This window comes from Pseudomonas sp. E6002 (assembly GCF_013385565.1).
In the GTDB taxonomy this organism is placed as follows: Bacteria; Pseudomonadota; Gammaproteobacteria; order Pseudomonadales; family Pseudomonadaceae; genus Aquipseudomonas.
In genome coordinates, this window is sequence record NZ_JACAPT010000028.1 from 1 (window position 1) to 55033 (window position 55033).

Here is a 55033-nt window from a genome sequence, read left to right on the forward strand (position 1 = left end):
TGTAAGAGCGGAACCAATAGCGGCCGTTACCTAAATAACGGATATACACACCCACCCGGCTCCGCATCTTTGATAGGTGTATGTCAGGCGTGTACCCGGACCCACACGCTGACCAAAATCGTAGCCGCCATCAACCACGCTACCGCCGCCACCGCCAGCGAAGCCTCCAGACGCATCCGGTCAACCATCACATACAACGTCGCCAGGTACACAAAGTACGGAATGATCGACCACATCCCGAACACGATCGTGGTCTTCAGATCCTCCACCGACCGACCCTTGCCGACAATGTAATGCGCAATCAACGCGAACGTCGGAAACAGCGGCACCAACCCTGCAATGTAGTAGTTCTTGGTCTTGGCCAGCGCCGCCAGAATCAGCACCACCCCCGCACCCAATGCCGCCTTCAACAATAAATCCACAATGCGCTCCTAGTGGCTCAGCCCGTACTTCTTGACCTTATCGAACAACGTGGTCTTGGCCATCCCCAGTTCCTGGCTGGCCTGGGTCAGGTTGCCGCCGCTGCGTTGCAAGGCATCGTTGAGCAGGTTGCGCTCGAACGCCTCCACCGCTTCGGTAAAGGCCAGCCCATGGTTGCCGCTGCTGGCGCCGCTCTTCTTGAACGCCGGCAAACCGAGGGCAAACCGCTCGGCCACGTTGCGCAGTTCACGCACGTTGCCCGGCCAGTCATGGCTCATCAGGCTGGACAGGGTCTGGTTGTCGAGGTCCGGCGCGGTGCGGTCGAAACGCAGCGACGACTGCTGCAGGAAGTGTTCGAACAACTGCAGGATGTCTTCGCGGCGTTCACGCAGCGGCGGCAGTTCCAGGGTCACCACGTTGAGGCGGTAGTACAGGTCGCTGCGAAACTGGTTGGCGCGGCTCAGGTCGTCGAGGTCGGACTTGGTCGCGGCGATCACCCGGCAATCCACCGCCACGCTCTGGTTCGAGCCCAGGCGTTCCAGGGTGCGTTCCTGCAACACCCGCAGCAGCTTGATCTGCAGGTTCATCGGCATGCTTTCCACTTCGTCGAGGAACAGCGTGCCTTCGTGGGCGTGTTCGATCTTGCCGATGCGGCGCTTGCCGGCACCGGTGAACGCGTTGGCTTCGTGGCCGAAGATTTCGCTTTCGAACAGGTTCTCCGGCAGGCCGCCGCAGTTCAAGGCGACGAACTGGTGGGAGTGGCGCCGGCTGAAATCGTGCAGGCAGCGCGCGACCAATTCCTTGCCGGTGCCGGTCTCGCCCTCGATCAACACGTTGGCCGAGGTGTCGGCGACGTTGGCGATCAATTCCCGCAGGTTCTGCATGGCCGGAGAGCGACCGATGATCCGGCCTTCCAGCGAATCGCGCTCGGCCAGTTGCCGGCGCAGCGACCAGACTTCCCGGGCCAAACCGCGTTGTTCCAGGGCGCGGCGGGCTACGTCCACCAGGCGCTCGGGAGAGAAGGGTTTCTCCATGAAGTCATAGGCGCCGTTGCGCATCGCGCCCACGGCCATGGAGATATCGCCGTGGCCGGTGATCAGCACCACCGGCAGGCTTTTATCCAGGGCCTTGAGCCGGGTCAGCAACTCCAGGCCGTCGATGCCCGGCAGGCGAATATCGCTGATGACGATGCCGGCGAAGTTTTCACCGACGAGGGTCAAGGCTTCTTCGGCACTGCCCACGCCCACGCTGGGAATGTCTTCCAGGGCCAGGGCTTGCTGGCAGCCGAGCAATACATGGGGGTCGTCTTCGACGATCAGGACGGTCAGGTCGGTGGTTTTTTCTGCGTTCATTTCGACTCGACTTGTTGAGGGCTCGCCAGCGGCAAACTCAGGACAAAGGCAGTACCACCGCTGGCCGGATGCTCGACGGCGAGGTTGCCGCCGGTCGCCGCCGCGAGGCTGGCCGACAGCGTCAGGCCGAGGCCCAGGCCTTGTTCGCCGGGTTTGGTGGTAAAGAACGGTTCGAACAAATGCTTGCGGGTCTCGGGATCAATCCCGTGGCCGTTATCGCGCACCCGCAGGCGATATTTGCCGTCGGCGATGTCGCCTTCCAGCCACAGTTCGGGGGCCGGTTGCGCCTGCATCGCGTCCAGGGCGTTGCCCATCAGGTTGACCAGGATCTGCTCCAGGCGTGTCTGGTCGATCTGCAACTGCGCGCTGCTGAAGTGGCGGTGCACCGTCAGCGGCAGGGTCTCCAGGCGACTGCCGAGGATCTGGAACGTAGCGTCCACCGCCTTGCCCAGATTGGCTTCGCCCTGGTCATCGCCACGCCGGGCAAAGGAGCGCAGGCTGGCGGTGATGCGACCCATGCGGTCGATCAGTTCGTTGATGGTCTTGAGGTTGGCACTGGCGGTGTCCAGCGCCCCACGCTCAAGGAAGCGCACGGTGTTGCCCGACAGGGTACGCAGGGCGGCCAGTGGCTGGTTCAATTCATGGGCGATGCTGGTGGACATCTGGCCGATGGCCGCGAGTTTGCCGGCCTGCACCAGTTCGTCCTGGGCCCGGCGCAAGGTTTCCTCGGCCTGGCGCCGCTCGCGAATCTGGCTCTTGAGCCGCTCGTTGCTGGCCCGCAGGTCGGTGGTGCGTTCGGCAATCCGTCGCTCCAGCTGGTTATTGGCTTCCTGCAGGGCTTCCCGGGCGGCGAGGCGGGTGGCAATCACCTTGCGGCGCTCGTTCCAGGCAATCAGCAGGAATGCCACCAGCGCAAAGGCTACGGCCACCAGTATGCCCTGGTTGATGGCGGCCCGGCGCAGGTCGTTCAGCGGGGTGAGCAGGGTGAAATTCCAGGGGGTGTCGTTCAGCGGGCGGGTCTGGGCCAGGTAGCTGACCTCATGCTCGTCGGCCACCACTTCGCTGTTGGCCGGGAAGGTCAATTTCTCGGTGCCTTCGTTGAGGCGTTCGCGGGCCAGTGGTTCCAGCTCGTTGAGCGTCGCCCAGTAGTATTGCAGGCTGTGGGCGAGGCGGTCCTTGGTGTCATCGCTCAATGGCCGCACGGACTTGAGGCGACGGGCCGGGTCGCTGGAGAGAATGATGATGCCATTCTCGTCACTGACGAAGGCCTCCAGGCGCGCCCGCTGCCAGCGCTCTTCCAGCGCTTCCAGGCGTACCTTGACCACGGCGACGCCGATGATCTTGCCGTGTTCTTCCAGGCCATGGGCCAGGTAATAGCCGGGTTCGCCGTTGGTGCTGCCGATGCCGTAGAACCGGCCGGGCTGGCCGCGCACGGCATTCTGGAAATAGGCACGGAAGGACAGGTCTTCACCCTGGTAACTGTCGGCATCGCGCCAGTTACTGGTCGCCAGCACACGGCCGGTGGTGTCCATCACGTAGATCGCCCGGCTGCGACTGCGCCGGTTCAGGCCTTCGAGGTAGTCGTTGACGGTTTTGCGGGTTTCTTGATTCGGGTCTGCCAACAGCCTGGAGACGCTGGATTCCAGCTCCAGGAGACTGGGCAGGTAGGTGTATTTGCTGAGTTCGCTCTCGACGGTGCGGGCGTGCAATTCCAGTTGGCGTTCGCCGGTATCGCTGAGGGTGCGGATCCCATAGAACTCGCTGATCCAGAAGCCGACGTAACCCAGTCCGATCATCAGGGCGATGATCAGCGGCGGCAGGAACAATTGGCGAATCAGACGAGGCTTCACGGCAAGTGATGGCGGCGCGGCGCGAAAGAGGTTGGGGTCGCATTTCATCACAGATGCCTTGGGTCAACCAGTTGTGGTGAGTGGGGTTGCCCGACCCACCACAACAGGGCAGTGCTTAGTGCTGCAGGATTTTCTCGAGGAAGTGCTGCGCACGCTCGGAGCGGGCGCTGATGTCGCCGAAGAATTCCTCTTTCGGGCAGTCTTCGATGATCTTGCCGGCGTCCATGAAGATCACCCGGTCGGCTACCTTGCGGGCGAAACCCATTTCGTGGGTCACGCACATCATGGTCATGCCTTCCTGGGCCAACTGCACCATCACGTCGAGCACTTCGTTGACCATTTCCGGGTCGAGGGCCGAGGTCGGTTCGTCGAACAGCATGACGATCGGGTCCATCGCCAGCGCACGGGCAATCGCCACACGCTGTTGCTGGCCGCCGGAAAGCTGGCCCGGGTGCTTGTGGGCGTGAGCCGACAGGCCGACGCGCTCCAGCAGTTGCAGGCCCTTCTTGGTGGCTTCTTCCTTGCTGCGGCCCAATACCTTGATCTGCGCGATGGTCAGGTTTTCGGTGATGGTCAGGTGCGGAAACAGCTCGAAGTGCTGGAACACCATGCCGACGCGCGAGCGCAGTTTCGGCAGGTTGGTCTTCGGGTCGGCAATGGAGGTGCCATCGACCACCACGTCGCCTTTCTGGAACGGTTCCAGGGCGTTGACGCACTTGATCAGGGTCGATTTGCCCGAGCCGGACGGCCCGCACACCACGATCACTTCGCCTTTTTTAACCTCGGTGCTGCAATCGGTCAGCACCTGGAAGTCGCCATACCACTTGTTGATATTCTTGATAGAGATCATACGGCAAACCTTTTTTGCAGACGCTTGACCAGCAGCGAGGCGGAAAAGCTGATGATGAAGTAGACGACACCGGCGAAGATCAGGAACTCATTGGAGCGGCCGATGATGTCGCCGTTGGAACGGGCGGAGTTGAGGAAGTCCACCAGGCCCACGGTGTAGACCAGCGAGGTGTCCTGGAACAGGATGATCGACTGTTGCAGCAGCAACGGGGTCATCTTGCGGAACGCCTGGGGCAGGATGATCAGGCGCATGGTCTGGCCGTAGGTCATGCCCATCGCTTGCGCCGCGGCCATCTGGCCCTTGGGGATCGACTGCACGCCGGCCCGCACGATTTCGCAGAAGTACGCCGCCTCGAACATCATGAAGGCCACGACGCAGGAGGTGAACGCACCGATCGGGGTGTCTTCGCCGGTGATCCAGCGCAGCACGAACGGCACCGCCAGGTAGAACCAGGTGATCACCAGCAGCAGCGGGATCGAGCGGAAGTAGTTCACGTAGGCGCCGGCCAGGCGCGACAGCAGTTTGCTGGACGACAGGCGCATCAGCGCGAGGATCGTACCCAGGATGATGCCGCCGACCACGCCCATGACCATCAACTGCAAGGTCATGACCATGCCGTTCCACAGGCCCGGGATGGCGGGGATGATGCCGCTGAAATCGAAGTCCATTATTTACCCCCCACGGAGATCAGGCCGGGCACGGCGACTTTCTTCTCGACCACGCGCATCAGCAGCATCAGGCTCATGTTCAGGGTGAAATAGATCAGCGTGGCCAGGGTGAAGGCCTCGAACAGGTTGGCCGAGAACTCGGCGGTCTGTTTGGTTTGCGCCAGCAGTTCCATCAAGCCGATCAGGGACGCCACGGAGGAGTTCTTGAAGACGTTGAGGAATTCCGAGGTAAGCGGCGGAATGATGATGCGGTAGGCCTGGGGCAGCAGCACGTTCCAGTAGATCTGCGGCAGCTTGAAGCCCATGGCGCGCGCGGCGGATTCCTGGCCCCGTGGCAGCGCCTGGATGCCGGTACGCACTTGTTCGCACACACGGGCAGCGGTGAACAGGCCCAGGCACACCACAACGCTCAGGTAGGCCGAGGTGGTCGGGTTGAGGTCTTGTTTGTACCAGTCCTGCAGGTTCTGCGGCAGCAGGTCGGGTATCAGGAAATACCAGATGAACAGCTGAACCAGCAGCGGTACGTTGCGAAACAGTTCCACGTAGCAGGTCGCGATGCCCGATACGATGCGGTTTGGCACGGTGCGCATGACGCCCAGAATGGACCCCAGCAGCAAGGCGATAATCCATGCCACGACGGCGATGGCAATGGTCCAGCCCAAGCCGGCGATGTACCAGTCGAGATAAGTCTCGCTGCCCACGCCGGTGGACTTGAAGAACACGCCCCAGTCCCAGTTGTAATTCATTAGGGTCTCCCCTCGAGATCGATCGATGTACAAGCACCCGCTTGGGGAAGATCCTTTCCCGCCCGACGGTGAACGCCAGGCACACGCGATCGGCTCGAAAACCGCCAGGTCGAGTGTTCCAAAATTAAAGCCAGCAGGTAGCAACAGACGCCTGAGGGAGGGTTGGCTCCCTCAGGACATAAGCTTAGTCAGGTATCAGATTTTTACGTCAGGCGCTGGCTTGTCGCTTGGGTTGGCGATCAGATCCTTGACCTTGTCGCTCATCGGGAAGTTGAGGTTCAGGCCTTTTGGTGGAATCGGGCTCTCGAACCACTTGCTGTAGATCTTGTTGATCTCGCCAGACTTGTACAGGCCGACGATCGCATCATCCACGGCCTTCTTGAAGGCTGGGTCGTCTTTGCGAACCATGCAGGCGTAGGCTTCGAAGGACTGTGGAGTACCGGTGATGACCCAGTCGTCCGGCTTCTTGGCCTTGGCTTCTTCACCGGCCAGCAGCGCGTCGTCCATCATGAAGGCAACGGCGCGGCCGCTTTCCAGCATCTGGAAGGATTCGCCGTGGTCCTTGGCGGAGATGACGTTCATGCCCATCTGCTTGTCGGCGTTCATCGCCTTGATGATGCGCTCGGACGTGGTGCCGGCGGTGGTCACGACGTTCTTGCCTTTCAGGTCGGCGAAATCGCTGTAGGACGGCTTGCCTTCCTTGTCTTTCTTGACCAGCAGGCGGGTGCCGATTTCGAAGATATTGACGGTGAAGTCAACCTGCTGGGCGCGTTCGGCGTTGTTGGTGGTGGAGCCGCACTCGATATCCGCGGTGCCGTTCTGGATCAGCGGGATACGGGTTTGCGAGGTGACCAGGTTGTACTTGGTCTTCAGGTCGGGTTTGTTCAGGTCTTTTTTCAGGGCTTCAACGATAGCCAGCTGAATGTCGTGGGAGTAGCCCACGGGTTTGCCCGAACCATCCGCGATATAGGAAAACGGAATGGAGCTGTCGCGGTGAGCGAGAGTGATCGTGCCGGAGTCGTTGATTTTCTTCAGTGTGCCGGTGAGTTCGGCGGCGAAAACTGGAGTGCTGATCAGAGCAGCAGCGATAGCTGCGCCCAGGATATGGGGAACGATGCGCATCAATACTTCCTCGACATTTGTTTTTTTTATGAGACCGGTTGGGACGGCCACGTTTTTATATAAACAGTACTGCGAAAGCCTGTGACGGCTCCTGAGGCGCCTCAGGCAATCGCCTACGAGTGTAGAGCATGAGTCGTGCCAGACCAGAAATAAAAGGTTAACCATATGATTTATATAGAGATTAACTTTGTGTTACGGGTTTTTTCTCCTGTTTTGGTCCGGCAAACCGAATAGGTTGAGCTATGGCGTTCGGAAAACCGAATGGCGGCGTGGGCCTGTATCGCCCATGAAAAAGCCCCGAGAGTGTGGCTCCCGGGGCTTTTGGGTGTGGCTCTGTCAGAACGTGTAGTCGGCCGACACCACTGCCGCGCGGCCATCGCCGGGCACTGCCCAACCGTTGTTGCGGATACGGGTGAGGTACTCCTTGTCGAACAGGTTGTTGATGTTTAGCTGCAGGTTCAACTGTTTGTTGACCTTGTAACCGAGCATCGCACGCTGCACCGCATAGCCGGGGGAAGTCGGCGAGTTGGCGGCGCTGACCAGGTACTGCTTGGTTTGCGCCGTGATGCCGTAGCCCACCTGGAAGTCGTAGGGCAGGTCGTACACCGTCCAGATGCTGGCTGCATGTTTGGGGGTGAAGGTCAGCGGCTCGCCTTTCTGCACGTCGATGCCGGTGGTCGCCAGGGTGTAATCGCTGGCGCTGCGCAGCACACGAGTGTTCAGGTAGGTGTAGTTGGCGAAGACTTTCCAGTGGTCAGTAAGTTGGCCGCTCAGGCCCAGCGCCACACCGTCTGCACGTGCCTTGCCGTCGAGGGTCTGGGTGCCGCTCAGGTTGCTCGGGTCATTGTCGGCGACTTTATAGTTGGTGCGGTCATTGCGGAAGATCGCGCCCGTCAGCGAGAGGGCATTGTCGAGCAGGTCCCATTTGGTGCCGATCTCATAGCTGACGGCGGTTTCCGGGGAAACATCGCAGTTGTTGGTGGCGATGCTTGAGCTTTTGGCCGGGGTGTAGCAACCCCCATTGACGCTGGCCTGGGACGGCGTCTTGCTGTTGCCGTAGGCGATATAGAAGCTGCCGTTTTCCACCGGTTTGTAGACCAGCGCCAGGCGGTAAGAGGTCAGGTCATCCGCCTGGCCGTAGCGAGTGCCGGGCGTTTCCACGCCAGTGCTGGAATAGGCATTGGTCACCGAGCTGCCGGCGTTGTGCTCGTAACGCAGGCCGCCGTTGATTTCCCACTGTGGGTTGAGCTTGAGCGTGTCGAAGGCATAGGCGGCGCGGTTGTTCAGCGCGCCGTCAATGTGGGCGGCCCGGGTGAAGTTGACGGGGCCGGACCATTCGGAGTTCGGATCGCTGTAGCTGACCGGTGGTGGGACGATGGTGCTGCCGTTGGCGTTGGTCAGCCATTTACCGGTATCCGCCTCGTATTCCTCGCGGCTGATGGCGATGCCGGTCACCAGCGTGTGGTCGATGAACCCGGTGCTGAAGTGGCTGGTGACGTCGGTCTGGTTGGTGAACATCTTGTTCTGGGTGTTGCGCTCGTTACCCAGTGAGCCGCCGCTTGGCTGGAAGTAGCCCGGCTGCAGGCCTGCGGCGCAAGGGGCGCCGGTGATCTGGGTGCCGCTGGCCAGACAGCCGGTCAATGCACCTTCGGGGCCGGAAGCGCGCAGGTCCTGGCGCACCCGCTCGACGCGGGTGAAGTTGCGCACCGAGACGGCGTCGTTGAAGTCGTGTTCGAGCTTCAGGCTGAACGAGTCCGAGGTGATTTGCTGGTCATTGATGTTGTGGTAGCCGTAGTAGTCGCTCCAACCCACGCCCGGCATGGGCTTGCCGTTGTAGATCGGGATCCCGTACTGCGGCGTGTTGTTGTCTTTCTGGTGCTCATAACTGACGGTGACGCGTGTCGGCGTGCCCAGGCCAAACGCGATGGAGGGCGCGATGCCCCAGCGTTCGTAATCTTCATAATCGCGGCCAGGCACGTCGTTACCATGGGCCATCAGGTTCAGGCGGAACGCGGTGGTGTCGTTCAGCGTCTGGTTGGTGTCCAGGGTGGTGCGCTTGTAGTTATCGGTGCCGATGCCCGCACTGATGGTGGTTTTGTCGCGTAATTCCGGCTGTTTGCTCACCAGGTTGATGGTGCCACCGACCGCGCCGGAGCCGGAATACACCGAACTTGCGCCGCTGACAACTTCGACCTGCTCCAGGTTGAACGGGTCGGTGCGGCTGTACTGCGCGCTGTCGCGCACGCCGTCCACGTAGATGTCGCCGCTGGCGGAGAAGCCGCGCAGGTTGATGCTGTCGCCATACCCGCTGCCGCCTTCGCCGGCACCGAAGGTGATCCCCGGCACGGTGCTGAGCACGTCGCGCAGGGTCAGCAGGTTCTGGTCATGAATGACTTCCTTGGGCACCACCGTGATGGTCTGCGGCGTGTCGCGCAATGGCTCGGTGTACTTGGGGGAAGAAGGGGCCACAGGGTTGTAGACGCTCTGGCTCGGGGCCTGGCCTTCGATGCTGGTCGCGCCGAGTTGGATGACCCCTGTGTTGTCTTCTGGTGCGGGCTCCGCCGCGTAACTGAATCCTCCTTGCGCAGCCACTGCCAGGCCCACTGCCGACGCGAGCAAATGCCGCGATGAGAGGGGGGCAGAACTGATGCCGGTAGCCATTGAGTAATCTCTTGTTGGTGTTAGTGAGATGCGATCGTAATTGATAAGCGATCTCAAATGTAATACTTTGTAACCAAATAAATCATGAAACTTTTTGCGGTCCTTGATCGCTACTCGGGGCAGGAATGCAGAGCGCACAGCCAGGCAGCGAGCCCTCGGATATCGGTGATAACCCGCGTGCCTATGTGCGCTGGGTGATGCATGCGGCACAGCTGGGAGATGCCGACGCACAGGCGACCCTGGCCCAGCTGCTGCTCGACGGTCGTGGCGTGCAGAAGGATGAGGCGCTGGGGTTGAGCTGGTTTCGCATCGCTGCGCGGCAGCGTCACCCCATGGCGATCAACATGATCGGGCGCTGCCTGGAGAATGGCTGGGGCTGCGAGGTCGACTTGGAAGACAGTGCGCGGCATTACCGCAAGGCCGCCGATCTGGGGCTGGATTGGGGTTTGTATAACTACGGCCAGTTGCTGACGCGTGGCCGTGGTGTGGAGCGTGACCTTGTCGCGGCATATGAACTGTTCCGCCAGGCTGCGGCCAAGGGGCACGCCAAGTCGATGAACCTGTTGGGTCGGTTCCACCATGAAGGCGTGGTGGTGCCCAAGGATGTTCAACTGGCGCGCCAGTGGTATCAGCGCTCAGCCGAGGCCGGGGATTTCCGCGGGCAATACAACCATGCTGCGGAGCTGGCTCACGACGGCGACGAAGTGCAGGCCTGCCTATGGTTGGAGCGGGCTCTCGCGACGGCCACGCCAGGCTTTTTGCAGGCGGCTTATCCCGTGTTGCTGGGCTCTGCCTTCAGCGGGATTCGTGAAATGGGCCTGCGCTATCAGCGTCATCTGCAGGCATGAAAAAGCCCCTGGACCTTTCGGTGCAGGGGCTTTTTTACGTCGGGCTGATCAGGCCGCTTCGATCTTGCCGCGGTTGTGCTCAACCTTGGACAGGTAACGCTGCACGTTCTCCTGCTCCTGCGGCGTGGTGAACAGGCCCAGCTTGCTGCGGCGCCACAGGATGTCCTGGGGCTGAGTGGCCCATTCTTCAGCGCACAGGTAATCGACTTCGCGGGTGTACAGGCCGCCACCGAGGTGGTCACCCATGTCCGCCAGCGATTGCACGCCTTCCAGCAGGCGCCAGGTGCGGCTGCCGTAAGTGGTGGACCAGCGACGGGCAATCTCGCTCGGCACCCAGTCGTATTTGCTACGGATTGCATCGGCCAGGGCTTCTGGCGTGCTCATGTTTTCGCCGCCGGGCAGGGTGGCTGTAGCCGTCCAGCTTGGGCGCATCTGCGTGAAGTAAGGCGCCAGTTGTGCCATCGCCGATTCGGCCAGCTTGCGGTAGGTGGTCAGCTTGCCGCCGAACACCGACAGCAACGGCGCCTCGCCCGAGGTGCCGGACAGCGCCAGGGTGTAGTCGCGGGTCACGGCCGACGGGTTGTCGGACTCGTCGTTGCACAGCGGGCGCACGCCGGAATAGGTGTGCACGATGTCATCGCGGCTCAGTTGTTTCTTGAAGTGCGCGTTGACCACCTTGAGCATGTAGTCGGTTTCACCTTCGGTAATCGCCACTTTCGCCGGGTCGCCGGTGTATTCGCGGTCGGTGGTGCCGATGATGGTCAGGTGGTTCAGGTACGGAATGGTGAAGACGATACGCTGGTCTTCGTTCTGCAGGATGTGCGCGTGGGCGCCTTCATACAGCTTCGGTACGATCAGGTGGCTGCCCTGGATCAGACGGATGCCGTAGGGCGAATCCAGCTTCAAGTCATCCTTGATGAACTTGGCCACCCACGGGCCGGCGGCGTTCACCAGCGCTCGGGCGCGGATCGAGAACAGGCTGCCGTCGGCACGTTCCATGTTCATTTCCCACAGGCCTTTGCTGCGGTGTGCGCTGACGCAACGGGTCTGGGTGTGGATGTGCGCACCCTTTTCCCGCGCAGCCATGGCGTTGAGTACTACAAGGCGGGCGTCGTCGACCCAGCAATCGGAGTATTCGAAGCCTTTGGTGATTTCGCTTTTCAGCGGGCTGTCGGGGCCGAACTTGAGGCTCTTGGAGCCTTCGAGTTTTTCCCGCTTGCCCAGATGGTCATACAGGAACAGGCCGGCGCGAATCATCCATGCCGGACGCAGGTGCGGGCGGTGAGGCAATACAAAGCGCATCTGCTTGACGATGTGCGGGGCCTTGGCCAACAGCACCTCACGTTCAGCCAGGGCCTCGCGCACCAGGCGGAATTCGTAATGCTCCAGGTAACGCAGGCCACCGTGGATCAGCTTGCTGCTCGCGGAGGAAGTGTGGCTGGCCAGGTCGTCCTTTTCGCAAAGGAATACCGACAAACCGCGACCGGCTGCGTCTGCTGCAATCCCGACGCCATTGATCCCGCCACCGATAACGGCGACGTCATAGACTTCGGCAAGCGGTGGGGCAGGCAAGGTAGAAGGGTTCATCGGCTGGCCTCGCAATCTTTTTCGTATTGGAATTCGAACATAAATGTTCATTTGCGAAAATGGTAGCTTATAAACGCAGGTACAGCCAGCCCGCTTCGATTGAAAATACTGATCGAAGGGCGAAGAAAGGAAAATTTGTGAACATCAGGGGGCAGGACACCCCCTGTATAGGCTTACACCACTTCCAGCCGAATCTTGTGCTGATTCAGCAACTGCACCAGTGCCGGGACCGGCTGCTGATCGGTGACTAAACAATCGATCAAGCTGATCGGTCCCAGGCGAATCATGGCGTTGCGCCCGAATTTGCTGGAGTCCGCCGCCAGGATCACCTTGCGCGCATTGGCAATGATCGCCTGGGAAACCCGTACTTCCTGGTAATCGAAGTCCAACAGGCTGCCGTCTTCATCGATGCCGCTGATGCCCACCAGGGCAAAATCGACCTTGAACTGGTTGATAAAGTCGACGCTGGCCTGGCCTACCACGCCGCCATCCCGGCGCACGTTGCCGCCGGTCAGGAGTACGTCGAAGTCGTCTTTGGCACTCAGCATCATGGCGACGTTGAGGTTATTGGTGATGATTTTCAGGTGGCTGTGGTTAAGCAGCGCACGCGCGATCGATTCGGTGGTGGTACCGATGTTGATAAACAGCGAGGCGTGATCGGGGATTTGCGCGGCGATGGCTTCGCCGATGCGCTGTTTTTCGTCGCGCATCTGGTCGGCACGCATGGCGTACGCGGTGTTTTCAACGCTGGAGTCATAGGCTGCGCCGCCATGGTAGCGGCGCAACAGATTGGCTTCCGCCAGTTGATTGATATCGCGGCGGATGGTTTGCGGGGTGACAACGAAGAGCTGCGCCATTTCCTCGATACTCACATAGCCGCGTTCGCGAACCAGTTCGAGGATTTGTTGCTGGCGGGGAGGCAGATTCATGGTGCGTCCTTTGGGCTGCCGTAAAAAGTGGCCCATGATGACGCAGGAATCTGCTCCCTGCCAGTTACAACCCTATGCGCGTCCGGCGCTTGGCTTATTCAGCGCCTTCGTGGGGTTCCCAGTCGCGGGTGCGGCTGACTGCTTTCTGCCAGCCGGCGTAGAGTTTTTCCTTCGCCGCTTCTTCCAGCTGCGGTTCGAATTGACGCTCGATTACCGCCTTGCCACGCAGTTCGTCCAGACTGCCCCAGAAACCGCACGCCAGGCCGGCCAGGTAGGCGGCGCCCAACGCGGTGGTTTCGCGCATTTGTGGGCGTTCAACCTGGGTACCGAGGATGTCGGCCTGGAACTGCATCAGGAAGTTGTTGGCGACCGCGCCACCGTCTACCCGCAGGGATTTGAGGCGTTCGCCGGAATCCTGCTGCATGGCATCGAGTACGTCGCGGGTCTGGTAGGCAATCGACTCCAGGGCTGCACGAATGATGTGATCCACGCGTACACCACGGGTCAGGCCGAACAGCGCACCACGGGCATACGGGTCCCAGTACGGAGCGCCCAGGCCGGTGAAGGCTGGCACCAGGTACACGCCGTTGCTGTCCTTGACCTTGCCGGCGAAGTATTCGGTGTCGGTGGCATCGGCGATGATCTTCAACTCATCACGCAGCCATTGCACGGTGGAACCGCCGTTGAACACGGCGCCTTCCAGGGCGTAGGCCACTTCGCCACGCGGGCCGCAGGCGATGGTGGTGAGCATGCCGTGCTTGGATTTCACCGCCTTGTCGCCGGTGTTCATCAGCAGGAAGCAGCCGGTGCCGTAGGTGTTTTTCGCCTGGCCCGGTTCTACGCACATTTGGCCAAACAGCGCCGCCTGTTGGTCACCGGCGATACCGCCGATGGCGATACCGCTTTTGGTGCGACCGTAGATTTCCGAGGAAGACTTCACTTCCGGCAGCATTTCGCGCGGCACGTCGAGAATCTCCAGCATCTTCGCATCCCACTCCAGGGTGTGGATGTTGAAGAGCATGGTGCGCGAGGCGTTGGTGTAGTCGGTGACGTGGGTCTTGCCACCGGTAAATTTCCAGATCAGCCAGCTGTCGATGGTGCCGAACAGCAGCTCGCCGTTACGCGCACGTTCGCGGCTGCCTTCGACGTTGTCGAGGATCCACTTGAGCTTGGTGCCGGAGAAGTACGGGTCGGTGACCAGGCCGGTGGTGTCGTTGATGTATTGTTCGTGGCCGTCGCGCTTGAGCTGCTGGCAGATCTCGGTGCTGCGGCGGCATTGCCAGACGATCGCGTTGTAGATCGGGCGGCCGGTGATTTTGTCCCATACCACGGTGGTTTCACGCTGGTTGGTGATACCGATGGCCGCGACCTGGTCATGGTGCAGGCCGGCTTGTGCCAGGGCCTCGACCATCACCGCGCTCTGGGTGGCGAAAATCTCCATCGGGTCATGTTCGACCCAGCCGGCTTGCGGGTAATGCTGGGTGAATTCACGCTGGGCGGTGCAGACCACGTTGGCGTCACGATCGAAGATGATCGCCCGGGAACTGGTGGTGCCCTGATCGAGGGCAATGATGTAGTTCTTATTCTGAATGTCGGTCATGTCGATTGCCTTGGACGGAGAATAGGGAAGTCAGTAAACAGCCTGGGCCGCAAAAGGGCAGTACGGTCCAGGCTATCGCATCAGGAAGTACGGGTTTTGGCGGTGGCAGCCGCTTCGGTTGCATCAGTTGTAGCAGGTGCGGCGCTGGGCAGGTGACGGGCAATCAGCCCGCGATAGGCGGCAGCACCGAGGCAGGCGCCGACAATCGGCGCAAAGATCGGAATCAGGAAGTAAGGAATGTCGCGCCCGCCAGTGAAAGCCATTTCACCCCAACCGGCGAAAAAGGTCATCAGCTTGGGGCCGAAGTCACGGGCCGGGTTCATCGCAAAGCCGGTCAGCGGGCCCATGGCACTGCCGATCACGGCAATCAGCAAACCAATCAGCAGCGGCGCCAACGGGCCGCGGGGCAGGCCGTTGTTGTCATCGGTCAGGGCCATGATCACGCCCATCAGGATCGCGGTGATGACCATTTCCACCAGGAACGCCTGGGCCGTGCCCAGCAGCGGATGCGGGTAGGTGGAGAACACCGACGCCAATTCCAGGCTAGCCTGGGTGCCGCGAATCATGTGGTGGGTTTGTTCGTAATCGAAAAACAGGTTGCTGTAGAGCGTGTAAACCAACGCGGCCGAACAGAAGGCCCCGGCGACTTGGGCGATGATGTAGAACGGCAGTTTGCGCTTGTCGAAATCGGCAAAGATGCAAAGGGCGATACTGACCGCCGGATTCAGGTGAGCCCCGGAAATGCCGGCGCTCAGGTAGATCGCCATGCTGACGCCGATCCCCCAGATGATACTGATTTCCCACAACCCAAAGCTGGCACCCGCGACCTTGAGCGCAGCAACACATCCGGTACCGAAGAAGATCAGCAACGCAGTGCCCAGGAATTCGGCCATGCATTGACTTGAAAGTGAAGGCTGTTGAAGAGCAGTTGTCATGGAAAACCTCTGTTTTTGTTGTTGTCTGGCGTTTTGCCGCAACGGGCAATCGGCGATTTTCACCGTGGCGAGGATCCCCATCCTGTTCGCGGCTTACTGCTGTGAATCCGTAGGTGCATTCCTACAGTATTCGTAAACGAAAAAATATAGACAAGAATGACGGCTGTCAAAGGTCGAAAGTGAACGATCGGTCATTTTGTAATTATTGGTGTGATGAATGATCGTGCCGTGGGCGCGGGAAGCGGCAGGGAAGGTGCGCGTGAGGGCGTGGCAGAGGGCTTCGGACTAGAGCCTTTTGCTTGTTGTTGGCCTAGAATTGGCTGTCTGTTTTTTCACCTTTTTGCCAAGCCTGGAGCCCACATGACGCCCGCATTGGACCTGTTGAAAAAAGTTCGCGCCGAACATCGAATTCACAGTTACGAACATGACCCCAAGGCAGCGTCCTATGGTCTGGAGGCCGCGGAAAAATTGGGCCTGGACCCGGCGCAGGTGTTCAAGACCCTGCTGGCCAGCAGTGAAAAAGCCGAGCTGCTGGTGGCGGTTGTGCCGGTCGTCGGAAGTTTGGATTTAAAGGCGTTGGCGCAGGCGGCAGGGGTAAAAAAGGTCGAGATGGCAGACCCGGCAGCGGCGCAACGGGCCACCGGTTACTTGTTGGGCGGCATCAGCCCGCTGGGGCAGAAGAAACGCCTGCGCACCTTCATCGATGTGACGGCGCAGTCGTTTCCGACAATTTTTATCAGTGCGGGGAGAAGGGGGCTTGAGGTGGAGTTGGCAGCGACAGTGCTGGCCGAACACACCCAGGCCAAGTTCGCGGAAATTGGCCGGGCGTGATGCGTTGACGTCAGGAGGCGGTGCTGTAGCGTCGAACGCCTGACTCAACCTGAGGGATTTGTGCTGCGGTGCTGCCTGAGGCCTGGAACAACACCAGGTGCTCGGCTGCCACGCGAATGCCCACGTCGGCACCGACCAAGTGATCGGCGTGGCTGGGAAAGATCGACTCCAGCTGAGCGCCTGTCGGCAGCTGCAAGCGATACAGGGTCGACGCGCCGAGGAACGTCTTGCCGACAATCCGCGCCTTCAAGGCGCTGTCCGGTGCATAAACGATGTCGTCCGGGCGCAGCAACACATCCACCGCGCCGCCGGTTGGCCAAGTGTAGGCACGATTGCCGCGCAACTCCCCCAGTTCGGTGGCAACCGATTCCGGCGTGTTCAACTGCCCGCGAATGAAGTAACCCTGGCCAATGAAGCTGGCGACAAAGGGTGTCAGCGGTTCGTGATAGAGGTTGTAGGGCGTATCCCACTGCTCCAGGCGACCCTCCTTGAACACGCCGACATGGTCACTCACTGCGAAGGCTTCTTCCTGGTCGTGGGTCACCAGAATCGCACTGGTGCCCCGCGCCTTGAGGATATCGCGTACTTCGTGGCTGAGTTTGCGCCGCAGTTCGCCGTCGAGGTTGGAGAAGGGTTCGTCCAGCAGCAACAATTGCGGTTCCGGCGCCAGGGCGCGAGCCAGGGCGACGCGTTGCTGCTGGCCGCCCGAGAGTTCGTGGGGGAAGCGCTTGCCGAGGTTCTTCAGGTTCACCAGTTCCAGCAATTCAGCGACCACACGCTCTTTTTGCGGGTGCTTGCGAATGCCGAAGGCGATGTTGTCGGCCACGCTGAGGTGTGGAAACAGGGCGTAGTCCTGGAACACCATGCCGATCCGACGTTTCTCCGGAGCCAGTGTGAAACCGGCGCTGGAAATGACTTCGCCTGCCAGGCTGATCTCGCCTTCATGCACCGGCTCAAACCCGGCAATCGCTCGCAGGGTGGTGGTCTTGCCGCAGCCCGAGGAGCCCAGCAGGCAACCGATGTCGCCGGCGTTGAGGTGCAGATTGAGGTTCTGCACCACCCGTTGGTCTTGATAGCCGCATGCCAGATTGCGCAGGTTCAGCAGTAGTGGCTGGCTCATGCAGGACGGTACGCCGGCGCAACCAGAAACTCGAGCAGGGCTTTTTGTGCGTGCAGGCGGTTTTCCGCCTGGGCCCAGGCTACTGAACGTTGATCGTCCAGCAGGTCGAGACTGATTTCTTCGCCACGGTGGGCGGGCAGGCAGTGCATGAACAGCACGTCCGGCGCGGCCAGGTCGAGCAGGGCGCGGGTGACCTGGAACGGGGCGAAGAGCTTGAGGCGCTTGGCGGTTTCCTCTTCCTGGCCCATGGAGGTCCACACGTCGGTGCTCACCAGGTGTGCGCCGATGACCGCCTCACGCGGGTCGCGGACGATGGTCACGCGGTCGCCGGCCTGGGCCAGGAAACGTGCATCCGGCTCGTAGCCTTCAGGGCAGGCAACGCGCAATTTGAAGTCGAACTGGATCGCCGCTTCTATATAGCTGTTGCACATGTTGTTGCCGTCGCCGATCCAGGCCACGGTCTTGCCCTGGATCGAGCCGCGCTGTTCGAGGAAGGTTTGCATGTCGGCCAGCAACTGGCAGGGGTGCAGGTCATCGGACAGGCCGTTGATCACGGGCACTCGGGAGTTGGCGGCAAATTCGGTCAGGGTGCTGTGGGCGAAGGTACGGATCATCACCGCATCCAGCATGCTCGACATCACGATCGCGCAATCGCTGATCGGCTCGCCACGGCCCAGTTGGGTATCGCGAGGTGACAGGAAGATAGCCTGGCCGCCGAGCTGAATCATGCCGGCTTCGAAAGACACGCGGGTGCGGGTGGACGACTTCTCGAAAATCATCCCGAGCACGCGGTTTTTCAAAGGCTCGAACAATACGCCGCGGTTACGCAGGTCTTTAAGCTCAATGCCTCGACGGAGCACGCTGACCAGCTCTTCGGGCGTGCAATCCATCAGGGAGAGAAAGTGCCTTGCGCTCATCATTAACTACCTTTTTGCAACAGACCGCAGATACTCAAAGCCTGGTTTATTTTGAAAACGGGCGAGACCTGCGGCGAAAGCCGCACGGGGCGACGAAATAGGGGAAGGCGCGATCTTATAATTAAATGTCGCGTCTTACCAATAGGGCTACAGTTTTTAGGGGAGTTCAAGGACGCGGGGAGGGCGCTTTTGAAGCCTGTTTCCTGACAGCAGCGGGTCATTTGTACACTGGCGCTGCGCCACATTGCAATGCGTGAGGGCGGGCTGAGGCCGGGCTGCGTCGGTTTCAGCGGGCTGCCGAAGGCTTCTGAAACATTTCCTGATGTTTCCTCATGGCCTGGCCTGATGCCCCTGGATTCACACGACGAACGTTGCTGGCGCTGCTGCCCCGGGCGGGCCATAGTTTTCGTCCGAAGCGCCTAGCCCACAATAAAAGAGACTGGCCATGACCAAGACTCTCCACCACCGTGCCTGCCATCTGTGCGAAGCCATCTGCGGCCTCACACTGGAAACTACCCAGGGCGAAGACGGAAGCCTGGCGATCACCTCGATCAAGGGCGACCCCCTGGATACGTTCAGCCGTGGCCATATCTGCCCCAAGGCCGTGGCCCTGCAAGACATCCAGAATGACCCGGACCGCCTGCACCAGCCCATGTTGCGGGTGGGCAGCGAATGGCAGCCGATCCCGTGGGAAGACGCCTTTGTACTTGTAGCCGAGCGCCTGGCCGCGATTCAGACGCGTCACGGGCAGAATGCTGTGGCGGTGTACCAGGGCAATCCGAGCGTGCACAACTATGGCCTGATGACCCACAGCAACTACTTCCTTGGCCAGCTGAAGACCCGCAATCGTTTTTCCGCCACCTCGGTGGACCAGTTACCCCACCACCTCACCAGCCACCTGATGTACGGCCACGGCCTGTTGCTGCCGATCCCGGACATCGACCATACCGATTTCATGCTGATCCTCGGCGGCAACCCGCTGGCGTCCAACGGCAGCATCATGACCGTGCCGGATGTAGAGAAGCGCCTGAAGGCCATCCAGGCTCGCGGCGGCAAAGTCGTGGTGGTTGATCCGCGCCGCAGCGAGACGGCGGCGATGGCCGACCAGCATCTGTTCGTGCGCCCGGGCGGTGATGCGGCGTTGTTGTTCGGATTGCTCAATGCACTGTTTGCCGAGAACCTGACCCGTGACAGTCACCTGCCGGTGGACGGCCTGGATGACGTGCGCCACGCCGTGGCCGGATTCACCGCCGAGGCCATGAGCCGTCAATGTGCGGTACCCGCCGAGCAGATCCGCCAGTTGGCCCGGGACTTTGCGGCGGCTGAAAGGGCTGTGTGTTATGGCCGCATGGGCGTTTCGACCCAGGCGTTCGGCACGCTGTGCCATTGGCTGGTGCAGTTGATCAACCTGGTGACCGGCAATCTGGATCGAGTCGGCGGGGCCTTGTGCACCACGCCGGCAGTCGATCTGGTGGCTTCCACCTCCGGCGGGCACTTCAATCGCTGGCAAAGCCGGGTTTCCGGGCGACCCGAGTACGGGGGCGAGCTGCCGGTATCGGCACTGGCTGAAGAAATGCTCACTGAGGGTGAAGGGCAAATCCGTGCGCTGGTGACGGTGGCGGGCAATCCGGTGCTCTCCACGCCCAACGGCCGGCAACTGGAGCAGGCGCTGGATGGCCTGGAGTTCATGGTCAGCATCGACCTGTATATCAACGAGACCACGCGTTATGCCGACCTGATCCTGCCGTCCACCTCGGCCCTGGAAAACGATCACTACGACACCACCTTCAATATGTTCGCGGTGCGTAACGTCACCCGTTTCAATCGCGCCATCCTGCCGAAACCCGAGGGTGCGTTGCATGACTGGGAAATCTTCGTCGGCCTGGCCCGGGCGTTTGCCGAGAAGACGGGTAATACACTCAAACCGACGATGCCGCCTGCGCAGATGATCGACTTCGGGCTGCGGGCCGGGCCTTATGGTGACAGGTTGTCCATTGCCGCTCTGGCCGATCACCCTCATGGCCTGGACCTCGGGCCGCTGAAACCCAACCTCGCAGGCCGCCTGAAAACCGCCAATGGCCATCTGCAGGCCGCACCATCGGTAATCCTTGCCGACCTGGCGCGCTTTGCCGCGCAGCCGGTGCCCGAGGTGAATGAGTTGCTGCTGATCGGCCGCCGGCATGTGCGCAGCAACAACTCCTGGATGCATAACTACCACCGGCTGGTGAAGGGCAAGCCTCGCCATCAACTGCTGATGCACCCGGATGACCTTGCCCATCGCCAGTTGACTGACGGGCAGCGTGTACGGGTCAGCTCGCGGATCGGCATGATCGAGGTGGAAGTGTTGGCCAGTCTCGACATGATGCCCGGTGTGGTCAGCCTGCCTCACGGTTGGGGCCACGGCCGCCCTGGCGTGCAGATGACCATCGCCAGCGGGCAGCCGGGGGCGAGCGCGAATGACCTGACGGATGAGCGGCAACTGGATGAGCTGTCGGGCAACGCAGCGTTGAACGGCGTGCCGGTGCAGGTGGCGGCGGCGTAAGGATTGTCTGTCGGGGAGTCCGAGCGTCACGCTGGGGTTTGCGTTACAATGCGCCACCGTGCCGACCCATGAGTCGGAAAGTTCCAGCCGAGGTGTTCCATGGATATCATCGAAACGATCAAAGAGCAGATTGCCAACAACACTATTCTGCTTTACATGAAGGGCGCCCCTAACGCTCCCCAGTGTGGCTTCTCCGCAAAGGCTTCCCAGGCAATCATGCAATGTGGCGAGAAGTTCGCCTACGTGGATATCCTGCAGAACCCGGAAATCCGCGCCAACCTGCCGAAGTACGCCAACTGGCCAACCTTCCCGCAGCTGTGGGTTGCCGGTGAGCTGGTCGGCGGTAGCGACATCATCACCGAAATGGCGGCTGATGGTTCGTTGCAGGCACTGATCAAAGACGCAGCGGCCAAAGCAGCTGCGAAGACCGAAGCCTGATTTGTTTTAGGCCGCGGCAATAAAAAGCCCCGCTTCTCGAAAGAGAGCGGGGCTTTTTAGTGGCCGGGAATTGTTGGGTTATTCACCCATCTGCGATTGCAGGTAATTCTCGATAGTCACTTTGTCGATCAGGCCGATTTGGGTTTCCAGCCAGTCGATGTGTTCTTCCTGGTCTTCAAGGATATCTTCCAGCAGTTCACGGCTGCCGAAGTCGCCCTTGGATTCGCAATGGGCAATGGCGGCCTTCAGGTCGGTGTGGCTCTTGCGCTCGAAGTTCAGGTCGCAGTTGATCATTTCCTGGGTGTGCTCGCCGATGTTCAGCTTGCCCAGGTCCTGCACGTTAGGCAGGCCTTCCAGGAACAGGATGCGTTTGATCAGCGCGTCAGCGTCCTTCATGGCCTTGATGGATTCTTTGTATTCACGCTTGCCCAGCTTTTCCAGGCCCCAATCGTCATACATGCGCGCATGCAGGAAGTACTGATTGATCGCGACCAGTTCATTGGCAAGGATTTTGTTGAGTTGCTGGATGACTGTGATGTCGCCTTTCATGATTGGGGTCCTGCCCTGTATTAGCTGTATATAAGGCGGAGTTTGAGCTGCGCATTTACTACTGTCAAACCTAAGTTATTGAATAATAAATGAAAATTAATCGGAATAAGAATGTTTGTGTTCCGCGTCTTGGCGCTAACTGTTTGAATTTCGGGCATAAAAAAACCGGACACTAAGTCCGGTTCTTTAAAACACGCTGATTAAGCGTGTGTAAATTCTGCTGAGTAGGGGATCGCAGCCTGGACAGTTTGCAGCTGCGTCAGGGTTTCCCGTACCACTTGCTTGGCGAGGCAGGCGCATTTGCCGCATTGGCTGGCAACGCCGGTGGTTTCACGTACTTCCTTGTAGCTGCAGCAACCTTCGTAGATTGCTTCGCGGATTTGTCCGTCGGTGACGCCAGTGCAAAGGCAGACATACATAAGGGAGAACCATCGCGGTTTAAGGCTTAAGTGCGACGGATCTTAATGTTAACGAGAATGATTGTCAAAGTAGTTTCTCAAGCCTTGGTGTTTGCACGCGGCTTCACTGACGAACGGCTTTTTTCCGGTATGATGGTCGGTCTTCACGAAGCGTGATCACGTCACAGGCCTGTCGTTTAGCTGCGGCACACTGGGACGGATCCTTTTACTTCAGTCACCACCATCAGGAGATACCCAATGAGCGTACTCGTCGGCAAACAAGCCCCGGATTTCGACGTACCCGCCGTCCTCGGCAATGGCGAAATCGTAGACAGCTTCAAACTGTCTGAAGCCATCAAAGGCAAATACGGCCTGGTGTTCTTCTACCCGCTGGACTTCACCTTCGTCTGCCCATCGGAGCTGATCGCCCTGGATCACCGCATGGACGATTTCAAGGCGCGTAATGTTGAAGTGGTTGCCGTTTCCATCGACTCCCATTTCACCCACAACGCCTGGCGCAACACCGCCATCAATGATGGCGGCATCGGCAAAGTCAAATACACCATGGCTGCCGACATGAAGCACGACATCGCCAAGGCCTACGACGTTGAGTCCGAAGGCGGCGTGGCATTCCGTGGCGCGTTCCTGATCGACGACAAGGGCGTTGTACGCTCGCAGATCATCAACGACCTGCCGCTGGGCCGTAACATGGAAGAGCTGATCCGTCTGGTCGACGCCCTGCAATTCCACGAAGAGCACGGCGAAGTCTGCCCTGCCAACTGGAAAAAAGGCGACAAGGGCATGAACGCTTCGCCAGAAGGCGTTGCGGCTTACCTGACCGAGAACGCTGGCAAGCTGTAAGCCACGTTCGAAGCAAAAAAAACCGGCCTGAGAAGGCCGGTTTTTTTATGTGCGGGATTTGGCTTCAGTCGCCGAAGTCTTCCCAGCCGCCCATCTGTTTCCAACGGTTGACGATGCCGCAGAACAGCTCGGCGGTCTTCTCGGTGTCGTAGCGGGCCGAGTGGGCCTCACGACCGTCGAAGTCGATACCGGCAGCCTGGCAGGCCTTCGCCAGCACGGTCTGGCCATAGGCCAAACCGGCCAGGGTCGCAGTGTCGAAGCTGGAGAACGGGTGAAACGGGTTGCGTTTCATGTCCAGGCGCGCCACGGCGGCGTTGAGGAAGCCCAGGTCGAAGCTGCTGTTGTGGCCCACCAGGATCGCGCGTTTGCAGCCATTGGCCTTCAGGGCCTTGCGTACGCCACGGAAGATGTCGGTCAGCGCCGCTTCTTCACTGACGGCCATGCGCAGTGGGTGATCAAGCTTGATCCCGGTGAACTCCAGGGCCGCCGCTTCGATGTTGGCGCCTTCGAACGGCTCGACGCGGAAGAAGTGGGTGTGTTCCGGGAACACGAAACCCTGTTCATCCATGCCGATGGTCGTGGCGGCGATTTCCAGCAGCGCGTCAGTGGCGCAATTGAAGCCGCCGGTTTCTACGTCGATGACAACCGGCAGGTAGCCACGGAAACGCTCGGCCATCGGGTGACGGGAACCGCCACCACCGCCGCCGTGTTCCTGGTCGTCGTCGTAATGGTCTTCACTCACGGGTGTTCCTCCAGCAGGCGCCAGCGCAGTGTTTCACCGGCGCGCAGCGGGATAACGGTCAGCTCGCCAAACGGCAGGCTGGTGGGGGCGGTCCAGTCTTCACGGACCAGGGTAATGCGGTCGGTATTCGCCGGCAGGCCATAGAAACGCGGGCCGTTGAGGCTGGCGAACCCTTCAAGCTTGTCCAGGGCGTTGCGTTGTTCGAACGCTTCGGCATACAACTCGATCGCCGCATAGGCGGTATAACACCCGGCACAACCACACGCGGCTTCCTTGGCGTGTTGGGCGTGAGGTGCAGAGTCGGTACCGAGGAAAAATTTCTCGCTGCCACTGGTGGCGGCATCGAGCAGCGCTACCTGGTGCGTGTTGCGCTTGAGAATCGGCAGGCAATAGAAGTGCGGCCGAATCCCGCCCACCAGCATGTGGTTGCGGTTGTACAGCAGGTGATGCGCGGTGATGGTCGCGCCGACGTTGGCCGAAGCCTCGGTGACGAACTGCACGGCATCGGCGGTGGTGATGTGCTCGAACACCACCTTGAGGGTCGGGAACAGCTCGACAACTCGGCGCATGTGCTCGTCGATGAAGATCTTTTCACGATCGAACACATCGACATCGCCACGGGTGACTTCACCGTGGATCAGCAACGGCATGCCCACTTCGGCCATGGCTTCGATGGCCGGCAGGATCTTGTCGATACTGGTGACGCCGGAATCGGAGTTGGTGGTCGCGCCGGCCGGGTACAGCTTGGCGGCGTGCACGAAACCACTGGCCTTGGCCTGGCGGATTTCTTCGGGCTGGGTGCGGTCGGTCAGGTACAGCACCATCAACGGTTCGAAGCGGCTGCCGGCCGGTCGTGCAGCGAGAATGCGCTGGCGATAGGCGTCGGCTTCCGCGGCGTTACGCACCGGAGGTACCAGGTTAGGCATGATGATGGCGCGGCCAAACGTGCGCGCTACATCGGCCACGGTTTGGGGCAACGCAGCACCATCGCGAAGATGAATATGCCAGTCGTCGGGACGCAGCAGGGTCAGGCGGTCGGACATTGGGGATTCCAGGCGGGTCAATCTGGTGGGAATGCTACCGGAAAAGACTCTTGCAGGCACTCGCTATCAAGTTTTGCAGGATGCGACCGATATCCTTGGGTATGCCTTAACGATGTATGACGCCTTGATGTGTTGTAGAAACCAGTGGAGCCTCCCGTGCGCCAGCATTATCTAGCCCTGCTCAGTGTGTTCGCCAGCCTGCCCGCGATGGCCCTCACGTTCCAGACACGTCTGGAGAATATTGAGTGGAAAGTGGAGGGCGATAAATTCGAGTGCCGCTTGACCCAGCCGATCACCGATTTCGGCTCGGGCGAGTTCGTGCGCCGGGCCGGCGAGCAGGCGACGTTTCGCCTGAAAGCCTTTAACGGCTCGTTGGGTGCCGGTTCCGCAACCCTGTTGGCGGCGGCTGCGCCGTGGCAGCCGGGGCGTGGCGATATCAACCTGGGGGCGGTGCGTGTCGGCAGTGGCGATGTGCTGTTCAACAGCTCCCAGGCCCAGGCCGGGCGTTTGTTTACCGGCCTGCTCGAAGGGCGCAGCCCGACGGTGCGCCACTATAGCCGCGACGGCGGTTACTCCGAGATCCGCCTGCTGCCGGCGAAATTCAGCAAGGCCTACAACGACTACCAACTCTGCACCACCAAGCTGCTGCCGATGAATTTCGAGCAGGTCAAACAGACCGAGGTGGGTTTCCCGGGTGGCGGCATCGAACTGGACGCGGCGGCCAGGAAAAAGCTCTCGGTGATTCTCGAATTCATGAAAGCCGACCCGACGGTTAACCACGTCGAGTTGAATGGCCACTCCGACAACAGCGGCAATCGCCTGACCAATCGCGACGTTTCGCGGCGTCGTGCATTGGCGGTGATGGACTACTTCAAGGCCAATGGCATCCAGGAATCGCAGATTACCCTGCGCTTTCATGGCGAAAGCTATCCGCTGGCGCCGAACACCAACGCGGCCAACCGGGCGAAAAACCGCCGGGTGAATATTCAGCTCGAACGGGTGGCAGCCCCCGAGAAACCGGCGCCCCAGGCCAAGGCGCCAGGCAACGCTGCCGCCACCTCATAAGGTGCGGCGTTTCGTCGCCCGCTCGACATAATCTGTCGCTTTATCTTCATTTGCTGTCGCGCCTCTGTAATTTCACGGTTTTGGTCGGTAGAATCGACGCCTTTCCGTACAACCCCGTGGAGTGATGGCATGGCCGACGTAAACAAGGTCGTTCTCGCGTATTCCGGCGGCCTGGACACTTCGGTGATCCTCAAGTGGCTGCAGGATACTTATAACTGTGAAGTGGTGACCTTCACCGCTGACCTGGGTCAGGGCGAAGAGGTCGAACCTGCACGTGCCAAGGCGCAAGCCATGGGCGTGAAAGAGATCTACATTGACGACCTGCGCGAAGAGTTCGTCCGCGATTTCGTTTTCCCGATGTTTCGCGCCAACACTGTCTACGAAGGCGAGTACCTGCTGGGTACTTCCATCGCACGTCCGCTGATCGCCAAGCGCCTGATCGAAATCGCCAACGAAACCGGCGCCGACGCCATTTCCCATGGCGCCACCGGCAAGGGCAACGACCAGGTGCGTTTCGAACTGGGCGCCTACGCCTTGAAGCCAGGCGTAAAAGTGATTGCTCCGTGGCGTGAATGGGACCTGCTGTCCCGTGAAAAGCTGATGGACTACGCCGAAAAGCACGCGATCCCGATCGAGCGTCATGGCAAGAAGAAGTCCCCGTACTCGATGGACGCCAACTTGCTGCACATCTCCTATGAAGGCGGCGTGCTGGAAGACACCTGGACCGAGCACGAAGAAGACATGTGGAAATGGACCGTCTCCCCGGAGAACGCTCCTGACAAGGCCCAGTACCTGGAACTGACCTACCGCAACGGCGACATCGTCGCGCTGGACGGCGTCGAAATGACCCCGGCCACCGTACTGGCGACCTTGAACCGTATCGGTGGCGAACACGGTATCGGCCGCCTCGACATCGTCGAGAACCGTTACGTGGGCATGAAGTCCCGTGGTTGCTACGAAACCCCGGGCGGCACCATCATGCTGCGCGCTCACCGCGCCATTGAGTCCATCACCCTGGACCGTGAAGTGGCTCACCTCAAAGACGAGTTGATGCCCAAGTACGCCAGCCTGATCTACACCGGCTACTGGTGGAGCCCTGAGCGTCTGATGCTGCAACAGATGATCGACGCTTCCCAGGTCCACGTGAACGGCGTTGTGCGCCTGAAGCTGTACAAGGGCAACGTGATCGTGACCGGTCGCAAGTCCGATGAGTCGTTGTTCGACGCCAACATCGCCACTTTTGAAGAAGATGGCGGCGCCTACAACCAGGCAGACGCGGCAGGCTTCATCAAGCTGAACGCGTTGCGCATGCGCATTGCGGCCAACAAAGGTCGCAAGTTGTTCTGAGTGTTGTAAGTTGCAATGAAAAATGGCCCCTCAAGGGGCCATTTTTTTTGGTTGAAAATACATCCGGAATCATCGGGCGCGCGCCTGTGTTTATTGTTCGCTTCGAAAAAGTTCAGGTACTCCAGGAGATGATCTGGAGTGTTTATATTTTTACGGGGGCAATGTTTATTAATTTCGCTCGATAAGTGATGCATTGTTGAAAGTGAGATTTTTTCTTGTAGGCAGGAACTATGTACTACAGAAAATTCACTCAGAAATGTACCGCGAATATGTCAGATGCTGACATGCCTGTAGGATTTATGGAGCGTTAGTAATTATGTCGAATGGAACTTTTAAAAACCCGATTTCCCTCCGGGTTCACAGGTCTTCTGACAGCGCACAAGGGGCATTTCCTGAAACTTGTGTACGGCGCGTTTACCCGGGCCCGCGTAATCCTGGGAATTTTCACTCAAAATATGTTTGTGCTCGGAAAGTTCTGAAAGCCCCAACAAAACTGAATAGCTCCGATCTGGCGTTTTTTTGTAGGTTAAATCCTATGTCTTTGTGGGTTAGGTCTCTGCTTGCTGTTGCTTGGGGGGGAGCGCTATGCCAAGCGAGAAACGACTAGGCTATTGTGCTTACTCTTAATAATTCGAACAGCGAAATTGGACTTGCCCATGAATAAAGTGCTGATCGTGGATGATCATCCCGTCATTCGTCTTGCTGTACGTATGCTAATGGAACGTCATAGTTATGAGGTCGTTGCCGAGACCGATAACGGTGTCGATGCCTTGCAACTTGCGCGCGAGCATATGCCGGACATTGTCATACTGGATATTGGAATTCCCAAACTCGATGGCCTGGAAGTTATATGCCGGCTGTCATCAACCAAACAGGCACATCCCTTCAAGGTGCTGGTGCTGACGTCCCAGGCGCCCGGGCATTTCTCGATGCGGTGCATGCAGGCGGGTGCTGCCGGCTACGTGTGCAAGCAACAGGATCTCACCGAGCTGTTGAGCGCGGTCAAGGCGGTGCTGTGCGGGTACAGCTACTTCCCCAACCAGGCGTTGAACTCGGTGCGCTCCACAATGGGTAACGCCAGCGAAGCGGACATGGTCGAGCGCCTGTCCGGACGGGAGATGATGGTGTTGCAGCAGTTGGCCCGCGGCAAGACCAATAAGGAGATCGCCGATGGCATGTTCCTGAGCAACAAGACTGTGAGCACCTACAAGACCCGCTTGCTGCTCAAGCTCAACGCACGCTCGCTGGTGGACTTGATCGAGCTGGCCCAGCGAAACGGCCTGGTGTAGGCCGGCCTCACATTTACATCCAGTCAGAAAAAAGCCTCCGCAAGGGAGGCTTCTGTTTATCGTTGGATCGATTAGAGATCGAAGTCGTAATCGGCCAACTGTTTTTGCAAGCGCCGCTCTTCCAGAAGGTTGTCGATGGTGCGGCGTTTGCTCAAATTGGTCTTGGCCACCTCTGCCGGTGCTTCTGCTGCATCATCGTCGGATTCAGCGCCAACAACGTCGTCTTCTACATCCAGTTGTTCTTTGCCAGTGCTCATAAGGTTAACTCCAGGCTAAGACTGCCGTTGGCGCTCCTTATAACGATAATCTCGGGCCTGGTAAAAAAGATTTTTTCAATCGACTCATCGATAAAAGCAATGATGGCTCAATCGTCGGAAGTCTTTTCCTTGTATTCGCACAGGTCTTCGATGCGGCAGCTGCCACAGCGCGGCTTGCGGGCCTGGCAGACATAGCGTCCGTGAAGGATCAGCCAGTGATGCGAGTCCAGCAGGTACGGCTTGGGCACGAACTTCATCAGCTGTTTTTCCACCTCCACCACATTTTTTCCGCGGGCAATACCGGTTCGGTTGCTGACCCGAAAGATGTGCGTGTCCACCGCCATGGTCAATTGGCGAAATGCCGTATTGAGCACCACATTGGCGGTTTTTCGGCCAACACCCGGAAGGGCTTCCAGGGCTTCGCGCGTTTGCGGTACTTCGCTGCCGTGCAGTTCCACCAGCAGCCGGCAGGTCTCGATGACATTCTTCGCCTTGCTGTTGTACAGGCCGATGGTCTTGATGTATTCGGACAACCCCTCAACCCCCAGCGCGTAGATCGCCTCCGGGGTGTTCGCCACCGGATACAATTTAGCGGTGGCCTTGTTGACGCCGACGTCTGTGGACTGGGCCGAGAGAATCACGGCGATCAGCAACTCGAACGGCGAGGAGTAGGCCAGTTCGGTTTTCGGTTCCGGGTTGTCTTCGTGAAGCCGGCGGAAAATTTCCAGGCGTTTTGCGGCGTTCATGGGGCGAGCGGTTCCTTGCAAACAGTCAGTGTGGTTACGAAAAACGGGCCCAATAACCCGAGCAGGATAAACGCGGCGTGCACCGGCAGTACACGCTTCATCAGGTGGGGCCGGTGCTCAAGGGGGTCAGGTGCGGGCATCAGCCACCACCAGTGCCGCAAGCGCCTGCTCTGCCGTTTCGAAGTGCTGTTGCAGAATGATCAACTGCGACTGCTGTTCAAAGGTCGGCGGGTGGCCGAAAGCTTTCAGGGATTTGTGCAATTGGGCGCGGCTCATGGCCAGGTTGATCTTGGCCTTCTTCAAGGCGGCGTCCATGGCCGCGGCTTTTTGCGCACGAACCCGCTCAATGGCCGCCTGGACCGGGTTGACCGTGGCCGCAGCTACCGGGGCGGCGCGCTTGGAGCGTGCCTGGCGTTCTGCAAGTTTCTGTTCCTCTTCGCGTTGCAGCCGCGCGTTGCGCTGTTCAAACCGTCGCCGGGCCCGGTCGCGCTTGAGGCTGCGTGCCTCACGTTCATGATCATTGGAGGCCAGCCCGCCGACAATCGGTACCACGGTGCTCAACGGACGCATTTCGATGCAATCAACCGGGCAGGGTGCTACACACAGGTCGCAACCCGTGCACTCGTCGACAATCACCGTGTGCATCAATTTGGCAGCACCGACGATAGCGTCCACCGGGCAGGCCTGGATGCATTTGGTACAGCCGATGCACTCCGCTTCACGGATAAACGCGATCTGTGCGGGCGCTTCCCCTCGAGATGTGTCCAACTCCAGCACCGGGAGCTTCAACAGCTGCGCCAGGCCTGCGATGGTTTCCTGGCCGCCCGGAGGGCACTTGTTGATCGCCTCGCCTTGGGCAATGCCTTCTGCGTAGGGCTTGCAGCCAGGATGCCCACATTTGCCACACTGGGTTTGCGGCAGCAGGGCGTCGATACGTTGAATCAGGCTCATGGTTTGATCATTGCGTTGGAACCCGGAAAAGCCACAGCCAACAACGGGCCGACAGCAAACAGAATCCGATTATCCGGCAAGCGAGGAGGGGGTACTAGCTGAAACCGCCCCATGGCCGAGACCATGAGGCAGTTAGCCATTGTTACTTGATGCGCTGACCCGGCTTGGCGCCGCTGTCCGGGCTCAACAGGTAGATCTCTTCACCGCCAGGGCCGGCCGCCATCACCATGCCTTCGGAGATACCGAACTTCATTTTCCGCGGCTTGAGGTTGGCGATCATCATGGTCAGGCGACCATCGAGCTTGGATGGGTCCGGATAGGCGCTCTTGATCCCCGAGAACACGTTGCGTTGTTCATCACCGATGTCCAGGGTCAGGCGCAGCAGTTTGTCGGCGCCTTCCACGGCTTCGGCCTTGAGGATCAGGGCCACCCGCAAGTCCACCGCAGCGAAGGCGTCGAAGTCGATTTCCGGCGACAACGGATCTTTCGCCAGTTCGCCATTGCCCGCAGGTGCAGCGTCGCCGGTATCGGTCTTGCTGGCCTCGAGGTCTTCTTTCGATGCGTCGGTCATGGCCTGCACTTTTACCGGGTCGATACGGGTCATCAGCGGCTTGAACTCATTCAACTGATGGTTGCCGAGCAGTGTCGCGTGGTCATTCCAGGTCAGCGGCGGCACATTGAGGAACGCCTCGGCGTCGGCTGCCAGCAATGGCAATACCGGCTTGAGGAAGATCACCAACTGACGGAACAGGTTGACGCCTGTGGCGCAGATCGCCTGGACTTCAGCCTGCTTGCCTTCCTGCTTGTTCAGCGACCACGGCGCCTTGTCGGCGATCCAGGCGTTGGCGCGGTCGGCCAGGCCCATGATTTCGCGCATGGCCCGGGCAAAGTCGCGAGCTTCATAGGCATCGGCGATGCTCGGCGCGGCGGCCAGGATTGCATCGGTCAACTCAGGTGCGGCATTTTCAGCCACCAGCACCCCGGCGTTGCCCTTGTGGATAAACCCGGCGCAACGGCTGGCGATGTTGACGACCTTGCCCACCAGGTCCGAGTTGACCTTCTGTACGAAGTCTTCCAGGTTCAGGTCCAGGTCATCGACACCACGGCCCAGCTTGGAGGCGTAGTAGTAGCGCAGGTATTCCGGCGACAGGTGGTCCAGGTAGGTGCGCGCCTTGATAAAGGTGCCACGGGACTTGGACATCTTCTGGCCGTTGACCGTCAGGTAACCGTGCACGGCAATGCCGGTTGGCTTGCGGTAGCCCGAGCCTTCAAGCATTGCAGGCCAGAACAGCGCGTGGAAGTTGACGATGTCCTTGCCGATGAAGTGGTACAGCTCGGCCGTGGAGTCCTTGTTCCAGAACGCGTCGAAGTCCAGCTCCGGCGTGCGGTCGCACAGGTTCTTGAAGCTGGCCATGTAGCCGATCGGCGCGTCCAGCCACACGTAGAAGTATTTGCCTGGCTCGCCCGGGATCTCAAAGCCGAAGTACGGCGCATCGCGGGAGATGTCCCACTGTTGCAGGCCGGCGTCCAGCCATTCGGCGATCTTGTTCGCCACGGCGTCCTGCAGGGTGCCGCTGCGGGTCCAGGTTTGCAGCATCTGCTGGAAATCCGGGAGCTTGAAGAAGAAGTGCTGGGAATCCTTGAGTACCGGGGTGGCGCCGGAGATGGCCGACTTCGGATCCTTCAGGTCGGTGGGCGCGTAAGTGGCGCCGCATTTCTCGCAGTTGTCGCCGTACTGGTCCTCAGTGCCGCATTTCGGGCAGGTGCCCTTGATGAAGCGGTCGGCCAGGAACATTTTCTTTTCCGGGTCGAAATACTGGGTGATCGAACGCGTGGCAATGTGCCCGGCGTCCTTGAGGCGCAGGTAGATCTGGCTCGACAGCTCGCGGTTTTCGTCGGAGTGGGTCGAGTGGAAGTTATCGAAATCCACCAGGAACTCGGCAAAGTCGGCGCTGTGTTCAGCCTGGACATTGGCGATCAGTTGTTCCGGGGTGATCCCTTCCTTCTCGGCGCGCAACATGATGGCCGAACCGTGGGCGTCGTCCGCGCAGACATAAATGCATTGATTGCCGCGATGCTTCTGGAAGCGCACCCACATATCGGTCTGGATGTACTCAAGCATATGGCCAAGGTGGATAGAACCATTGGCATAGGGCAGGGCGCTGGTGACGAGGATCTTGCGTGGCTCGGACATGGGGCTCGGCTACTTGATGAAACGGAGGTCGGCCACTATAAAGCGCCGGGAAATTTATTTCACCCCGTGCGGCTGTTTCCGGATTTTCCCACAGGCCGAAAGCGTGCCGCTGGAGCGCTGGAACGGTTAGGATAGCCGCCTGTTTTAGTCAGTCTTTTTTCGGGAGTAGCCCATGAGCGCCGTCAATCGCGCAGCGGTGGAAGCCGTTCTTCGCCAGTACACCGACCCCTACCTGAACCAGGACCCGGTCAGCGCCGGGTGCGTACGCGCCATCGACGTGCAGGGTGACAAGGTTTCGGTCCAGCTTGAGCTGGGCTACGCTGCAGGCCTGTTCAAGAGCGGCTGGGCGCAGATGCTGCAAATGGCCATCGAAGGCCTGGACGGCGTCAGCTCGGCCAGGGTCGACATCCAGTGCGTGATCGCCCCGCACAAGGCCCAGGCGCAGATTCCGGGCCTGGCCAACGTCAAGAACGTGGTGGCCGTGGCTTCCGGCAAGGGCGGCGTGGGCAAATCCACCACCGCCGCCAACCTGGCCCTGGCCCTGGCCCGGGAAGGCGCGCGGGTCGGGATTCTCGACGCCGACATCTATGGCCCGAGCCAGGGCGTGATGTTTGGCATCCCGGAAGGCACCCGGCCGAAGATCAAGGACCAGAAATGGTTCGTGCCGATCGAGTCCCATGGCGTGGAAGTCATGTCCATGGCCTTCCTGACCGATGACAACACACCGATGGTCTGGCGCGGCCCGATGGTATCCGGTGCGTTGCTGCAACTGGTCACCCAGACCGACTGGGGCAATCTGGACTACCTGGTGATCGATATGCCGCCAGGCACCGGCGATATCCAGCTGACCCTGGCGCAGAAAGTGCCGGTGGCCGGCGCGGTGATCGTCACCACACCGCAGGACCTGGCGCTGCTGGATGCCCGCAAGGGTGTGGAGATGTTCCGCAAGGTCAACATCCCGGTGCTGGGCGTCGTGGAAAACATGGCGGTGCACATCTGCTCCAACTGCGGCCACGCGGAGCATCTGTTCGGTGAAGGCGGCGGCGAGAAGCTCGCGACCCAGTACGGCGTGGAACTGCTGGCGTCATTGCCGCTGTCCATGGGGATTCGTGAGCAGGCTGATGGCGGCAAGCCGACGGTGGTTGCCGAGCCCGATGGCCAGATTGCCATGGTCTACCAGGAGCTGGCGCGCCACGTAGGCGCGCGAATCGTCCTGCAGGAAGCAGAGGCCCAGGCAATGCCGACGATTACTGTCAGCGACGACTGATCCACCGGATGGGAAAAAAGCCTCGACCTTGTCGGGGCTTTTTCTTGCCTGATGAACACCAACGAGGCGTTTTTTACTCTTTTACGTAATTGCTGGTGTAAGCATTCACTTACTTTTTCGTAAGCGTTTGGGTTTTTTCATCGGCGGGGGCGTCTTGAATTGATTGCCTATATTTCTATCTTATTGAAATATAACGATTATTTATTCGCGTTTGAGCGCGTGAATCGAAAACCCGGCGGGTTGGATCCCGTTGAACTTCCCCGTGAACTCTCTAAGATCAGCCCTGTGTCCACGGATTGACACAGTCATCAAGGAACGATGATTCAGGGAACCTCGCAGGATGCGATTCATCAGGACGATGAAAAGGAACACAGGGACTAGGGAAAAAATGTGGGCGGGTCATACCGCCCCTTTTTTTGCCTGTAGAAAAGTGAAACCCGCCCCGCAGAAATGCAAAAAGGCCCGCAAGGGGCCTTTTGGAGGGCATCGACGCTATCAGCGTTCGAGGTCGGCAATCTTGCCTTTTTTGCCATCCCACTCTGCCGCATCCGGCATCGGGTCTTTGCGCTCAGTGATATTCGGCCAGATTTCCGCCAGCTCAACGTTCAACTGAATAAATTCCTGCATCTCTGCCGGGACTTCGTCCTCGGAGAAAATAGCGACGGCCGGGCATTCTGGTTCACACAGGGCGCAGTCAATGCACTCGTCCGGGTGGATGACCAGGAAATTCGGGCCTTCGTAGAAGCAGTCCACCGGACACACTTCTACGCAGTCGGTGTACTTGCACTTGATGCAGTTGTCGGTGACGACGAAGGTCATTTCTAATTTTCTCCTCAGGCGGCGGCAGCGAAACCCTTTGTGGCAGGGCTCGCGAGGTTCGGGAGCGATAGTCTGCAGGCCAGGCTAAAAGCCCGCAGCATCCCAAACCGCGCGAGAGTCTACCAGCTTGCAAGCGTCTGCGTTATATCCGAGTCTTCAGTGCATATAACATTTCGAGCGCTTTTCGCGGCGTCACGTCATCCAGGTCAAGCTTAGCCAACTCATCCAGTACCGGATGAGGCAGGCTGGCGAACATGTCGCTCTGGTGCGGCGCGCTGGGTTTGTTGCTGGCCTTGGCCGGGCTGGCCACGGGAATCTCATGGGGCAGCGCGGTTTCTTCCAGGCGGCTCAGGTGCTCGCGAGCACGGGTAATCACCTCGGCCGGCACCCCCGCCAGTTGCGCCACGGCCAGGCCGTAACTCTGGCTTGCCGGGCCGGGCAGCACGTGGTGCAGGAACACGATGCGCTCGTTGTGCTCGGTGGCATTGAGGTGCACGTTGGCTACCAACGGCTCGTTTTCCGGCAGCACGGTCAGTTCGAAGTAGTGCGTCGCGAACAGCGTATATGCCCGCAGGTGCGCCAAACGCTCGGCCGCCGCCCACGCCAGGGACAGCCCGTCGAAGGTGCTGGTGCCGCGGCCCACTTCGTCCATCAGCACCAGGCTGCGTTCGGTGGCGTTGTGCAGGATGTTGGCGGTTTCGCTCATTTCCACCATAAAGGTCGAACGGCCACCGGCCAGGTCATCGCTGGAACCGATCCGGGTGAAGATGCGGTCCACCAGTGACAATTCGCAGCTTGCCGCCGGCACGAAGCTGCCGATATGCGCCAGCAGCACGATCAATGCGGTCTGACGCATGTAGGTGGATTTACCGCCCATGTTCGGACCGGTGATCACCAGCATGCGCGTGTCGTCGTCCAGCGACAGGTCGTTGGCGACGAACGGCGTGGTCAACACCTGCTCAACCACCGGGTGGCGACCTTGCACGATGCGCATGCACGGCTCGCTGACAAAGCGCGGGCAGTTCAGGTCAAGGTTCAGGGCACGCTCGGCCAGGTTGCTCAGTACATCCAGCTCGGCCAGGGCGGCTGCGGTGTCCTGCAACGGCGCAAGCTTGTCGATCAGGCTTTCGAGCAAGGCTTCGTAGAGCATTTTCTCCCGGGCCAGGGCGCGGCTTTTGGCCGACAGCGCCTTGTCTTCGAATTCTTTAAGCTCCGGAGTGATAAAGCGCTCGGCACCCTTGAGGGTCTGGCGGCGCTGGTAATCGATCGGCGCCTGCTCGGCCTGCTTGCTTGGCAACTCGATAAAGTAGCCGTGCACGCGGTTGTAGCCGACTTTCAGGTTGGCCAGGCCCGTGCGGGCTTTTTCACGGGCTTCCAGGTCAATCAGGAACTGCCCGGCGTTCTCGCTCAGGGATTGCAGCTCATCCAGCTCGGTGTCGTAACCGGTCTTCAACACGCCACCGTCACGGATGATCGCGGGCGGGTTGTCGATGATGGCTTTTTCCAGCAGCGCCGCCAGTTCCGGGTAGGTGCCGGTGGTGACTGCCAGCTGCTGCAGGTGCGGTGCTTCCAGTTCGGTCATCGCCGCTTGCAGTTGCGGCAGGGCGCCGAGGGCATCGCGCAGGCGTGCCAGGTCGCGAGGCCGCGCGTTACGCAGGCCGATCCGCGCCAGGATCCGCTCGATATCGCCGATTTCCTTGAGCTGCGGTTGCAGCTTTTCAAAGCGGTAGCGGTCGAGCAGGCAGGTAATAGAGGTCTGGCGGGCTTGCAGCACGGTCAAATCCCGCAGCGGGCGGTTCAACCAGCGGGTGAGCAAGCGGCTGCCCATGGCGGTCTGGCAACGGTCGACCACCGATTGCAGGGTGTTGTCGCGCCCGCCGGCGAGGTTGGTGTCCAGTTCCAGGTTGCGACGGCTGGCGCCATCCAGCACCACGGTGTCGTCCAGGCGTTCATGACGCAGGCTGCGCAAATGCGGCAGGGCAGTGCGCTGGGTTTCCTTGGCATAGCTGAGCAGGCAACCGGCGGCGCCGATGGCCAGGGTCAGGGTTTCGCAACCGAAGCCCTTGAGGTCTTGCACGGAGAATTGCTGGCACAGGCTTTTCAGCGCCGAATCACGCTCGAAATCCCACGGCGCACGACGCTTGGTCCCACGGCGACGTTCCGCCGGCAGGTCCTTTGGCCAGTCGTCCGGGATCATCAACTCCACCGGGTTGACGCGCTCAAGCTCCGCCAGCAGATTCTCCCAGCCCTTGATCTCCAGCACCGTGAAGTTGCCACTGGTGATATCCAGGACTGCCAGGCCGAACAGGCGTTCGTCCCCCAGTACTGCCGCGATCAGGTTGTCGCGACGCTCATCCAGCAGCGCCTCATCACTCACCGTACCCGGCGTGATGATGCGCACCACCTGGCGTTCCACCGGGCCCTTGCTGGTGGCCGGGTCGCCGATCTGCTCACAGATCACCACCGACTCGCCCAGCTTCACCAGCTTGACCAGGTAACCTTCCAACGAATGATATGGAATCCCGCACATCGGAATTGACTGCCCGGCCGACTGCCCGCGCGCGGTCAGGGTGATGTCCAGCAACTTGGCCGCCTTCTTCGCGTCTTCATAGAAGATCTCGTAGAAATCGCCCATGCGGTAGAACATCAACTGATCAGGGTGCTGGTTTTTCAGGCGCCAGTACTGCTGCATCATCGGGGTGTGGCTGGAGAGGTCGGTCATACGCGGGGTTCAGCTCTTCCTGTCGATTTTTGGCAAGGGTAAATAGGCTAATGGTACATTGATTTTTTATGCATTGTGGGCGGCTATACGATGTTGAATTCTCGCTACGAGCCTTATAAACGATGTGTTTGTCCTATGGTTTACGATAGAAACCAAGACAGATCGGGTTCGGTTGATCAATAAAAAAACCCGACGCTGGGTCGGGTTCTTTATTGCAGTGCCTTAGTAGATGTCAGGCTCGTTTTGCCTCAGCTGACATCAATACAAGGTTCTGCTGTTTGGTCGCTTCGGTCAGCACTTCGCTGTATACGCGCTTTTTTTGATCAGATTTAGCGTTACGAATAAAGTCGGCAAAGGGGCTTTTTGCACCTTTGGTCAAGCCCAGCTTAATCGAAATCATCATTACGCTCCTGATGGTTGCCCGAGTCTGGCCTCAAGATCGGCCCGCGTGTGTCGCTCAGGAATATGGTAGTCAATTTTTTCGACACCGGCTTTGTACAATCGTCCCGAGTTGTCAATGTGCTTGAGCAGCAAATCCACGTGGATATCGCCGCCGTACTCTAGCTTAAGTGCGTTGACGACGTCACGTGCGGCAAAGTACTGGTCGATGAAATGCTCTTTACGAATCCTTCTTCCTTCTGCTTCTTCGCGAGCTTTGACGAAGTCCCAAGCGAGCCTCGGATCCTGGTAGACGTACAGAATCTGTACGAACCTGCCTTTTCTTAAGGAACGATCCACATTCCGCCTGGCGACATCAATGTTTGAAAATGTTCCGTCAAGGAGGAACGACTGCTGTTGGTCCATCGCAAAATCCAGAATCTTCTCCACCAAAATAGAAACCCCTCTCTGGAATAACCAGGAGTTACCGCCGGTATAGGCAACAAATTCGCTACGAGGCTCATCGGGGTCAATTCGAAGGATCGGGGTGTCGGCAAAAAGATTCACGAGCGCGATTGATGCCTCGGTTTTTCCTGCACCCGGTGAGCCGGCCATGTAGACCGATACAGGCGCCTCTTCCGGAGGATAGATAGCTTTGTCGGTCAGACGCCTGGCAATCATTTTCTTGTTTGAGCGAGCAAAGCGCAGCGCTTCGTCTGAGACTTCTTGCTCTGACTGCGTCATGACTTTTCTGATTGGATCTGCAAAGTGCGTCATCAACAAACCCAGCATTTTTCCGATAGGCGCAGGTTAGCATGCGAGGCAGACCACAAATGGTTAGGTAAAAATCTGCAATCAATGCATTAAATATGCAAATAAGCATTTGCCAAGCATCAAAACTGTCTGCACTATCCGCGTTATGCAAAAACGCAACGTTTCTATCGTCTTAAGAGAGCTGCTGGACCGCGACCGGATCTCCCCCACGGAGCTTCACCGGCGTACCGGCGTGCCTCAATCCACACTGTCCCGGATCCTCAGCGGCAAGATCGTGGATCCGTCGGACAAGCACATCTCGCGCATCGCCGATTACTTCCAGGTCAGCACCGATCAGCTGCGCGGGCGCGTAGGGCTGGTGCCGGCGCGGTCGGACGAGCGTGACCCGATGCATTCGGAACTCAAGGACATAAGCCTGTGGGACGACGAAACACCCGTTAATGATGACGAGGTGTCGATCCCCTTTCTGCGCGAGGTTGAATTGGCTGCTGGATCAGGAAGATTCGTCATCGAGGAAAGCGAGAAGGCCAGCCTGCGGTTCGGCAAGCGCAGCCTGCGGCATAACGGTGTGCAGTTCGACCAGGCCAAGTGCGTGACGGTGCGCGGCAACAGTATGTTGCCGGTGCTGCGCGACGGCGCCACCGTAGGGGTCAATGCGGGCAAATGCGGGATTGGTGACATCGTCGATGGCGATCTTTACGCCATCAATCACAACGGCCAGCTACGGGTGAAACAGCTCTATCGCCTGCCTTCCGGGATTCGCCTGCGTAGCTTCAACCGCGATGAACATCCGGACGAGGACTACAGCTTCCAGGAAATCCAGGATGAACAGATCAGCATCCTTGGTCACGTTTTCTGGTGGGGCATGTACGCCCGCTAACCCTTCTGTGTAAGACAAAGCCCGCCAGTGAGCGGGTTTTTTTTCGTCTGCGTAAAACCACCAAACCCTTTGCCTGCGGGGCTACAAATGCATCTGTGCATTTCTTGCGCAAAAATAAATGCATTTGTGCATTGACTGTATATGCATACATGCATATTCTTCATCTCAAGCCAGCCAAGAAGGCCTGGTGGAGGCGGCAAGGATGCTGCCAAGGAAGACAGGGACGTTACGCAACACCGGCAAGGACGCCATCGAAGCAATGGCAAGGATGCCAGGCAATACCGGCAAGGATGCCGACGCTCTTTAGTTTCAAACCGCTTCAAGAACAGGCAGCGATGAACCGGCCTTAACGGTTCAGAGGGTTGGCAACTGGCCCGGGTGTGCAGCGTAAAGCACCAGAAGCAGTTATCCGGCAGACAGGGATCGTGGTCGGAAAAACATTGAGGAAAGAACCGTACCGCGCCAGTAGCGCCGAAAGTTCGAGGACATCATTACTGAAAAGCCCGGGCAACCGGGCTTTTTGGAATGCCTACCTAGAGAACCCATTCAAATTGAAACAAACACCTACAACCGGCGACCTGCCGGTATCACTCATTCCAGGAGGCGTGACATGACAAACGAGCAGCAAGCGTTGGCGGAAATGCCTATCTGGCTGGTCATCGTATTGGCGGTGATTGGCGGGGTTTCCGGAGAAATGTGGCGCGCCGACAAGGAAGGCGCCCGCGGTTGGTCGCTTATGCGGCGCCTGGCCCTGCGTTCGGGGGCCTGCATGGTGTGCGGGGTATCAGCCCTGATGCTGTGCTACGCCGCCGGCATGTCGATCTGGACGGCCGGCGCCATTGGGTGCCTGACCGCCATGGCCGGCGCCGACGTGGCCATCGGCCTTTATGAACGCTGGGCGGCCAAGCGCATCGGCGTCAACGAAGGCCCTGGCCGGGACCCGCAGTAACCGTTGCAAGGACGCTACTTAAATGACACTTATCGAAAAACCCTCCCAATTGCCCCAGGCCATCAGCGAGGCACTGCGCAGGGCGTTTCCGGAACTTAAGGTCGGCACTCATCAGGACTTTCAGGGCGGCGCGAACGACACCGGCGTGTTGATAACGGTCGAAGGCAATGGGCCGGGCCTTCGCTCCCGCGAGGGGCGCAAGGCCCATGCCCTGGGGATTTCACTCAAGGCCATGGTGGCCCCGGGTGCCTTGCCCTTTGATGCCTGCGACCTGGCCAGCCAACTGATGGACCTGGTGCTGGATAACCGCTGGAACCTGTCGCAGGCGCAGTGCGACCTGCCGACCAGCATCGTCGCTGCGCCTTCAATACGCACCAGCGCAGAGACGGACTACGACACCTGGACCGTCACCTTCATCCAAACCCTCTATATCGGGCCGCCGTTGCTCAACGATCCCACAGGCAAGCCGCTTTTTGCCTGCACCTGGGACGTCTCGAACATCGACGACCCCGACCAATACAAGCCGCTGGCGGAGTAGCCCATGTTCGACGCGCTGTTACGCATGCAGCTGGGGCCGATCGTGGAGCGCCTGGCGGAAATGGAAAGCCAGCTCGAAGACCTGTATCGACGCGCCGAAAGTTTCTGCCGAATCGGCGTGTGCCAGGAGGTCGACGCCGCCAGCAATACCTGCAAGGTCAGCCACGGCGAACTGCTCACCCCGGCGATCCGCTTTTTCAACCCCAGCGCCGGGGCACAGACGGAAACCCGCATCCCGTCAGTAGGCGAGCAATGTTTGCTGCTCAACTACGGCGCCGGGGAGGGCGGGGCGCAATCGGTGGCCTTGTTCGGCTTGAACAGCGACCGCTTTCCACCGGTCTCCAGCGCTTCGACACTGACCCGGCGCCGCCATCAGGACGGTACCCAGAGCGACTACGACGACGCCAGCCATACCTTCAACTGGGTCAATGGCCCCACCACGTTCACAGGTTCCCGCGAACAGGTCGACATCAAGGTCGGCGCCGCCAGCCTCACGATGAGCGCCCAGGGCATCACGCTGCAAGTCGGCGGCAGCAGCCTGTTGCTGGACGCCGGCGGCGCGCACTTCAGCGGCCCGGTGGTGGACCACCAGGGTCGAGTCATCAGCCCCTGACAAGGACATCCCATGATCGGAATCGATAGAAACACCGGGGCGGCGGTCGATGACTGGCTGCAATTTGTGCAGCGCGCTACCCGAGCGCTGACCACGCCCTTGGGCACTCGCCAGAAGCGCCCGCTGTACGGCTCGATGATCCCGCAGTTGCTCGGGCAAAACCTCGGCGATGACCTGCTGATTCTCGCCCAGAGCCATGCCGCCCAGGCGTTCTACAACCCGCAGAACGGCATCGCCGACTTCGAGCCGCAAGTCATCGTCGCCAACCGCCAGGGCGCCGGCCTGTTGCTGCGCTTCGCCGGCACCTGGAAAAACCGCAAGCAATCCTTCGAGGTGGTGACATGAGCATGCTGATACCCGGCCAGAACCAGTTGGCTGAGCCAGCGATCATTGCCGTCGATGAGTTCGAACCGTTGCTGGCGGAGTTCAAGGCGTTTGTCGTCGATTACGTCGCCACTCGTGCACCAGAAAATGCCGCCAAGCTGAAGATCAGCCTGGAGAACGAGAGCGAGTTGCTGACGTTGGCGCTGGAAGCTTTTTGCGTTCGCCTGCAAACCCACGAGCGCAAATACAACGCCCGCATCAAGCAGATGCTGGCGTGGTGGGCTACCGGCAGCAACCTCGATGCGCGCCTGGCGGACATGGGCCTTGAGCGCCAGGTGCTCGACCCTGGTGACCCGGCGGCTTTCCCGCCGGTACCGCCAACATTGGAGAGCGACGATGACGCCCGGTTGCGTTATTACCTCGCGCCTCACGCTCCGGCGGCGGGTTCGCGGATGCAGTATCGCCGGGAGGTTTTCACCCTCGGTGAGCGTCCATCGGTGAAAGTGCAAAGTGCTACCCCGGGTGTGGTGACGGTCACTTATACCTTCGACCCGGACGGCTACGCGGCACGGGTCAAGGATGGCAACGGCCGTCGAACCGCGCCCGGCGAAGTGATGGTCACGGTCCTGTCCCGAGACGGGGATGGCACACCTTCTGCTGATCTGCTCGACGGTGTACGTCGGCATTTCGCTCGGCCTGACGTGCGACCGGAAACGGATCTCGTCACGGTGCAGGCGGCTCAGATCCTGCGCTACAAAATCCGCGTGGTGGCCAAGATCAACGCCGGCCCGGATTCCGGGCTCACTCAAGTCGCCGCCCAGAAACTGCTGCAAGACTATGCAGAGTCCTGCCATCGCCTGGAAGGGCGGGTGGACCCGAGCTGGATCGACTACGCCATCCACTCGGCGGGAGCTGCACAACTGCAAATCCTTGAACCGCTGGAGCCGATCGTCACTACCGCGTTCCAGGCCCCGTATTGCACGGGTGTCGAGGTGGAGGTGCGCACGCTATGAGTGAGCCAAAAGGCAGTTTGCTGCCTGCCAACAGTTCGCCGTTGGAGAAGGCGCTGGACCTGGGTTTCGGGCAATTGCTCGATCGGGTGACGCCCCCTTTTCCCGCCCTGATGAACCCGCTGCAGACGCCGGCTGAATTCCTTCCCTACCTGGCCGCTGATCGCGGCGTCAGTGAATGGGACGCCGCTGCCAGCGAGTCGGAGAAGCGCCTCACCGTGGCCTTGTCCTGGCAAATCCAGCGTCAGGCCGGTACGCCCAAGGCGCTGAGCTACGCCGTCGAATCCCTGGGATTCACCCCCAATATCAGTGCCTGGTATCAACAGCGGCCAACCGGCCTGCCTTACACCTTTGATGTGCAGGCAATCATCGGTCGCAGTTGGTCCAGTGGCGATCACAACCGTTTGATCCGCCGCATCAACGCGGCCAAGAGCGAGCGGGACCTGGCCACCATCACCATCGTGCACGAGACCTCCCAGGGTTTACGTGTTGCTGCAGCCGCTGATCCAGGGTTGAGCATCGGCGATGAGGGCCAGCCCGGGGCGTTGCCCGAAGTGAAGCTGCACGGGGTACTTGCTTGCAGCAGCGTGGCGCACACACCGCTCAGCGATGGCGAGTTGCAGTTGTGCGGCGTACTGCCTGAACTCGGGCTGGCGGCCCGGCTAAACAGTGCCGGGGTTGCCCGGCACTACACCATTAACGACTACGACCTCAGGGCGCAGCCATGACAGATGAAATTACACGCCTGGTGCGCTTCACCTCCAAGGGATTGGATGAAGTGCTGCAGGCAAAGAACCAGGGCTTGAAAGGCGAGATCACCCACATTGGCGCCGGTACTGGCCGCTACAACCCCGACGGCACCGAAGTGGCCCTGCGTGACGAGCGCCAGCGGGTCGCCATTGTGGACTACGAGGATCTGGGCGACCGGCAACTCCGGATGGCCGCGCTGTTTGATGGCGAGGCCGAGTATGAGATCGGCGAGTTTGGTTTTTACCTCGCCAGTGGCACGTTGTTGGCGGTGTATTCCGTGGAGGGGAAGCTGCTCACGTATAAAGCGGCGGCGGCTCGGGTACTGCAGAAGTTCACGTTGGATATTTCGCCGTTGCCGGCGGATAGCGTGACGATTGTGGTGGGGAGCGAGAATTTGAATGTATTGATGGCTGAAGAAATCGCAATCATGGCGGCGGCTTCGGTTGGCAATATGTCTCGTCACGTTGATCTGATGTTGCGGGTTATGCATCTCGAAGCGAAGTAGTTGCACTGACAAAAGTGCTGGAAAGACTAATTGACAGGGAGTTGATGATGGGAATTGAAACGACTATCACGAAAGTGGTGGATGCGTGTAACAAGCTGACAGAAACGGTGACTAACCAGATTGGCAAAATTGATGCACGGGTAGAGGCCGCGTCGAGTCAGTTCACTGCGTGGCGTAACGGTGTACAAGCGAAAGACATCAATGGCCGCGCGCTTTACAAGCAGGATATTGACCTTACCGGCTTGTCCACGGACGTGCTTTACCCAGTGTGGTGGAGCATGCCCGGTAACGATGGGGGAGAAACCGAGCTTACTATCTCTCGAATTTTTTCTCGAGATAGCGAAAAGGCGCCCTTTGGTGAGGGTATCTATCATATCGCCGGCTTGAACCTGCAATTGGAAGGTGTTGGTTTTCCATGGAATGGTGATGCCAACTTCCTGTCGATCAAACGAATATCGCAAACCTATCGCGAAACGGTTCGGGGCATCTCGTTTGGCATGATTTGCACGGCTCGTGCCGTTACAGGGCTTAAACCCATGTATGTCGGTTTGGTCGCTGGTCAGCTGACCACGTCCCCACAATTCTCCGGGATGTACCTAAGAGGTGGGTTGAGTTACACGATCACCAAAACGTTTGATTACCCTGTGAGCTTCAGCAAGGTGGATACCGAAGTGATCATGAAAGATGACGTTACGGCTGATTGGGAGGTGCGTTGGGTAGTGAAGCCTTATTCGCTGGCCCAGGCAGATGCCGTGCTTGGGAAGACCTATGAAGAGAAGCGCTTGGCTTATTCCTACGACAACGACACTCGGTATACCGCCAAGGTTTAAGGACTGATCAAATGACTTTGTTTATTGAAAAACTGGAAACCCCCGCTGGTGACTCGCTGATCAACGTACCTGCCAGCGTGCAGACACTTAAAGGTCTTGGCTTTAGTGATGTGGCCGCTCAAGCGCTGATCGAGAAAGCCGCTGCCGCTGCAGCGCTCGCTAGCACTATTGCTGCTCGCCGCTCTGCCTATGTCAGCGAAGCGGACCCGATGTACCTCGAGTGGCAATTCGACGGTACGCCTGAGAAGGAGAAGGAATGGCGAGCCAAAGTGGCCGAAATCAAGGCGCGGTTCCCGTTGCCGGAAGATAAATAATCACCCACCGCGAAAGCGGTTTTTTTTCGCCCGCCCAAAGCCCCTCTCGCAGGGGCTTTGGCGTTTTTCACCCGGAGAATCCCACTCATGTTTAACCGCCAAACCTACACCGTCCTCATTCCATTCCCCACCGGCAACGGCCACTGGTCTACCGCCGGCGAGGAACTGGAACTGCTGGACGTCGAAGCATCCGCCCTGCGCACCGCTGGCCGCCTGGAACTGACCAGCGTCCTCAACTCCACCCCGAAGAAGGCTGACTGATCATGGCTGAGGTTTTGAACTTCGAACACAACGGCATCACCGTGAACGCCACCGAATCCCCCGAGGCCATGGGTGGCCTGGGCGATAACGTCATCGGCCTGGTGGGCACTGCCCCCAACGCCCATGCGTCGATTCCGAAAAACGCCCCGTTCCGCATCAACAGCTTCACCACCCAGGCGCTGCTGGACCCTACCGGCGCTGAAACCGGCACGCTGTTCCACGCCGTGTACCAGATCCTCAAAGTGGTCAAGGTGCCGGTCTACGTAGTGATCGTCGACGAGGGCACCACCCCGGCCGACACCCTCAATAACGTAATCGGCGGTGAAGAGCCGGTCACCGGCCGCAAACTGGGCCTCGCCGCCCTGGCCAGCGTCCCCGAAGACCTGACCATCATCGGCGCCCCGGGCTTCACCGGCACCAAGGCCGTGGCCGGCGAATTCGCCTCCTTCGGCAAGCGCATCAAGGCCCGTGTGGTGCTGGACGGCAAGGACGCAACCGTCGCCGACCAGGTGACCTACAGCGGCGAACTGGGCGGTGCCGATCTCGGTTTCGACCGTTGCCTGCTGGTGCACAACATGCCGTCGGTGTACTCCAAGGCCGCGAAGAAAAACGTGTTCCTGGCGCCGTCGTCCCTGGCCATCGCCGCGCTGGCCAAGGTCAAGCAATGGGAAAGCCCGGGCAACCAGGTGACTTTCGCCGAAGACGTGTCCCGCGTGGTTGAGTACAACATCCTTGACACCTCCACCGAAGGCGACCTGCTCAACCGCTACGGCGTGAGCTACTACGCCCGCACCGTCCTCGGCGGTTTCTCGCTGCTGGGTAACCGCTCCATCACCGGCAAGTTCATCAGCTACGTGGGCCTGGAAGATGCAATCAGCCGCAAGCTGGTCAAGGCCGGCCAGAAAGCCATGGCCAAGAACCTCACCAAGTCGTTCATGGACCAGGAGGTCAAGCGCATCAACGACTGGCTGCAAACCCTGGTGGCCGACGAGACCATTCCCGGCGGCAGCGTGTACCTGCACCCGGAATTGAACAGTGTCGAGAAGTACAAGAACGGCACCTGGTTCATCGTCATCGACTACGGCCGCTACGCGCCGAACGAACACATGATTTATCAACTCAACGCCCGCGATGAAATCATCGAGCAGTTCCTGGAGGACGTTCTCTAATGTTTACCAACCGAATCAGACAGGCCATGGCGGCCACCCTTCAAGGCCTGCCGTTGTCGGCGACGGTCACCTCGTTCGCACCGCCGAAGATCGACTTCGACATGGAGCAGATGACCGGCGGACGTTTCATCGCCGAAGAAATGGCCAAGAGCGCCAAAGTGCTCAACGCCACATTGGAGCTGCAAGGCGCGGGTCCGGAAATCATGCTTGCCTTGGGGGTGCGCCTGGGCGATGACATTTTGCTGAACGTGCGTGAAGCCGGCCAGGACCAGGACGGCAAGACTTACTTCACCTACCACACCATCGGCGGCAAGCTGAAAACCCTGACCGAGACAACCCTTAAGATGGGCGATAAACCCGCCCTCACCCTGGAGTTCTCCTGCCGCACCTACAACCGCCTGGAAAACGGCATCCCGGTGATCGACATCGACGTGCGTACCCAGAAGTTCGTGCTTAACGGCGTCGACATCCTCGGCGATGCCCGCCGCGCGGTACTGATGCCTTAAGGCCCCGGGAGCGGGTTTTCCCGCTCCCATACTTCACCAAGGAATTGACTCATGGCCTGGATGCCTCCGCTGCACATCCTGCTGTCGCCGATCACCGCTGATACCGGCGCGCTGATCGAGCAGATTCAACTCAAGCCGTTGTTCTACGCCGCGCAAAAAGACGCGCTGGCCCGGGCCGGTGATGACGAGGACGATCAGTTCTTCGAACTGGCCAAACTCGCCACCGGCCTGTCGGAAAAAGAACTCGACCAACTCAAGCGTCCGGACTATGTGAGCATCGCCCAGTACGTGCACGACATGTCGACCCGGCCTGCCTCGTACTTCCTCGACGCCGACGAGCAGCCCCGCGAATCGGCGACCAGTGAGCACGTCTCGCTGCTGTTGCCGCTTGACACCGGCGGCCGCCGTCTCACCAGCCTGACCCTGGAAATGCCCGCCCTGCGCGCCACCAAGGCGATGAAAAAACTCGCCACCAACAAAGAGCGCGCCGAGTTCATCACTGCCCACTGCACCGGCCTGATGATCCCGGATCTCGCCGACCTCAGCGTGCCCGACTGGACCGAACTGCAGGGGAGCATCGACGATTTTTTAAACAAACCGGCGGACTTCTTTCGGAGCGCGACATCGAAGTAATTCTCGACATCGTGCCGCTCATTTACTCGGTAAATGAAGCGGAAATCCTGGACTGGGACGCCGGAAAAGCATTGCGCCGCTACGACATCGCGACCACTCGCCTTGGCGTCAAACAGGAGTAGAGCGGATGGCAGACAGTAAATTTGGATTGAGGTCGCTCATCGCCAGGGACGGCGAGGCGATTTACGGCTCGCTTGAAACGGCCGGGGCAGGCGCCAGCATCCAGCCGATTGCGCCGATGCTTGCCGGCCCGTCCTTGCTTGATGCCGTACCCAAGGACGTGCCGGGCCAGGAACTGGCGAATGTCGGTGCGCAACTGACGCAACTGGTCACGGGGCAGACCCGGCTCATCGACACGCTGGAGAGGTTCAACGGCTCATTGCTCGATGTGATGGGTGCCCTGAAAACCGGCAAGGGCAATAGCACGGGCGGCGCCTCATCCGATACCGTCAAACCCTCGCAGGCGCTGGAAACGGCGATGACCGACCTGCATGAAGTGGTGGGGTTTGCCGGGCATGAGCGCACACAACTGCGCGAAGCCAACCTGGCCTTGGCGTCAGACCCGATGGTTGCCGCGAGTGGCGCAGATGCTGTCGACCTGGCAAGGGTGGAGCAGGTGGGGGCCCGGTCCGGCGTAGGCAAGGACCTTGAAACTCGCCAGGCTGATTTGCTGCAGTTCGCCCGCGATAGCGCGCTCATCGCCGCGGCCTTTCAGACCGATATCAAGACGGCCGGCGAGATGATGGGCGGCTGGCGTGGGTCGATGAAGCTGGATCGCCCGCAGGCGCTGGATCTGGCTGACGCCACCAACGTGCTGGGTTCCCACGCTTCGCTCAAGGCCGATGCGGTGGATATTGGTTCGATTGTGCGCCAGAGCACTGCCGCGAGAACGTCGGGCATGAGCCCCGAGCAGGTAGCGGCGTTTTCGGCGGCGTTGCTGACGGTTGGTAACAACCGGGCGTCTGCCGGGCTTGCGGTGGAAAAAGTCGGCGCCGCGCTGGCCAAGGGGGACGGTGCCTCCGAGGGGCAGCGTGCTGCCTGGGCAGAGCTCAAGCTTGACCCGAAGGTGCTTGCGGCAGGCATGAAGCAGGACGCACCGCAAACAGTGCTGACGGTCCTCGAGGCGCTCAAGGCGCAGCCCCAGGAAAGGCAGGCGGCACTGGCCACGCAGTTGTTCGACGGTAACCGCTCGATTCTGAGCCTGGTGCCGGTGATCGACACGCTGAAGCAGGCCTTTACGGCGGTGGCCGACAAGTCGACTTACGCGACTTCGGTCCTGGGAGACCAGGGCTCGGTCATGCGTTCGGCGACCGGGCGGGCAGACTCCACGCAAGCTCATGAACAAGCCTTCCAGGCCAGTACGACCCGCCTGGAGACAGCTTCCGATACGGCGATTGCACCCCTGAAAATCGGCGCACTGACGGTGCTGACCTCAGTGGTCAATGGCTTGGGCTGGCTGGCTGAATCGCTGCCCAAAGCCACGGCCGCCCTCACATTGGCCGCGGTGGTGATGGTGCCGCTGGCGAAGAAGCTCGGCGGCACTGTCGTGGACAAAGTCTTCGACAAGGTCGCCGGGAAAGTCCTGGGCGAGGGTGACGCGCCCCGCGATGCCGGTGGCAACAAGCCCGACCCGTCCGGCAGCAAAGGGAAGTCACAAGGCAACGACACACGCCAGGGCGAGCGCACGCCAGGCAAAAACTCAGGCCCTGATGCGCCCACGAAAACCAACAGAGCCAGCCGAATCGCGAAGCGCGGTTCGTTGGCGTTGGTGGTGGCAGACGCGGGTATCAATCTCATCAAGGGCGCGAGCAATGGCACCCTGAAAGAGTCCGTTGGCGCCAGTGTGGGGTCGATAGGCGGTGGCGTCGCGGGTGGTGTGGCCGGCGAGGTTGCAGGGCTGGCCATTGGGCGAGCCGTTGGCACGCTCGCCGGGGCGGCGCTGGGTTCGATTATTCCGGGCGCCGGCACAGTGTTGGGCGGTGTGATCGGCGGCTTTGCCGGCGGTGCAATCGGTAAGGTGGTGGGCGGCGTCGTCGGCACGTTCGTCGGCAGCGACGTCGGGGCGAGCCTGGGCGAGAAAGTCATGAGCAGCGACGACCGTCTCCCGCCACCCGAACAAGTCAGCCAAAGCCTTCCCAACGCTCAAACAGACAACCGGCAAATCAACTTCGCCCCGCAGATCAACATTACCGCACCCGAGCAGACCAGTTACCAGGCGCTGGCGGCGCTCGTCGTGCAACAGATCGAGGCGCAGTTCACGCCGCTGTCGATGGACAACCTGCTGGCGACGCGACGCGACGCGGCACTCACCGATGGAGCGGTTTAATGCGACAACAAATGGTGTTGGGCAGCTTTATTTTCGGGCTGTCGCGCGGGTTTGCCTACGCGACCCTCGACCGTATGAGTAGCGGTGGCTGGGTCGCGCTGGACATCATTGCCGGCAAACCCAAGTCCAGCCAGACCGGCCAGGCCCTCGAAACATTGACCTTTGCCGGCAAGGCGGCGCGTGGCATTGGCATGGCCAGGCTCGACGAACTGCGCGACTTGCAGGCCTTGCGTACACCGCTGCCGTTGGTGGACGGGATTGGCCGTAACTGGGGGCTGTGGACGATCAAATCGGTGGACGAGAAACAAGCCAACGTGATCGACGACGGCACCGCCATGCTGATCAATTGGACGTTGATACTGGAGGAATTCGTCAATGCGTAGAGTCCGAAGTATTGCCGGTGACTCCGTCAACCTGCTGCTCTACCGCGAACTGGGTCGCAGCGACGACGCTGCCGAGGAAGCACTGTGGCATCTCAACCCGGACCTCGCGGAACACGGGGCGGTATTGCCGGCCGGCATCGGTGTAATCGTACCGGAGCTGGACGCGCGGTCCGCCGCAAAAAAACCGGTTTCGGTTTGGGATTAAGGAGGAACCATGGCACTTGGATTCACACCGGCGGTGGAAATTTACGGGACCAATGCCGCGCTGCTCAACGAGCGATTACTGGAGTGGGAACACACCGATGCCGCAGGCTTCGTCTCCGACCAGCTCAAGCTGACCCTCGACATCGAAGGGCTTGAGGGATTGCCCAGCCTGGGTGGGAGGATCGGCCTGCGGGTCGGTTACCTGGAGACCGGCCTGGAGGACAAGGGGCTCTTCAAGATTACCCAGCGCACCCCGTACCTGTTCCCCCTGCGCCTGGTGTTGGTGGCCACGGCGGCGCCGTTCGACCAGGACGAATTCAAACAGCGCCGCACAGCCAGCCATGGGCCGACCACCCTGGGCGCACTGTTCCGCCAACTGACCATACGTTATGGATTCTCACCCAGGGTCGCGGCGGATCTGGACGCTGAAAAGATCGCTCACATCGACCAGACCAACGAAAGCGACATGAGCTTTCTGACCCGGCTTGCCAAGCGTTTTGATGCGGTGGCCAAGCCTGTCGACGAGCTGTATGTGCTGGGCCGTAAAGGCCAGATCACCTCGCTGTCGGGCAAGCCGCTGCAAGAAGTGCGGCTGTCGGTCACTCGTGATAACCGTCCGGGCGACCGCGCGTTTATCAGCGCCAGTTTTACCGAGACCAGCCGGGCCAAGTTCGAAGGGGCCAAGGCGTCCTGGTGGGATGTCGCTACCTGCAAGAAACGTGAGGTGGAGGTGGGCGGTGCGCCGTTCAAAGTCCTTGCCCAGCGCTACCAGAGCGAAGACGAAGCCAGGACGGCGGCCGAAGGCGAGATGCGCCGGGTTAGCCGTGAAGGCCTGCAGATCAATGTGATATGCCCCGGCAACCCGGCGTTCCAGGCCGAAGGGCTGCTGGTGCTGGATGAAACCTGGCCCGGCTTCATGCAGGGGCGCTGGTCCATCGACACGCTGACGGCCGTCGGCAAACGCAAGGAAAGCTACCGATGCACGATCAAGGCGAACGGATTGTCGTCACCGCAATGACGTGCTCGATCGGTTCCTTCCACCCACCCGCTTCGGCGGGTTTTTTATTGCCTGGTGAGATGCCATGAAGATAACCCCTCTGGTCAGTCATCTTCGGGATCACTGCCCATCGTTCAACCAACACATCGGCGCCGGCCTCGACCTCGACGCGCTGCAAAACCTGCCAGTGCTCGACTCACCCCAGGCGGTCGTGACGCCGATCAGTGACAAGGCCAGCCCTAACGCTGCGCAAAACAGCAGTCGCCAACCCCTGCGCGAACATTTTGGCGTGGTGCTGGTGCTGGATTTGCCGGAGGGCCAGCAAGCCCAGGCGATGGACCAGCTGCATGCCTTGCGCGCCGAGGTCTGGCGGGCGCTGGTGGGCTACAGGCCCGAGGGGTTCTACGAGCCCATCCAGTACGACGCTGGCGAATGGCTGTTGCTCAGCAAGGTTCGCGGGTTGTACCGGCTGCGGTTTTTTCTCGAGAGCCAGTTGGGACGCAACCTCAGCACGCAGCCGGCGGAAACCTGGCTCGAGCTTGAACTGGACGCTTTGCCGTCCTTCAACGGGGTGACGGTGCGGGTCGATGCCATTGACCCAGCCGACCCCAACCTGCAACGCCCAGGCCCCGACGGGCGCCTGGAAATGACGTTTTCTGCCGAGGTAAAACCATGAGCAAACGCATCACCGTACTGCCGGTTTCCGGCCGTGCCGTACCTGACCCGGAGGCGGGCGATCTGTTGCCCGCCGAAGGCCGCGAAGTCCCGGACAACGCCTGGTGGCGTCGACGTCTGGCCGATGGCGACATCACAACCAAAGCCGTCAAGGCGGCAAAAACACAGGGAGCCAAGTAATGGCGATCGGATTCAGTCATATTCCGGCGGACATTCGTGTGCCGCTGTTCTACGCCGAGATGGACAATTCGGCGGCCAATAGTGCGTCGTCGGCCCTGCGCCGGCTGATCGTGGCCCAGGTCAACGACAACGTCACCAGCCCGGAAATCGGCAGCCTGGTGCTGGTATCGAGCGCGGCCATGGCCAAGCGTATCGGTGGCCAGGGTTCGATGCTGGCGTCGATGTACGAGACGTTCCGCAAGAGTGACCCGGTGGGCGAGATCTGGTGCCTGCCGCTGCACAGCACCGAAGGCAGCGCGGCCAAGGCCGAGCTCAAGCTGACCGGCGCCGCGACCCAAGGTGGCATTCTCAGCCTGTACGTCGGCGGCACCCGGGTTCAAGCGACCGTGATCAATGGTGCGACGGCTGCCGTGGCTGCCACCGCCCTGGCGCTGAAAATCAACGCCAGTGCCGACCTGCCGGTCAGTGCGGTAGCCGCCGATGGCACCGTCACCCTGACCGCCAAGTGGACCGGTGAGAGTGGCAACGACATCAGCCTGCAGCTCAACCGCCTGGGCCAGAGCAACGGCGAACAAACCCCCGACGGCCTGACCGCCGTGCTCGGCAAAATGGCGGCGGGCGCCGGTGTGCCGGACCAGCTCGCGGCATTGGCTGCGCTGGGCGACGAGCCGTTCGAGTTCATCTGCATGCCCTGGGCCGACACCACCAGCCTCAACGCCTGGCAAGCGGTGATGGATGACAACAGCGGTCGTTGGTCGTGGGCCAAGCAACTGTTCGGCCACGTCTACACCGCCAAGCGCGGCACTATCGGCACCCTGGTGGCGGCCGGGCAAGGGCGAAATGACCAGCACGTGACCATCCAGGCCATGGAGCCGGGCGTGCCGCAACCGTTCTGGGTCCAGGCCGCAGCATTGGCTGCACGCACGGCGGTGTTCATCTCTGCCGATGCCAGTCGTCCGACCCAAAGCGGTAGCTTGCCGGGCCTCGATCCGGCCGACGCGAGCGAGCGCTTCACTCTGACCGAGCGCCAATCGCTGCTCAACTACGGCATCGCCACCGCTTACTACGAAGGCGGTTACGTGCGCATTCAGCGGGCGATCACCACTTACCAGAAGAACGCGTTCGGCCAGGCGGACAATTCCTATCTGGACAGCGAAACCCTGCACCAGTCGGCCTTTATCGTGCGCCGCCTGCAGAGCGTGATCACCAGCAAGTACGGGCGCCACAAACTCGCTGCTGACGGCACGCGCTTTGGCGCCGGCCAGCCGATCGTCACCCCGAGCACTATCCGCGGTGAGCTGATTGCCCAGTACGCCAAGCTGGAACTGGAAGGTCATGTGGAGAACGCCGAGCTGTTCGCCGAGCACCTGATCGTCGAGCGCGACAGCCAGGACCCGAGCCGGGTCAACGTGCTGTTCCCGCCGGATTACGTCAACGGGCTGCGGGTGTTCGCGCTGCTCAACCAGTTCCGTTTGCAGTACGACGCGGCGGTGTAGGCCCCGCGCTTTTCGCAACTGATTCCAGCCCGCCGAGTGCGGGCTTATTTTTGGGAGAAACATCATGGGTCAACTGATTGCGGGCACCTGCTACGTCAAAGTGGACGGCGCTCAACTGACCATCAACGGCGGCTGCGAAGCACCGTTGATGGCCGTCAAGCGGGAAACCGTGGTGCCGGGTTTCTATAAGGAAACCGACATCACCCCATCTTTCAAAGTTACCGCGCTGCACACGCCGGACTTTCCAATGAAGCAACTGATCGCCGGCACCGACATGACCGTCACCTGCGAATTCAACAACGGCAAGGTCTACGTGCTGGCCGGTGCCTACCTGGTGGAAGAGCCGGTGGCCAAGGGCGACGATGCCGTGATCGAGCTGAAATTCGAAGGCATCAAGGGGACCTGGCAATGACCGATACGGTGAAGCTGCAAGCGGCCATCGAGGCCCACGGCGAGTCATTGACCGAACTCACCCTGCGCCGCCCGACGGTGCAGGAGGTGCGGGCAATCAAGGCGCTGCCATACAAGATCGACAAGGGCGAAGACGTGAGTCTGGACCTTGACGTCGCCGCCAAGTACATCGCCGTGTGCGCGGGTATCCCGCCGTCGTCGGTCAACCAGCTCGACCTGATGGACTTCAACGCGCTGAGCTGGGCCGTCGCTGGTTTTTTCA

At 60.1% G+C, this 55033-nt stretch carries 57 protein-coding genes and 1 pseudogene (1 of these 58 cut by a window edge); 32 read left to right on the forward strand and 26 right to left on the reverse strand.

Annotation, left to right across the window (positions count from 1 at the left end; translation table 11 throughout):
• Window positions 1–83: 83 nt before the first annotated feature.
• The 8 genes from HX815_RS22835 to HX815_RS22870 all read right to left on the reverse strand — a co-directional run bounded on the left by HX815_RS22835 (window position 84) and on the right by HX815_RS22870 (window position 9669).
• Window positions 84–413 (reverse strand): GlpM family protein, encoded by a 330-nt coding sequence (locus HX815_RS22835; protein ID WP_172834602.1) that lies wholly within the window; start codon window positions 411–413, stop codon window positions 84–86.
• A gap of 18 nt (window positions 414–431) precedes the next feature.
• Complete coding sequence (locus tag HX815_RS22840) at window positions 432–1772, reverse strand: sigma-54 dependent transcriptional regulator (RefSeq protein WP_003208736.1); 1341 nt, start codon at window positions 1770–1772, stop codon at window positions 432–434.
• Entirely contained in the window at window positions 1769–3670 is a 1902-nt protein-coding gene (locus HX815_RS22845) for a sensor histidine kinase (protein ID WP_003208735.1), read from the reverse strand. The genes HX815_RS22840 and HX815_RS22845 overlap by 4 nt, the downstream gene beginning before the upstream one ends.
• 67 nt (window positions 3671–3737) lie before the next feature.
• Window positions 3738–4472, reverse strand: a complete 735-nt coding sequence (locus HX815_RS22850; RefSeq protein ID WP_003208734.1) for an amino acid ABC transporter ATP-binding protein — start codon at window positions 4470–4472, stop codon at window positions 3738–3740.
• Window positions 4469–5140 (reverse strand): amino acid ABC transporter permease, encoded by a 672-nt coding sequence (locus HX815_RS22855; RefSeq protein ID WP_003208733.1) that lies wholly within the window; start codon window positions 5138–5140, stop codon window positions 4469–4471. The genes HX815_RS22850 and HX815_RS22855 overlap by 4 nt, the downstream gene beginning before the upstream one ends.
• Window positions 5140–5886: an amino acid ABC transporter permease gene (locus HX815_RS22860; protein ID WP_003208731.1), complete on the reverse strand. Its 747-nt coding sequence runs from the start codon at window positions 5884–5886 to the stop codon at window positions 5140–5142. Before HX815_RS22860 ends, HX815_RS22855 begins: the two co-directional genes overlap by 1 nt.
• Window positions 5887–6081: 195 nt before the next feature.
• Window positions 6082–7008 (reverse strand): glutamate/aspartate ABC transporter substrate-binding protein, encoded by a 927-nt coding sequence (locus tag HX815_RS22865; protein WP_008433481.1) that lies wholly within the window; start codon window positions 7006–7008, stop codon window positions 6082–6084.
• Between the two features lie 336 nt (window positions 7009–7344).
• On the reverse strand, window positions 7345–9669 hold the full coding sequence (locus tag HX815_RS22870) for a TonB-dependent siderophore receptor (protein ID WP_177028932.1): 2325 nt from the start codon (window positions 9667–9669) through the stop codon (window positions 7345–7347).
• A gap of 125 nt (window positions 9670–9794) precedes the next feature.
• Here HX815_RS22870 and HX815_RS22875 point away from each other — a divergent pair, with 125 nt between their 5' ends.
• Window positions 9795–10517 carry a tetratricopeptide repeat protein gene (locus HX815_RS22875; protein ID WP_003208726.1) on the forward strand — a complete coding sequence of 241 codons (723 nt, stop codon included), beginning with the start codon at window positions 9795–9797 and terminating at the stop codon, window positions 10515–10517.
• Window positions 10518–10565: 48 nt separating this feature from the next.
• Here the strand turns inward: HX815_RS22875 and glpD are convergent, their stop codons facing one another.
• The 4 genes from glpD to HX815_RS22895 all read right to left on the reverse strand — a co-directional run bounded on the left by glpD (window position 10566) and on the right by HX815_RS22895 (window position 15568).
• A complete protein-coding gene (gene glpD, locus HX815_RS22880; protein WP_177028933.1) occupies window positions 10566–12104 on the reverse strand; it encodes a glycerol-3-phosphate dehydrogenase in 1539 nt (512 codons plus the stop codon).
• A 173-nt stretch (window positions 12105–12277) separates the two neighbouring features.
• On the reverse strand, window positions 12278–13033 hold the full coding sequence (locus tag HX815_RS22885) for a DeoR/GlpR family transcriptional regulator (protein WP_003208723.1): 756 nt from the start codon (window positions 13031–13033) through the stop codon (window positions 12278–12280).
• A gap of 94 nt (window positions 13034–13127) precedes the next feature.
• A complete protein-coding gene (gene glpK, locus HX815_RS22890; RefSeq protein ID WP_003208721.1) occupies window positions 13128–14633 on the reverse strand; it encodes a glycerol kinase GlpK in 1506 nt (501 codons plus the stop codon).
• Window positions 14634–14713: 80 nt separating this feature from the next.
• Window positions 14714–15568 carry an MIP/aquaporin family protein gene (locus HX815_RS22895; protein ID WP_008433490.1) on the reverse strand — a complete coding sequence of 285 codons (855 nt, stop codon included), beginning with the start codon at window positions 15566–15568 and terminating at the stop codon, window positions 14714–14716.
• A gap of 360 nt (window positions 15569–15928) precedes the next feature.
• Here HX815_RS22895 and ybaK point away from each other — a divergent pair, with 360 nt between their 5' ends.
• Entirely contained in the window at window positions 15929–16399 is a 471-nt protein-coding gene (ybaK, locus tag HX815_RS22900; protein ID WP_003208718.1) for a Cys-tRNA(Pro) deacylase, read from the forward strand.
• A 10-nt stretch (window positions 16400–16409) separates the two neighbouring features.
• Here the strand turns inward: ybaK and HX815_RS22905 are convergent, their stop codons facing one another.
• The gene (locus tag HX815_RS22905) at window positions 16410–17519 is read right to left on the reverse strand and encodes an ABC transporter ATP-binding protein (RefSeq protein ID WP_177028934.1); all 1110 of its coding nucleotides are present in this window, start codon (window positions 17517–17519) and stop codon (window positions 16410–16412) included.
• Window positions 17516–18436 carry an ornithine carbamoyltransferase gene (argF, locus tag HX815_RS22910; RefSeq protein ID WP_003208712.1) on the reverse strand — a complete coding sequence of 307 codons (921 nt, stop codon included), beginning with the start codon at window positions 18434–18436 and terminating at the stop codon, window positions 17516–17518. Before argF ends, HX815_RS22905 begins: the two co-directional genes overlap by 4 nt.
• A gap of 445 nt (window positions 18437–18881) precedes the next feature.
• Here argF and HX815_RS22915 point away from each other — a divergent pair, with 445 nt between their 5' ends.
• Together HX815_RS22915 and grxD are read left to right on the forward strand one after the other, a co-directional pair.
• Window positions 18882–20978 (forward strand): molybdopterin oxidoreductase family protein, encoded by a 2097-nt coding sequence (locus HX815_RS22915; RefSeq protein ID WP_177028935.1) that lies wholly within the window; start codon window positions 18882–18884, stop codon window positions 20976–20978.
• 99 nt (window positions 20979–21077) lie between these two features.
• Window positions 21078–21416: a Grx4 family monothiol glutaredoxin gene (grxD, locus tag HX815_RS22920; RefSeq protein ID WP_003208710.1), complete on the forward strand. Its 339-nt coding sequence runs from the start codon at window positions 21078–21080 to the stop codon at window positions 21414–21416.
• Between the two features lie 78 nt (window positions 21417–21494).
• Here the strand turns inward: grxD and bfr are convergent, their stop codons facing one another.
• Window positions 21495–21965, reverse strand: a complete 471-nt coding sequence (gene bfr / locus HX815_RS22925; protein WP_008433502.1) for a bacterioferritin — start codon at window positions 21963–21965, stop codon at window positions 21495–21497.
• Between the two features lie 200 nt (window positions 21966–22165).
• On the reverse strand, window positions 22166–22384 hold the full coding sequence (locus HX815_RS22930; RefSeq protein WP_177028936.1) for a bacterioferritin-associated ferredoxin: 219 nt from the start codon (window positions 22382–22384) through the stop codon (window positions 22166–22168).
• Window positions 22385–22621: 237 nt separating this feature from the next.
• Between HX815_RS22930 and HX815_RS22935 the strand changes: the two genes are divergently transcribed.
• Window positions 22622–23224, forward strand: coding sequence for a peroxiredoxin (locus HX815_RS22935; RefSeq protein ID WP_003172097.1), 603 nt, complete (start codon window positions 22622–22624; stop codon window positions 23222–23224).
• A gap of 64 nt (window positions 23225–23288) precedes the next feature.
• Here HX815_RS22935 and rnt read toward each other — a convergent pair whose 3' ends face one another.
• Together rnt and pyrC are read right to left on the reverse strand one after the other, a co-directional pair.
• A complete protein-coding gene (gene rnt / locus HX815_RS22940; protein WP_003208704.1) occupies window positions 23289–23966 on the reverse strand; it encodes a ribonuclease T in 678 nt (225 codons plus the stop codon).
• Window positions 23963–25009: a dihydroorotase gene (gene pyrC, locus HX815_RS22945; protein ID WP_003208703.1), complete on the reverse strand. Its 1047-nt coding sequence runs from the start codon at window positions 25007–25009 to the stop codon at window positions 23963–23965. The genes rnt and pyrC overlap by 4 nt, the downstream gene beginning before the upstream one ends.
• Before the next feature lie 156 nt (window positions 25010–25165).
• Between pyrC and HX815_RS22950 the strand changes: the two genes are divergently transcribed.
• The 3 genes from HX815_RS22950 (at window position 25166) to HX815_RS22960 (ending at window position 28710) form a co-directional block, all read left to right on the forward strand.
• Complete coding sequence (locus tag HX815_RS22950; RefSeq protein ID WP_087695280.1) at window positions 25166–26074, forward strand: OmpA family protein; 909 nt, start codon at window positions 25166–25168, stop codon at window positions 26072–26074.
• A 129-nt stretch (window positions 26075–26203) separates the two neighbouring features.
• On the forward strand, window positions 26204–27421 hold the full coding sequence (locus HX815_RS22955; RefSeq protein WP_003208700.1) for an argininosuccinate synthase: 1218 nt from the start codon (window positions 26204–26206) through the stop codon (window positions 27419–27421).
• Window positions 27422–28077: 656 nt separating this feature from the next.
• Window positions 28078–28710 (forward strand): response regulator transcription factor, encoded by a 633-nt coding sequence (locus tag HX815_RS22960; RefSeq protein WP_003208698.1) that lies wholly within the window; start codon window positions 28078–28080, stop codon window positions 28708–28710.
• A gap of 71 nt (window positions 28711–28781) precedes the next feature.
• Here HX815_RS22960 and HX815_RS22965 read toward each other — a convergent pair whose 3' ends face one another.
• From HX815_RS22965 to metG, 4 genes and pseudogenes are all read right to left on the reverse strand, one after another.
• Window positions 28782–28967 carry a PA3496 family putative envelope integrity protein gene (locus tag HX815_RS22965; protein WP_177028937.1) on the reverse strand — a complete coding sequence of 62 codons (186 nt, stop codon included), beginning with the start codon at window positions 28965–28967 and terminating at the stop codon, window positions 28782–28784.
• A gap of 107 nt (window positions 28968–29074) precedes the next feature.
• Window positions 29075–29713, reverse strand: a complete 639-nt coding sequence (nth, locus tag HX815_RS22970) for an endonuclease III (protein WP_010170146.1) — start codon at window positions 29711–29713, stop codon at window positions 29075–29077.
• Between the two features lie 150 nt (window positions 29714–29863).
• Window positions 29864–30685 (reverse strand): annotated as a pseudogene (gene rsxB / locus HX815_RS22975) (electron transport complex subunit RsxB); the annotation flags it as partial.
• A 121-nt stretch (window positions 30686–30806) separates the two neighbouring features.
• The gene (metG, locus tag HX815_RS22980) at window positions 30807–32858 is read right to left on the reverse strand and encodes a methionine--tRNA ligase (RefSeq protein WP_008433517.1); all 2052 of its coding nucleotides are present in this window, start codon (window positions 32856–32858) and stop codon (window positions 30807–30809) included.
• Between the two features lie 172 nt (window positions 32859–33030).
• On the opposite strand from metG, the gene apbC reads away from it, so the two are divergent.
• Window positions 33031–34125 carry an iron-sulfur cluster carrier protein ApbC gene (gene apbC, locus HX815_RS22985; RefSeq protein WP_087695282.1) on the forward strand — a complete coding sequence of 365 codons (1095 nt, stop codon included), beginning with the start codon at window positions 33031–33033 and terminating at the stop codon, window positions 34123–34125.
• A gap of 495 nt (window positions 34126–34620) precedes the next feature.
• Here the strand turns inward: apbC and fdxA are convergent, their stop codons facing one another.
• The 4 genes from fdxA to HX815_RS23005 form a co-directional block, all read right to left on the reverse strand.
• Complete coding sequence (gene fdxA / locus HX815_RS22990; RefSeq protein ID WP_003208688.1) at window positions 34621–34944, reverse strand: ferredoxin FdxA; 324 nt, start codon at window positions 34942–34944, stop codon at window positions 34621–34623.
• A 142-nt stretch (window positions 34945–35086) separates the two neighbouring features.
• On the reverse strand, window positions 35087–37666 hold the full coding sequence (gene mutS / locus HX815_RS22995) for a DNA mismatch repair protein MutS (protein WP_087695283.1): 2580 nt from the start codon (window positions 37664–37666) through the stop codon (window positions 35087–35089).
• A 232-nt stretch (window positions 37667–37898) separates the two neighbouring features.
• Window positions 37899–38069, reverse strand: coding sequence for a hypothetical protein (locus tag HX815_RS23000; protein ID WP_177028931.1), 171 nt, complete (start codon window positions 38067–38069; stop codon window positions 37899–37901).
• Window positions 38069–38821 (reverse strand): zeta toxin family protein, encoded by a 753-nt coding sequence (locus HX815_RS23005; protein ID WP_256351178.1) that lies wholly within the window; start codon window positions 38819–38821, stop codon window positions 38069–38071. The genes HX815_RS23000 and HX815_RS23005 overlap by 1 nt, the downstream gene beginning before the upstream one ends.
• 142 nt (window positions 38822–38963) lie before the next feature.
• Between HX815_RS23005 and HX815_RS23010 the strand changes: the two genes are divergently transcribed.
• From HX815_RS23010 to HX815_RS23120, 23 genes are all read left to right on the forward strand, one after another.
• A complete protein-coding gene (locus HX815_RS23010) occupies window positions 38964–39698 on the forward strand; it encodes an XRE family transcriptional regulator (RefSeq protein WP_177028938.1) in 735 nt (244 codons plus the stop codon).
• Between the two features lie 610 nt (window positions 39699–40308).
• Window positions 40309–40647 (forward strand): phage holin family protein, encoded by a 339-nt coding sequence (locus HX815_RS23015; RefSeq protein ID WP_003208680.1) that lies wholly within the window; start codon window positions 40309–40311, stop codon window positions 40645–40647.
• Window positions 40648–40669: 22 nt separating this feature from the next.
• A complete protein-coding gene (locus tag HX815_RS23020; protein WP_177028939.1) occupies window positions 40670–41185 on the forward strand; it encodes a hypothetical protein in 516 nt (171 codons plus the stop codon).
• A 3-nt stretch (window positions 41186–41188) separates the two neighbouring features.
• The gene (locus tag HX815_RS23025) at window positions 41189–41797 is read left to right on the forward strand and encodes a phage baseplate assembly protein V (RefSeq protein WP_102604888.1); all 609 of its coding nucleotides are present in this window, start codon (window positions 41189–41191) and stop codon (window positions 41795–41797) included.
• A 12-nt stretch (window positions 41798–41809) separates the two neighbouring features.
• On the forward strand, window positions 41810–42142 hold the full coding sequence (locus HX815_RS23030) for a phage baseplate protein (protein ID WP_003208675.1): 333 nt from the start codon (window positions 41810–41812) through the stop codon (window positions 42140–42142).
• The gene (locus tag HX815_RS23035) at window positions 42139–43134 is read left to right on the forward strand and encodes a baseplate J/gp47 family protein (protein WP_177028940.1); all 996 of its coding nucleotides are present in this window, start codon (window positions 42139–42141) and stop codon (window positions 43132–43134) included. Before HX815_RS23030 ends, HX815_RS23035 begins: the two co-directional genes overlap by 4 nt.
• On the forward strand, window positions 43131–43859 hold the full coding sequence (locus HX815_RS23040; protein ID WP_177009852.1) for a phage tail protein I: 729 nt from the start codon (window positions 43131–43133) through the stop codon (window positions 43857–43859). Before HX815_RS23035 ends, HX815_RS23040 begins: the two co-directional genes overlap by 4 nt.
• Window positions 43856–44386 carry a hypothetical protein gene (locus HX815_RS23045; RefSeq protein WP_177019258.1) on the forward strand — a complete coding sequence of 177 codons (531 nt, stop codon included), beginning with the start codon at window positions 43856–43858 and terminating at the stop codon, window positions 44384–44386. Before HX815_RS23040 ends, HX815_RS23045 begins: the two co-directional genes overlap by 4 nt.
• A gap of 47 nt (window positions 44387–44433) precedes the next feature.
• Window positions 44434–45216, forward strand: a complete 783-nt coding sequence (locus tag HX815_RS23050; RefSeq protein WP_177009850.1) for a phage tail protein — start codon at window positions 44434–44436, stop codon at window positions 45214–45216.
• 11 nt (window positions 45217–45227) lie between these two features.
• On the forward strand, window positions 45228–45530 hold the full coding sequence (locus HX815_RS23055; RefSeq protein ID WP_177009849.1) for a hypothetical protein: 303 nt from the start codon (window positions 45228–45230) through the stop codon (window positions 45528–45530).
• An 87-nt stretch (window positions 45531–45617) separates the two neighbouring features.
• Complete coding sequence (locus HX815_RS23060) at window positions 45618–45791, forward strand: hypothetical protein (protein ID WP_003208665.1); 174 nt, start codon at window positions 45618–45620, stop codon at window positions 45789–45791.
• 2 nt (window positions 45792–45793) lie between these two features.
• Window positions 45794–46960 (forward strand): phage tail protein, encoded by a 1167-nt coding sequence (locus HX815_RS23065; RefSeq protein WP_177028941.1) that lies wholly within the window; start codon window positions 45794–45796, stop codon window positions 46958–46960.
• Window positions 46960–47466, forward strand: coding sequence for a phage major tail tube protein (locus HX815_RS23070; RefSeq protein WP_102604880.1), 507 nt, complete (start codon window positions 46960–46962; stop codon window positions 47464–47466). The genes HX815_RS23065 and HX815_RS23070 overlap by 1 nt, the downstream gene beginning before the upstream one ends.
• A gap of 51 nt (window positions 47467–47517) precedes the next feature.
• Complete coding sequence (locus tag HX815_RS23075) at window positions 47518–48099, forward strand: phage tail assembly protein (protein ID WP_177028942.1); 582 nt, start codon at window positions 47518–47520, stop codon at window positions 48097–48099.
• Between the two features lie 148 nt (window positions 48100–48247).
• Window positions 48248–50425 (forward strand): phage tail tape measure protein, encoded by a 2178-nt coding sequence (locus HX815_RS23080; RefSeq protein ID WP_256351179.1) that lies wholly within the window; start codon window positions 48248–48250, stop codon window positions 50423–50425.
• The gene (locus tag HX815_RS23085; protein WP_177028944.1) at window positions 50425–50808 is read left to right on the forward strand and encodes a phage tail protein; all 384 of its coding nucleotides are present in this window, start codon (window positions 50425–50427) and stop codon (window positions 50806–50808) included. Before HX815_RS23080 ends, HX815_RS23085 begins: the two co-directional genes overlap by 1 nt.
• A complete protein-coding gene (locus tag HX815_RS23090) occupies window positions 50801–51013 on the forward strand; it encodes a tail protein X (protein WP_177028945.1) in 213 nt (70 codons plus the stop codon). Before HX815_RS23085 ends, HX815_RS23090 begins: the two co-directional genes overlap by 8 nt.
• Before the next feature lie 9 nt (window positions 51014–51022).
• Complete coding sequence (locus HX815_RS23095; protein ID WP_177028946.1) at window positions 51023–52030, forward strand: phage late control D family protein; 1008 nt, start codon at window positions 51023–51025, stop codon at window positions 52028–52030.
• Between the two features lie 64 nt (window positions 52031–52094).
• Window positions 52095–52685 carry a hypothetical protein gene (locus HX815_RS23100; protein ID WP_177022718.1) on the forward strand — a complete coding sequence of 197 codons (591 nt, stop codon included), beginning with the start codon at window positions 52095–52097 and terminating at the stop codon, window positions 52683–52685.
• Window positions 52682–52864, forward strand: coding sequence for a DUF2635 domain-containing protein (locus HX815_RS23105; RefSeq protein ID WP_087695298.1), 183 nt, complete (start codon window positions 52682–52684; stop codon window positions 52862–52864). Before HX815_RS23100 ends, HX815_RS23105 begins: the two co-directional genes overlap by 4 nt.
• Window positions 52864–54360, forward strand: a complete 1497-nt coding sequence (locus HX815_RS23110) for a phage tail sheath subtilisin-like domain-containing protein (RefSeq protein ID WP_102369828.1) — start codon at window positions 52864–52866, stop codon at window positions 54358–54360. The genes HX815_RS23105 and HX815_RS23110 overlap by 1 nt, the downstream gene beginning before the upstream one ends.
• A 64-nt stretch (window positions 54361–54424) precedes the next feature.
• On the forward strand, window positions 54425–54772 hold the full coding sequence (locus HX815_RS23115; protein WP_177022720.1) for a phage tail tube protein: 348 nt from the start codon (window positions 54425–54427) through the stop codon (window positions 54770–54772).
• Window positions 54769–55033: the 5' portion of a phage tail assembly protein gene (locus HX815_RS23120; protein WP_102369827.1), read on the forward strand. Its footprint extends 32 nt past the window's final position; the window shows 265 of its 297 coding nt (coding positions 1–265); the start codon lies at window positions 54769–54771; its stop codon lies off the right edge, out of view. The genes HX815_RS23115 and HX815_RS23120 overlap by 4 nt, the downstream gene beginning before the upstream one ends.

What these genes read in the sequence shown, in the direction of transcription:
- HX815_RS22915 (WP_177028935.1), top strand. Translation starts at nt 18,882, where the DNA reads ATGACCAAGACTCTCCACCACCGTGCCTGCCATCTGTGCGAAGCCATC.
- HX815_RS22930 (WP_177028936.1), bottom strand. Translation starts at nt 22,384, where the DNA reads ATGTATGTCTGCCTTTGCACTGGCGTCACCGACGGACAAATCCGCGAA.
- HX815_RS23030 (WP_003208675.1), top strand. Translation starts at nt 41,810, where the DNA reads ATGATCGGAATCGATAGAAACACCGGGGCGGCGGTCGATGACTGGCTG.
- HX815_RS22885 (WP_003208723.1), bottom strand. Translation starts at nt 13,033, where the DNA reads ATGAATCTGCCTCCCCGCCAGCAACAAATCCTCGAACTGGTTCGCGAA.
- HX815_RS23045 (WP_177019258.1), top strand. Translation starts at nt 43,856, where the DNA reads ATGACAGATGAAATTACACGCCTGGTGCGCTTCACCTCCAAGGGATTG.
- HX815_RS23020 (WP_177028939.1), top strand. Translation starts at nt 40,670, where the DNA reads ATGACACTTATCGAAAAACCCTCCCAATTGCCCCAGGCCATCAGCGAG.
- HX815_RS22965 (WP_177028937.1), bottom strand. Translation starts at nt 28,967, where the DNA reads ATGAGCACTGGCAAAGAACAACTGGATGTAGAAGACGACGTTGTTGGC.
- HX815_RS23035 (WP_177028940.1), top strand. Translation starts at nt 42,139, where the DNA reads ATGAGCATGCTGATACCCGGCCAGAACCAGTTGGCTGAGCCAGCGATC.
- HX815_RS23055 (WP_177009849.1), top strand. Translation starts at nt 45,228, where the DNA reads ATGACTTTGTTTATTGAAAAACTGGAAACCCCCGCTGGTGACTCGCTG.
- fdxA (WP_003208688.1), bottom strand. Translation starts at nt 34,944, where the DNA reads ATGACCTTCGTCGTCACCGACAACTGCATCAAGTGCAAGTACACCGAC.
- argF (WP_003208712.1), bottom strand. Translation starts at nt 18,436, where the DNA reads ATGAGCGCAAGGCACTTTCTCTCCCTGATGGATTGCACGCCCGAAGAG.
- HX815_RS22850 (WP_003208734.1), bottom strand. Translation starts at nt 4,472, where the DNA reads ATGATCTCTATCAAGAATATCAACAAGTGGTATGGCGACTTCCAGGTG.
- mutS (WP_087695283.1), bottom strand. Translation starts at nt 37,666, where the DNA reads ATGACCGACCTCTCCAGCCACACCCCGATGATGCAGCAGTACTGGCGC.
- HX815_RS23090 (WP_177028945.1), top strand. Translation starts at nt 50,801, where the DNA reads ATGCGTAGAGTCCGAAGTATTGCCGGTGACTCCGTCAACCTGCTGCTC.
- HX815_RS22955 (WP_003208700.1), top strand. Translation starts at nt 26,204, where the DNA reads ATGGCCGACGTAAACAAGGTCGTTCTCGCGTATTCCGGCGGCCTGGAC.
- HX815_RS22935 (WP_003172097.1), top strand. Translation starts at nt 22,622, where the DNA reads ATGAGCGTACTCGTCGGCAAACAAGCCCCGGATTTCGACGTACCCGCC.
- HX815_RS23060 (WP_003208665.1), top strand. Translation starts at nt 45,618, where the DNA reads ATGTTTAACCGCCAAACCTACACCGTCCTCATTCCATTCCCCACCGGC.
- HX815_RS22870 (WP_177028932.1), bottom strand. Translation starts at nt 9,669, where the DNA reads ATGGCTACCGGCATCAGTTCTGCCCCCCTCTCATCGCGGCATTTGCTC.
- HX815_RS23010 (WP_177028938.1), top strand. Translation starts at nt 38,964, where the DNA reads ATGCAAAAACGCAACGTTTCTATCGTCTTAAGAGAGCTGCTGGACCGC.
- HX815_RS23005 (WP_256351178.1), bottom strand. Translation starts at nt 38,821, where the DNA reads ATGACGCACTTTGCAGATCCAATCAGAAAAGTCATGACGCAGTCAGAG.
- HX815_RS23100 (WP_177022718.1), top strand. Translation starts at nt 52,095, where the DNA reads ATGAAGATAACCCCTCTGGTCAGTCATCTTCGGGATCACTGCCCATCG.
- HX815_RS23040 (WP_177009852.1), top strand. Translation starts at nt 43,131, where the DNA reads ATGAGTGAGCCAAAAGGCAGTTTGCTGCCTGCCAACAGTTCGCCGTTG.
- metG (WP_008433517.1), bottom strand. Translation starts at nt 32,858, where the DNA reads ATGTCCGAGCCACGCAAGATCCTCGTCACCAGCGCCCTGCCCTATGCC.
- glpD (WP_177028933.1), bottom strand. Translation starts at nt 12,104, where the DNA reads ATGAACCCTTCTACCTTGCCTGCCCCACCGCTTGCCGAAGTCTATGAC.
- HX815_RS22960 (WP_003208698.1), top strand. Translation starts at nt 28,078, where the DNA reads ATGAATAAAGTGCTGATCGTGGATGATCATCCCGTCATTCGTCTTGCT.
- HX815_RS23085 (WP_177028944.1), top strand. Translation starts at nt 50,425, where the DNA reads ATGCGACAACAAATGGTGTTGGGCAGCTTTATTTTCGGGCTGTCGCGC.
- HX815_RS23065 (WP_177028941.1), top strand. Translation starts at nt 45,794, where the DNA reads ATGGCTGAGGTTTTGAACTTCGAACACAACGGCATCACCGTGAACGCC.
- HX815_RS22840 (WP_003208736.1), bottom strand. Translation starts at nt 1,772, where the DNA reads ATGAACGCAGAAAAAACCACCGACCTGACCGTCCTGATCGTCGAAGAC.
- glpK (WP_003208721.1), bottom strand. Translation starts at nt 14,633, where the DNA reads ATGACCGACATTCAGAATAAGAACTACATCATTGCCCTCGATCAGGGC.
- HX815_RS22845 (WP_003208735.1), bottom strand. Translation starts at nt 3,670, where the DNA reads ATGAAATGCGACCCCAACCTCTTTCGCGCCGCGCCGCCATCACTTGCC.
- HX815_RS22865 (WP_008433481.1), bottom strand. Translation starts at nt 7,008, where the DNA reads ATGCGCATCGTTCCCCATATCCTGGGCGCAGCTATCGCTGCTGCTCTG.
- HX815_RS23095 (WP_177028946.1), top strand. Translation starts at nt 51,023, where the DNA reads ATGGCACTTGGATTCACACCGGCGGTGGAAATTTACGGGACCAATGCC.
- pyrC (WP_003208703.1), bottom strand. Translation starts at nt 25,009, where the DNA reads ATGTCCGACCGCCTGACCCTGCTGCGTCCCGACGACTGGCATATTCAT.
- bfr (WP_008433502.1), bottom strand. Translation starts at nt 21,965, where the DNA reads ATGAAAGGCGACATCACAGTCATCCAGCAACTCAACAAAATCCTTGCC.
- HX815_RS23050 (WP_177009850.1), top strand. Translation starts at nt 44,434, where the DNA reads ATGGGAATTGAAACGACTATCACGAAAGTGGTGGATGCGTGTAACAAG.
- HX815_RS22895 (WP_008433490.1), bottom strand. Translation starts at nt 15,568, where the DNA reads ATGACAACTGCTCTTCAACAGCCTTCACTTTCAAGTCAATGCATGGCC.
- HX815_RS22875 (WP_003208726.1), top strand. Translation starts at nt 9,795, where the DNA reads ATGCAGAGCGCACAGCCAGGCAGCGAGCCCTCGGATATCGGTGATAAC.
- HX815_RS23000 (WP_177028931.1), bottom strand. Translation starts at nt 38,069, where the DNA reads ATGATGATTTCGATTAAGCTGGGCTTGACCAAAGGTGCAAAAAGCCCC.
- HX815_RS23105 (WP_087695298.1), top strand. Translation starts at nt 52,682, where the DNA reads ATGAGCAAACGCATCACCGTACTGCCGGTTTCCGGCCGTGCCGTACCT.
- HX815_RS22860 (WP_003208731.1), bottom strand. Translation starts at nt 5,886, where the DNA reads ATGAATTACAACTGGGACTGGGGCGTGTTCTTCAAGTCCACCGGCGTG.
- HX815_RS23015 (WP_003208680.1), top strand. Translation starts at nt 40,309, where the DNA reads ATGACAAACGAGCAGCAAGCGTTGGCGGAAATGCCTATCTGGCTGGTC.
- grxD (WP_003208710.1), top strand. Translation starts at nt 21,078, where the DNA reads ATGGATATCATCGAAACGATCAAAGAGCAGATTGCCAACAACACTATT.
- HX815_RS22905 (WP_177028934.1), bottom strand. Translation starts at nt 17,519, where the DNA reads ATGAGCCAGCCACTACTGCTGAACCTGCGCAATCTGGCATGCGGCTAT.
- HX815_RS23115 (WP_177022720.1), top strand. Translation starts at nt 54,425, where the DNA reads ATGGGTCAACTGATTGCGGGCACCTGCTACGTCAAAGTGGACGGCGCT.
- HX815_RS23075 (WP_177028942.1), top strand. Translation starts at nt 47,518, where the DNA reads ATGGCCTGGATGCCTCCGCTGCACATCCTGCTGTCGCCGATCACCGCT.
- HX815_RS22855 (WP_003208733.1), bottom strand. Translation starts at nt 5,140, where the DNA reads ATGGACTTCGATTTCAGCGGCATCATCCCCGCCATCCCGGGCCTGTGG.
- nth (WP_010170146.1), bottom strand. Translation starts at nt 29,713, where the DNA reads ATGAACGCCGCAAAACGCCTGGAAATTTTCCGCCGGCTTCACGAAGAC.
- HX815_RS23025 (WP_102604888.1), top strand. Translation starts at nt 41,189, where the DNA reads ATGTTCGACGCGCTGTTACGCATGCAGCTGGGGCCGATCGTGGAGCGC.
- ybaK (WP_003208718.1), top strand. Translation starts at nt 15,929, where the DNA reads ATGACGCCCGCATTGGACCTGTTGAAAAAAGTTCGCGCCGAACATCGA.
- apbC (WP_087695282.1), top strand. Translation starts at nt 33,031, where the DNA reads ATGAGCGCCGTCAATCGCGCAGCGGTGGAAGCCGTTCTTCGCCAGTAC.
- HX815_RS23110 (WP_102369828.1), top strand. Translation starts at nt 52,864, where the DNA reads ATGGCGATCGGATTCAGTCATATTCCGGCGGACATTCGTGTGCCGCTG.
- HX815_RS23070 (WP_102604880.1), top strand. Translation starts at nt 46,960, where the DNA reads ATGTTTACCAACCGAATCAGACAGGCCATGGCGGCCACCCTTCAAGGC.